General features: G+C 72.1%; 57 protein-coding genes (2 of these 57 running past the window's edge). 29 read left to right on the forward strand and 28 right to left on the reverse strand.

What is annotated here, in order from left to right; translation table 11 throughout:
* From KM933_RS10900 to KM933_RS10920, 5 genes are all read right to left on the reverse strand, one after another.
* Nucleotides 1-353, reverse strand: the 5' portion of a protein-coding gene (locus KM933_RS10900) for an antibiotic biosynthesis monooxygenase (protein WP_221350708.1). Its footprint begins 214 nt before the window's first position; 353 of the gene's 567 nt are visible here — the first part of the coding sequence; the start codon lies at nucleotides 351-353; its stop codon lies off the left edge, out of view.
* A 30-nt stretch (nucleotides 354-383) separates the two neighbouring features.
* Entirely contained in the window at nucleotides 384-608 is a 225-nt protein-coding gene (locus tag KM933_RS10905) for a hypothetical protein (RefSeq protein ID WP_221350711.1), read from the reverse strand.
* Nucleotides 609-781: 173 nt separating this feature from the next.
* On the reverse strand, nucleotides 782-1,444 hold the full coding sequence (locus tag KM933_RS10910; protein ID WP_221350713.1) for a hypothetical protein: 663 nt from the start codon (nucleotides 1,442-1,444) through the stop codon (nucleotides 782-784).
* A 100-nt stretch (nucleotides 1,445-1,544) separates the two neighbouring features.
* Nucleotides 1,545-2,270 carry a PAS domain-containing protein gene (locus KM933_RS40240; RefSeq protein ID WP_308013340.1) on the reverse strand — a complete coding sequence of 242 codons (726 nt, stop codon included), beginning with the start codon at nucleotides 2,268-2,270 and terminating at the stop codon, nucleotides 1,545-1,547.
* Nucleotides 2,271-2,531: 261 nt separating this feature from the next.
* Nucleotides 2,532-2,744, reverse strand: a complete 213-nt coding sequence (locus KM933_RS10920; protein ID WP_221350716.1) for a DUF4287 domain-containing protein — start codon at nucleotides 2,742-2,744, stop codon at nucleotides 2,532-2,534.
* A 253-nt stretch (nucleotides 2,745-2,997) separates the two neighbouring features.
* Here KM933_RS10920 and KM933_RS10925 point away from each other — a divergent pair, with 253 nt between their 5' ends.
* The gene (locus tag KM933_RS10925; RefSeq protein WP_221350718.1) at nucleotides 2,998-3,306 is read left to right on the forward strand and encodes a GNAT family N-acetyltransferase; all 309 of its coding nucleotides are present in this window, start codon (nucleotides 2,998-3,000) and stop codon (nucleotides 3,304-3,306) included.
* On the opposite strand, the gene KM933_RS10930 is transcribed toward KM933_RS10925, so the two are convergent.
* The 3 genes from KM933_RS10930 to KM933_RS10940 form a co-directional block, all read right to left on the reverse strand.
* Nucleotides 3,296-4,348: an LLM class flavin-dependent oxidoreductase gene (locus KM933_RS10930; RefSeq protein ID WP_221350720.1), complete on the reverse strand. Its 1,053-nt coding sequence runs from the start codon at nucleotides 4,346-4,348 to the stop codon at nucleotides 3,296-3,298. The genes KM933_RS10925 and KM933_RS10930 overlap by 11 nt on opposite strands.
* 180 nt (nucleotides 4,349-4,528) lie before the next feature.
* Nucleotides 4,529-5,236, reverse strand: coding sequence for an AAA family ATPase (locus KM933_RS10935; RefSeq protein ID WP_221350722.1), 708 nt, complete (start codon nucleotides 5,234-5,236; stop codon nucleotides 4,529-4,531).
* A gap of 61 nt (nucleotides 5,237-5,297) precedes the next feature.
* The gene (locus tag KM933_RS10940; protein ID WP_221350723.1) at nucleotides 5,298-5,675 is read right to left on the reverse strand and encodes a DUF5997 family protein; all 378 of its coding nucleotides are present in this window, start codon (nucleotides 5,673-5,675) and stop codon (nucleotides 5,298-5,300) included.
* Between the two features lie 58 nt (nucleotides 5,676-5,733).
* Here KM933_RS10940 and KM933_RS10945 point away from each other — a divergent pair, with 58 nt between their 5' ends.
* A complete protein-coding gene (locus KM933_RS10945) occupies nucleotides 5,734-6,525 on the forward strand; it encodes a LysR substrate-binding domain-containing protein (protein ID WP_221350725.1) in 792 nt (263 codons plus the stop codon).
* 153 nt (nucleotides 6,526-6,678) lie between these two features.
* Nucleotides 6,679-7,359, forward strand: a complete 681-nt coding sequence (locus tag KM933_RS10950) for an NUDIX domain-containing protein (RefSeq protein WP_221350727.1) — start codon at nucleotides 6,679-6,681, stop codon at nucleotides 7,357-7,359.
* A 51-nt stretch (nucleotides 7,360-7,410) separates the two neighbouring features.
* On the opposite strand, the gene KM933_RS10955 is transcribed toward KM933_RS10950, so the two are convergent.
* The 5 genes from KM933_RS10955 to KM933_RS10975 all read right to left on the reverse strand — a co-directional run bounded on the left by KM933_RS10955 (nucleotide 7,411) and on the right by KM933_RS10975 (nucleotide 12,668).
* Nucleotides 7,411-8,295, reverse strand: coding sequence for a sulfite exporter TauE/SafE family protein (locus tag KM933_RS10955; protein WP_221350729.1), 885 nt, complete (start codon nucleotides 8,293-8,295; stop codon nucleotides 7,411-7,413).
* A 67-nt stretch (nucleotides 8,296-8,362) separates the two neighbouring features.
* On the reverse strand, nucleotides 8,363-8,983 hold the full coding sequence (locus KM933_RS10960; protein WP_221350731.1) for an L-threonylcarbamoyladenylate synthase: 621 nt from the start codon (nucleotides 8,981-8,983) through the stop codon (nucleotides 8,363-8,365).
* A 116-nt stretch (nucleotides 8,984-9,099) separates the two neighbouring features.
* Nucleotides 9,100-10,503 carry a Si-specific NAD(P)(+) transhydrogenase gene (sthA, locus tag KM933_RS10965; RefSeq protein WP_221350733.1) on the reverse strand — a complete coding sequence of 468 codons (1,404 nt, stop codon included), beginning with the start codon at nucleotides 10,501-10,503 and terminating at the stop codon, nucleotides 9,100-9,102.
* 259 nt (nucleotides 10,504-10,762) lie between these two features.
* On the reverse strand, nucleotides 10,763-11,437 hold the full coding sequence (locus tag KM933_RS10970) for a formylglycine-generating enzyme family protein (protein ID WP_260333359.1): 675 nt from the start codon (nucleotides 11,435-11,437) through the stop codon (nucleotides 10,763-10,765).
* Nucleotides 11,438-11,510: 73 nt separating this feature from the next.
* Nucleotides 11,511-12,668, reverse strand: a complete 1,158-nt coding sequence (locus KM933_RS10975) for a Gfo/Idh/MocA family protein (RefSeq protein ID WP_221350735.1) — start codon at nucleotides 12,666-12,668, stop codon at nucleotides 11,511-11,513.
* Between the two features lie 129 nt (nucleotides 12,669-12,797).
* On the opposite strand from KM933_RS10975, the gene KM933_RS10980 reads away from it, so the two are divergent.
* Both KM933_RS10980 and KM933_RS10985 read left to right on the forward strand, forming a co-directional pair.
* Nucleotides 12,798-13,862, forward strand: coding sequence for a LacI family DNA-binding transcriptional regulator (locus tag KM933_RS10980; RefSeq protein WP_221350737.1), 1,065 nt, complete (start codon nucleotides 12,798-12,800; stop codon nucleotides 13,860-13,862).
* A gap of 5 nt (nucleotides 13,863-13,867) precedes the next feature.
* Nucleotides 13,868-14,251 (forward strand): VOC family protein, encoded by a 384-nt coding sequence (locus KM933_RS10985; RefSeq protein ID WP_221350739.1) that lies wholly within the window; start codon nucleotides 13,868-13,870, stop codon nucleotides 14,249-14,251.
* Nucleotides 14,252-14,280: 29 nt separating this feature from the next.
* On the opposite strand, the gene KM933_RS10990 is transcribed toward KM933_RS10985, so the two are convergent.
* From KM933_RS10990 to KM933_RS11005, 4 genes are all read right to left on the reverse strand, one after another.
* Nucleotides 14,281-15,078 (reverse strand): hypothetical protein, encoded by a 798-nt coding sequence (locus KM933_RS10990; RefSeq protein ID WP_221350741.1) that lies wholly within the window; start codon nucleotides 15,076-15,078, stop codon nucleotides 14,281-14,283.
* A gap of 25 nt (nucleotides 15,079-15,103) precedes the next feature.
* Nucleotides 15,104-15,517, reverse strand: coding sequence for a hypothetical protein (locus KM933_RS10995; RefSeq protein WP_221350743.1), 414 nt, complete (start codon nucleotides 15,515-15,517; stop codon nucleotides 15,104-15,106).
* A 42-nt stretch (nucleotides 15,518-15,559) separates the two neighbouring features.
* Nucleotides 15,560-17,401 carry a hypothetical protein gene (locus KM933_RS11000; RefSeq protein ID WP_221350745.1) on the reverse strand — a complete coding sequence of 614 codons (1,842 nt, stop codon included), beginning with the start codon at nucleotides 17,399-17,401 and terminating at the stop codon, nucleotides 15,560-15,562.
* An 86-nt stretch (nucleotides 17,402-17,487) separates the two neighbouring features.
* A complete protein-coding gene (locus KM933_RS11005) occupies nucleotides 17,488-18,327 on the reverse strand; it encodes an anti-sigma factor antagonist (RefSeq protein WP_260333360.1) in 840 nt (279 codons plus the stop codon).
* Nucleotides 18,328-18,584: 257 nt separating this feature from the next.
* Between KM933_RS11005 and KM933_RS11010 the strand changes: the two genes are divergently transcribed.
* The 4 genes from KM933_RS11010 to KM933_RS11025 all read left to right on the forward strand — a co-directional run bounded on the left by KM933_RS11010 (nucleotide 18,585) and on the right by KM933_RS11025 (nucleotide 22,089).
* Nucleotides 18,585-18,908: a helix-turn-helix transcriptional regulator gene (locus KM933_RS11010; RefSeq protein WP_221350749.1), complete on the forward strand. Its 324-nt coding sequence runs from the start codon at nucleotides 18,585-18,587 to the stop codon at nucleotides 18,906-18,908.
* A 296-nt stretch (nucleotides 18,909-19,204) separates the two neighbouring features.
* On the forward strand, nucleotides 19,205-20,089 hold the full coding sequence (locus KM933_RS11015) for an SDR family oxidoreductase (protein WP_221350775.1): 885 nt from the start codon (nucleotides 19,205-19,207) through the stop codon (nucleotides 20,087-20,089).
* A gap of 108 nt (nucleotides 20,090-20,197) precedes the next feature.
* On the forward strand, nucleotides 20,198-21,763 hold the full coding sequence (locus KM933_RS11020) for an FAD-dependent oxidoreductase (protein WP_221350777.1): 1,566 nt from the start codon (nucleotides 20,198-20,200) through the stop codon (nucleotides 21,761-21,763).
* Between the two features lie 152 nt (nucleotides 21,764-21,915).
* The gene (locus KM933_RS11025; protein ID WP_221350779.1) at nucleotides 21,916-22,089 is read left to right on the forward strand and encodes a hypothetical protein; all 174 of its coding nucleotides are present in this window, start codon (nucleotides 21,916-21,918) and stop codon (nucleotides 22,087-22,089) included.
* Between the two features lie 129 nt (nucleotides 22,090-22,218).
* Here the strand turns inward: KM933_RS11025 and KM933_RS11030 are convergent, their stop codons facing one another.
* Complete coding sequence (locus tag KM933_RS11030) at nucleotides 22,219-24,936, reverse strand: SpoIIE family protein phosphatase (RefSeq protein WP_221350781.1); 2,718 nt, start codon at nucleotides 24,934-24,936, stop codon at nucleotides 22,219-22,221.
* A gap of 304 nt (nucleotides 24,937-25,240) precedes the next feature.
* On the opposite strand from KM933_RS11030, the gene KM933_RS11035 reads away from it, so the two are divergent.
* Both KM933_RS11035 and KM933_RS11040 read left to right on the forward strand, forming a co-directional pair.
* Complete coding sequence (locus KM933_RS11035; protein ID WP_221350783.1) at nucleotides 25,241-25,477, forward strand: DUF6296 family protein; 237 nt, start codon at nucleotides 25,241-25,243, stop codon at nucleotides 25,475-25,477.
* A gap of 300 nt (nucleotides 25,478-25,777) precedes the next feature.
* Complete coding sequence (locus KM933_RS11040; RefSeq protein ID WP_221350983.1) at nucleotides 25,778-27,910, forward strand: DUF1996 domain-containing protein; 2,133 nt, start codon at nucleotides 25,778-25,780, stop codon at nucleotides 27,908-27,910.
* 65 nt (nucleotides 27,911-27,975) lie between these two features.
* Here KM933_RS11040 and KM933_RS11045 read toward each other — a convergent pair whose 3' ends face one another.
* On the reverse strand, nucleotides 27,976-28,476 hold the full coding sequence (locus tag KM933_RS11045; RefSeq protein WP_221350785.1) for a lamin tail domain-containing protein: 501 nt from the start codon (nucleotides 28,474-28,476) through the stop codon (nucleotides 27,976-27,978).
* A 238-nt stretch (nucleotides 28,477-28,714) separates the two neighbouring features.
* Between KM933_RS11045 and KM933_RS11050 the strand changes: the two genes are divergently transcribed.
* Nucleotides 28,715-29,353, forward strand: a complete 639-nt coding sequence (locus KM933_RS11050) for a GNAT family N-acetyltransferase (RefSeq protein ID WP_221350787.1) — start codon at nucleotides 28,715-28,717, stop codon at nucleotides 29,351-29,353.
* Between the two features lie 391 nt (nucleotides 29,354-29,744).
* Nucleotides 29,745-31,436, forward strand: a complete 1,692-nt coding sequence (locus KM933_RS11055; RefSeq protein ID WP_430727299.1) for a cellulase family glycosylhydrolase — start codon at nucleotides 29,745-29,747, stop codon at nucleotides 31,434-31,436.
* Nucleotides 31,437-31,490: 54 nt separating this feature from the next.
* On the opposite strand, the gene KM933_RS11060 is transcribed toward KM933_RS11055, so the two are convergent.
* A complete protein-coding gene (locus KM933_RS11060; protein ID WP_221350789.1) occupies nucleotides 31,491-32,381 on the reverse strand; it encodes a hypothetical protein in 891 nt (296 codons plus the stop codon).
* Between the two features lie 377 nt (nucleotides 32,382-32,758).
* Here KM933_RS11060 and KM933_RS11065 point away from each other — a divergent pair, with 377 nt between their 5' ends.
* Nucleotides 32,759-33,883 carry a GNAT family N-acetyltransferase gene (locus KM933_RS11065; protein ID WP_221350791.1) on the forward strand — a complete coding sequence of 375 codons (1,125 nt, stop codon included), beginning with the start codon at nucleotides 32,759-32,761 and terminating at the stop codon, nucleotides 33,881-33,883.
* Between the two features lie 72 nt (nucleotides 33,884-33,955).
* Here the strand turns inward: KM933_RS11065 and KM933_RS11070 are convergent, their stop codons facing one another.
* A complete protein-coding gene (locus KM933_RS11070) occupies nucleotides 33,956-34,420 on the reverse strand; it encodes a hypothetical protein (RefSeq protein WP_221350793.1) in 465 nt (154 codons plus the stop codon).
* A gap of 280 nt (nucleotides 34,421-34,700) precedes the next feature.
* On the opposite strand from KM933_RS11070, the gene KM933_RS11075 reads away from it, so the two are divergent.
* Nucleotides 34,701-35,924, forward strand: a complete 1,224-nt coding sequence (locus KM933_RS11075) for a phospholipase D-like domain-containing protein (protein WP_221350795.1) — start codon at nucleotides 34,701-34,703, stop codon at nucleotides 35,922-35,924.
* A 51-nt stretch (nucleotides 35,925-35,975) separates the two neighbouring features.
* On the opposite strand, the gene KM933_RS11080 is transcribed toward KM933_RS11075, so the two are convergent.
* The gene (locus tag KM933_RS11080; protein WP_221350797.1) at nucleotides 35,976-36,680 is read right to left on the reverse strand and encodes a GAF and ANTAR domain-containing protein; all 705 of its coding nucleotides are present in this window, start codon (nucleotides 36,678-36,680) and stop codon (nucleotides 35,976-35,978) included.
* A gap of 255 nt (nucleotides 36,681-36,935) precedes the next feature.
* Between KM933_RS11080 and KM933_RS11085 the strand changes: the two genes are divergently transcribed.
* From KM933_RS11085 to KM933_RS11100, 4 genes are all read left to right on the forward strand, one after another.
* Nucleotides 36,936-37,184, forward strand: coding sequence for a WhiB family transcriptional regulator (locus KM933_RS11085; RefSeq protein WP_221350799.1), 249 nt, complete (start codon nucleotides 36,936-36,938; stop codon nucleotides 37,182-37,184).
* A 181-nt stretch (nucleotides 37,185-37,365) separates the two neighbouring features.
* Nucleotides 37,366-37,740 (forward strand): hypothetical protein, encoded by a 375-nt coding sequence (locus tag KM933_RS11090; RefSeq protein ID WP_221350801.1) that lies wholly within the window; start codon nucleotides 37,366-37,368, stop codon nucleotides 37,738-37,740.
* A gap of 193 nt (nucleotides 37,741-37,933) precedes the next feature.
* Complete coding sequence (locus tag KM933_RS11095) at nucleotides 37,934-38,317, forward strand: hypothetical protein (protein WP_221350803.1); 384 nt, start codon at nucleotides 37,934-37,936, stop codon at nucleotides 38,315-38,317.
* A 123-nt stretch (nucleotides 38,318-38,440) separates the two neighbouring features.
* Nucleotides 38,441-38,932, forward strand: coding sequence for a hemerythrin domain-containing protein (locus KM933_RS11100; protein ID WP_221350805.1), 492 nt, complete (start codon nucleotides 38,441-38,443; stop codon nucleotides 38,930-38,932).
* A gap of 278 nt (nucleotides 38,933-39,210) precedes the next feature.
* Here KM933_RS11100 and KM933_RS11105 read toward each other — a convergent pair whose 3' ends face one another.
* A complete protein-coding gene (locus KM933_RS11105; RefSeq protein WP_221350807.1) occupies nucleotides 39,211-39,666 on the reverse strand; it encodes an ATP-binding protein in 456 nt (151 codons plus the stop codon).
* Between the two features lie 75 nt (nucleotides 39,667-39,741).
* Nucleotides 39,742-39,915 carry a CsbD family protein gene (locus KM933_RS11110; RefSeq protein ID WP_221350809.1) on the reverse strand — a complete coding sequence of 58 codons (174 nt, stop codon included), beginning with the start codon at nucleotides 39,913-39,915 and terminating at the stop codon, nucleotides 39,742-39,744.
* 501 nt (nucleotides 39,916-40,416) lie between these two features.
* Here KM933_RS11110 and KM933_RS11115 point away from each other — a divergent pair.
* The 4 genes from KM933_RS11115 to KM933_RS11130 all read left to right on the forward strand — a co-directional run bounded on the left by KM933_RS11115 (nucleotide 40,417) and on the right by KM933_RS11130 (nucleotide 44,547).
* Nucleotides 40,417-41,394, forward strand: a complete 978-nt coding sequence (locus KM933_RS11115; protein WP_221350811.1) for an ABC transporter substrate-binding protein — start codon at nucleotides 40,417-40,419, stop codon at nucleotides 41,392-41,394.
* Nucleotides 41,395-41,430: 36 nt separating this feature from the next.
* Entirely contained in the window at nucleotides 41,431-42,096 is a 666-nt protein-coding gene (locus KM933_RS11120) for a TetR/AcrR family transcriptional regulator (protein ID WP_221350813.1), read from the forward strand.
* 92 nt (nucleotides 42,097-42,188) lie between these two features.
* Nucleotides 42,189-43,244 (forward strand): threonine aldolase family protein, encoded by a 1,056-nt coding sequence (locus KM933_RS11125; protein ID WP_221350815.1) that lies wholly within the window; start codon nucleotides 42,189-42,191, stop codon nucleotides 43,242-43,244.
* A gap of 337 nt (nucleotides 43,245-43,581) precedes the next feature.
* Complete coding sequence (locus KM933_RS11130) at nucleotides 43,582-44,547, forward strand: YihY/virulence factor BrkB family protein (protein WP_221350817.1); 966 nt, start codon at nucleotides 43,582-43,584, stop codon at nucleotides 44,545-44,547.
* A gap of 99 nt (nucleotides 44,548-44,646) precedes the next feature.
* Here the strand turns inward: KM933_RS11130 and KM933_RS11135 are convergent, their stop codons facing one another.
* Nucleotides 44,647-45,006 (reverse strand): hypothetical protein, encoded by a 360-nt coding sequence (locus KM933_RS11135; RefSeq protein WP_221350819.1) that lies wholly within the window; start codon nucleotides 45,004-45,006, stop codon nucleotides 44,647-44,649.
* Between the two features lie 289 nt (nucleotides 45,007-45,295).
* Here KM933_RS11135 and KM933_RS11140 point away from each other — a divergent pair, with 289 nt between their 5' ends.
* Nucleotides 45,296-46,564, forward strand: a complete 1,269-nt coding sequence (locus KM933_RS11140) for a PucR family transcriptional regulator (RefSeq protein ID WP_221350821.1) — start codon at nucleotides 45,296-45,298, stop codon at nucleotides 46,562-46,564.
* A 121-nt stretch (nucleotides 46,565-46,685) separates the two neighbouring features.
* Nucleotides 46,686-48,350 carry a GMC oxidoreductase gene (locus KM933_RS11145; protein ID WP_221350823.1) on the forward strand — a complete coding sequence of 555 codons (1,665 nt, stop codon included), beginning with the start codon at nucleotides 46,686-46,688 and terminating at the stop codon, nucleotides 48,348-48,350.
* A gap of 93 nt (nucleotides 48,351-48,443) precedes the next feature.
* Here the strand turns inward: KM933_RS11145 and KM933_RS11150 are convergent, their stop codons facing one another.
* A complete protein-coding gene (locus tag KM933_RS11150; RefSeq protein ID WP_221350825.1) occupies nucleotides 48,444-48,923 on the reverse strand; it encodes a carboxymuconolactone decarboxylase family protein in 480 nt (159 codons plus the stop codon).
* A 73-nt stretch (nucleotides 48,924-48,996) separates the two neighbouring features.
* Nucleotides 48,997-50,070, reverse strand: a complete 1,074-nt coding sequence (locus tag KM933_RS11155; RefSeq protein WP_221350827.1) for an NAD(P)H-dependent amine dehydrogenase family protein — start codon at nucleotides 50,068-50,070, stop codon at nucleotides 48,997-48,999.
* Nucleotides 50,071-50,331: 261 nt separating this feature from the next.
* Here KM933_RS11155 and KM933_RS11160 point away from each other — a divergent pair, with 261 nt between their 5' ends.
* From KM933_RS11160 to KM933_RS11175, 4 genes are all read left to right on the forward strand, one after another.
* Nucleotides 50,332-50,535: a cold-shock protein gene (locus tag KM933_RS11160; RefSeq protein WP_221350829.1), complete on the forward strand. Its 204-nt coding sequence runs from the start codon at nucleotides 50,332-50,334 to the stop codon at nucleotides 50,533-50,535.
* Between the two features lie 227 nt (nucleotides 50,536-50,762).
* A complete protein-coding gene (locus KM933_RS11165) occupies nucleotides 50,763-52,292 on the forward strand; it encodes a DEAD/DEAH box helicase (protein ID WP_221350831.1) in 1,530 nt (509 codons plus the stop codon).
* 154 nt (nucleotides 52,293-52,446) lie between these two features.
* A complete protein-coding gene (locus KM933_RS11170) occupies nucleotides 52,447-52,887 on the forward strand; it encodes a hypothetical protein (RefSeq protein ID WP_221350833.1) in 441 nt (146 codons plus the stop codon).
* Nucleotides 52,888-52,935: 48 nt separating this feature from the next.
* Complete coding sequence (locus KM933_RS11175; RefSeq protein WP_221350834.1) at nucleotides 52,936-53,706, forward strand: YqjF family protein; 771 nt, start codon at nucleotides 52,936-52,938, stop codon at nucleotides 53,704-53,706.
* Between the two features lie 37 nt (nucleotides 53,707-53,743).
* Here KM933_RS11175 and KM933_RS11180 read toward each other — a convergent pair whose 3' ends face one another.
* A protein-coding gene (locus KM933_RS11180) for a SpoIIE family protein phosphatase (protein ID WP_221350836.1) crosses the window boundary here: on the reverse strand, nucleotides 53,744-54,769 show its end. Its footprint extends 1,575 nt past the window's final position; only the last 1,026 of its 2,601 coding nucleotides appear in the window; its start codon lies off the right edge, out of view; its stop codon occupies nucleotides 53,744-53,746.

Genomic DNA, 54,769 nt, shown 5'->3' on the forward strand with positions numbered 1-54,769 from the left:
GGGGCCTGCACGGTGGTGCCGGGCAGCCGGAACCAGCTCTCCATTCCGGTGGTCGACTGGCGCTCGTCGCGGACCTCCGTGGCGATGCCCTCGATACGCGCGTGCCACCGGGCCCGTTCGGGTGAGGTCAGCCAGTCGGTGAGCCGCTGCGGATCGGAGAAGCGCAGCACCGCATGGAAGCGGTGCCCGGGTTCCGGACGCAGCCAGGACACCCCCTGGCTGCCGCGGAACCCGGAGACGCAGTCGGTGACGCCCCGCGTCCACTCCTCGAAGTCGGCCTCATGGCCGGGGCGTACCTGCCAGGTGAAGACCGTGGTGACGGGTTCGGTGTGGGGGGCCCGTGTGGTGCTCATGACCACAGCGGGTTCCATGCACCGCGCGGGTCATGCGTCGTCCGCTTCATGCGCGCCCGGTGTCACTATCTCGTCCAGTGCCTTGCGCACCGCCTCGTAGGTGTGTCCGCGCGACTCGGCGTCGCGTGCGCCGTCCGGGTCGCCGTTCCTGAGTTCCTCGCTCCGTGCCTTCCACGCGCGCTCCTCCCGGCCGGCCCAGGAACGGGCCCGCTGGATACGGCGCAGGAGTTCGTCGGAGTCCACGACATCAGCCATGAGATACGGGTACCCGCGTGATTCCCTCCGACGAGTCGGAAATCGTGTCGCGTCTGTGAACGAGGTGCGGACGGAGTGCGCGGAGGGCTGCAGCCCACCCGCGGGGAACGGCCGACAGCCCCGGCCCGCCCCCGTTCCCGAGGCCCGGGTCCGCGACGGCGTCGCGCACCGCGTCAGTTCGCCGCCCGGCCCTCGGACAGCAGGCCGAGCAGACCGAGCAGGGACCCCAGCACGTCCGGCACCGCACTGATCACTCCGCCCAGGTCCAGCACGAGCAGCGAGGAGATCAGGCCGTTGAGCGACGACCCCAGACTGGCTCCCGCGTCCTTCACGGGTGCGGCCGCGTCCGATCCCGGCCAGGGTGTGGAGCCGGTGCCCGATCCCACCCACGGCGTGGAGCCGGTGCCCCATTCCGGCCACAGCGCGAAGTCGTCCGCCGTGTCCTCGGGCGGCGAGGGATCGGCTGCCGCCGTTCCCGCCGCCGGCGCGGAGAGATCCAGACCCCGTACCCGCTGCTGGAAGGAGGCGGCGGCCTCCCGCACGGCCCGTACGTGCCCGACGGCCTCGGCCTCGTCGAGAGGGCCGTCCCCCTCCCGCGGCAGGCCGGTCAGCACGGCCAGGAGGGGGGCGAGGGCATCGGCGTGCTCCGCCCCGGCCGCCCTGCGCAGCTGTTCCGGCGTCACGTCCGCCGCGGGGAGCCGCAGGCCCGTGACGCGACTGTCCGGCGAACCGGGACGTGCGTCGGTGGCGGCCGCGGCGGCCCCCACCGGAACGAGGACGAGCGCGGCGCAGACGAGGGGCGGGAGGAGCAGCCCGCGGGATACCAGGGCACGCATACAGGTTCCTTTCCGGAGCGGCCGTCTTCAGCGGCTGTCTTTGCGCCCACGGTGGGAAACCCCCGGGCGCGCCGCAACCGGTCGAGCCCCGGCAGTGGAGTCACGGAACAGGACTGTCAAGCCATCGACCAGGGCTTTCCCGCTCGGACCCGTTCGCTCGGGGTACCCCCGCGGCGTACGGCCGTCGGGGGACGGGAGTGCGCGCAGAGGCCCTGCCGGCCGCGGCCGGGCACCCGTTCAGGACTCCAGCAGGTCCAGCAGGTCCAGCAGGTCCGCGAGCGGCAGGGGCTTGGCGAGATGGGCGTCGAATCCGGCCTCGCGGGACAGCGATGGTGTCGGTGCGGGCCGTGCTGACCACCGCCTCCAGCGACCGGCGCAGGTTCGCGACGCCGTCCGCCGCGGGGTCCTCCGGGTCGTCGGGGAACACGTCGAAGACGAGCCGCCCGATGATGCTCCGGTCCCGGCCCGTGGCCTCGCGGTAGGCGTGGTTGGCCTCGACGATGGTGAAGTCGGGGTCCAGGACGAGCAGCGGGGACAGCGCGCATTCGAACAGCTGCCGGAAGTCCGGGCCGGAGGTGCCGGCGGCGGTGGTCGTGGACCGGTGGCTCTCAGGGGTCGGGTCGGTACCCGTAGCCGCGCACCGTGGGGATCCGCGGTGCGGGCGAGGGGAGTCGGGCGAGTTCTCCGCGCAGCCGGTACACGCACTCCTCACCACCCGGCTGGACTGCCGTCCGCTCGTCGTGTCGCTGGTGAGCGGGCGTCGGTGCCCCGGCCATGTGGCGAAGGCAGAACAGGAGGCACCCGCGGTTCGAGGGGGAGCGGACACGGGGGAGTTCCGGCACGGATCCGTGCGGCGCGGGGAGCGGACACCGCCGTACGGGCCCGGGCCGGAGCGGGGCCCGTCACCCCGGAGGGGGCGGGCCCCGGCCGCACGACGGGGGTGGTCCGGGCGTCGCCGGCCGGGACGGCGGCCCCGTCCCGGCCCGCGGGCCGGCTACGCGTCCGGCCGCATCCGGCGGTCGCCCCGGGCGCGTCCGCGTACGTCTTCGGCTCGGGTGCCGTACTCCCCGAGGACCGGCCGGGCCGATCAGTTGCCGCTGTCCTCGGCGAGGGTGTGGGCGACGAGTGCGTTCGCGTGCCCGTGACCGATGCCGTGCTCGGTCTTGAGCCAGGAGACGAGTTCCATGTGCCGGGTGAGGGGCGAGGACCGGATGAGGTCCTTCCACTCGGCGACGGGGCGGCCGTACTTCTTCTCGATCGAGGGGAAGTAGCTCGCGGGCCCCTTTGCGGTCCGGCTCATGTCCGTGTCACATCCTTGGGTGTACCGGTGCTGTCGTGTCCTGGACCGGCACGGCCGCCGGATGTCATCGCCCGTGCGGAGTGACCTGCGCCACCCGTTCGACGGCCGGGCCCGGCCCACCCATCGCCCACCCGTGTACGGGCAGGTCAACAGGGGTGTACGGGACGGTTCTCGGCCACCCCTGGGTTAAGCTCGTGCTCTTGTGCGACAGCGGCACGACAGCCGTACGGGAGTCACGGACAGGGGAGGACCCATGGCGGTGGAGGTGAGCGACGCGCCCGGAGCGCGTCGCTACGAGGCCCGTCTCGACGGAGCGTCCACGGTGGCCGGTTACGCGGACTACATCCGCACGACGGAGCTCATCGCGTTCGTGCACACCGAGGTGAGTCCGGAGTGCGAGGGCAAGGGGGTCGGCTCCGCGCTGGTCCGGGTCTCCCTCGACGAGGCGCGCGCGGCCGGTCTGCGGGTGCTGGCCACCTGCCCCTTCTACGCCGGCTGGATCGCCCGCCACCCCGAGTACGGCGACCTGCTGTACCAGGCCCGCAGCAGCGTCAGCGACTGAGTCCCCCGGCGGGCTGTCCCCGCCGGGCCGACGGCTGCCAGCCCAGCGCCGGGCCCAGCCCGGTCGCGATGTCGGTGAGGATCTGGACGTAGTCCGCGTGCTCGAAGGTGAAGGGCAGCGCGAACGCGACCTCGTCGATCTCCCGGAACGCGGCGTGGGCGTACAGCCGTTCGGCGATCTCGGCGGAGGTCCCGACGAGGTCGGGCGCGAACATCAGGCGCGCCGGACCCTGGGGCACGGCGGTGCGCGGGGTCCGCTGCTCGGCGTACGCCTCGTACTTCGCCCGCTGTTCCGGGGTGGCGCTGTCGGTGGGGACGACGACGAGCCCCTGGGAGACGCGGGCCCGGTCGCCGTCGGGGTGGTGGGCCCGGAAGGCGCGTACGTGGGACAGCTGGATCTCGGCGAAGTCCTCGGACTCCTCCGCCTTGACGACGCTGCTGGTCAGGAAGTTCATCCCGTGCTCACCCGCCCACCGGGCCGACCGCAGGCTGCCGCCGCCGTACCAGAGGCGCCGGCCGAGACCCGCGGAGTGCGGCTGGACGCGGTCCGAGAAGACCTCGAAGCCCTCGACCCCGCTGAAATCGGTGGCGGGCTCGCCGCGGACGAAGCCCAGCAGCCGCGCCACCCGGTCGTGGCCGAAGTCCTCGGCGTCGGCGGTGTCGGGGTACAGCGCGTCCTTGACCTGGTCGTAGCGCATCGGCGGCCCCGCACTGACGCCCGGGTTGAGGCGGCCCCCGGACAGGATGTCGACCGTGGCCAGGTCCTCGGCCAGCCGCAGCGGGTTCTCCCAGCCGAGGGGGATGACCGCCGTCCCGAGCTCGATCCGGGTGGTGCGCTGCGAGGCCGCCGCCAGGACGGCCACCGGGGAGGAGATGCCGTACTGGAGATGGCGGTGACGCAGCCACGCGCTGTCGAAGCCCAGCCGTTCACCGAGCTCGATGATCTCCAGCGTCGACTCGTGGCCCGTGCGGGGATCGGCCTCGTCGAACAGGCCGATGGTCAAGAAGCCCAGCTTCCGCAACGGTTGTGAGGGCAGTGGCACAGGACTCCTCCGTCGTCGGGGCATCGTCGGGGCGCACTTTCCCGAACGCACGCACGCACTGATCCCATCCTCGCAGGCGATCACCGGGACCGGCGCGGGTGGTGGGCCCCGTGGGAGGTGCCGCGGTGGGCCCCGCGGGGGTGCGGCCGGCCGCGGACGCCCCGGCGGTGGCGGTCGGTGTCAGTCGAGGATGTGCCGGAGGTAGGCCCGCGGGTCGGCGAGGTAGCGGCGCCAGTGGTCGACCAGGTCGAGCTCCGGCCAGGTCACCCGCCGCATGCCGTGGTCGCCCACCTCGATGATGTCCGCGCCCGGCAGCGCGGTCAGCAGGGGGGAGTGCGTGGCGCAGACGACCTGCCCGCCCGCCTTCACCAACCGGTCGAGGTGGCCCAGCAGTTCGAGGCACGAGCCGAACGAGAGCGCGGCCTCCGGCTCGTCCAGCACATACAGCCCGGCCTGGTGGAACTTGCCCCGGAACGCCGCGAGGAACCCCTCGCCGTGACTGACCGAGTCCGGCGCGAACCCCTCCCGGTCCAGTGCGTCCATGGCGGTCTCGGCCCGGAGGAAGAACCCCTTGCGGGCCGACCAGCTGCCGAGCATCCGCCGCCCGCGCGTCCCGGCGTCGAAACGGATCCGCTCGCCCAGCACCGACTTGGACCGCCGGCTCGCGTAGCGCCAGTCGTGCGAGCCGCCGTACGGATCGAGCCCGAAACCCTCCGCCAGCGCCTCGACCAGCGTCGACTTGCCCGAACCGTTCTCACCCACGACGAAGGTGACCGGCGCGGTGAACCGCATCCCGTCCGCCAGCAGCCCGCGTACACAGGGCACCGACCAGGGCCACGCCTCCTCGTCGTGCGAAGCCACATGCGCGTACGCGCGTTCGATGATCACGCGTCGAGTGTTCCACAGAGCCGTTCCGCGGAGCCGTTCCGCACAGCCGTTCCGCAGGGTGCTAGCGCTCGGCCTTCTTGTCCTCGATGCGGGCCGCTTCCCTGCGGACCTCGGCCTGCGTGGCACGCTCCCTCTCCAGCCACTCCGGGGAGTCCCGCTTCAGTGCCTCGATCTGCTCCGTGGTGAGGGCCTGCGTCACTCCGCCGCGGGCGAGACCCGAGATGGAGACGCCGAGCTTCGCCGCGACCACCGGCCGGGGGTGCGGACCGTCGCGCCGCAGTTCCCGCAGCCACTCGGGCGGATCGGTCTGGAGCGCGGTGAGCTCGGAGCGCGAGATGACACCTTCCTGGAACTCGGTGGGTGTGGCCTCGAGGTACACACCCAGTTTCTTCGCCGCGGTCGCGGGCTTCATCGTCTGGGTGTTCTGGTGCGACGTCATGCCGTCAAGGGTATCGAGCAGGTGAACCACCGCCGACCACGCCGGGTAACCTGGCCAGGTGACAGGCTCGGAAGAACCCCGCTCGTTCCGGCTCGCGTACGTCCCGGGGGTGACCCCAGGCAAGTGGGTGCGGATCTGGGACGAACGGCGGCCCGACGTTCCCCTGACCCTCCTCGCGGTGTCCGCCGCCGAAGCCCCCGGCGTGCTGCGCGGCGGTGACGCCGACGCGGGGTTCGTCCGCCTGCCGGTCGACGGCACGGACCTCAGCGCGATCCCCCTCTACGCCGAGACCACCGTGGTCGTCGTCCCCAGGGACCACGTGGTGACCGCGGTGGACGAGGTGACCGCCGGGGACCTGGCGGACGACATCGTGCTGCACCCCCTCGACGACCCCTTCGACTGGGAGCACCCGCCGGGCCGTCCCGCGCTGGAGCGCCCCGCCACGACCGCCGACGCCGTCGAGCTGGTGGCGGCGGGCGTGGGTCTCCTCGTCGTTCCGCAGTCGATCGCCCGCCTCCACCATCGCAAGGACCTCACGTACCGGCCGGTCACGGACGCCCCCGGGTCCCGGGTGGCCCTGTCGTGGCCGGAGGACCGGACCACGGACCTGGTGGAGGACTTCATCGGGGTCGTCCGGGGCCGGACGGTCAACAGCTCCCGGGGCCGCCCGCAGTCGAAGGCCGAACCCTCCGGTAAGCCCTCCGGCAGGAGCGCCCGGACGGGCTCCGGTACCCCCGCGAAGGGAGCCGGGGGAGGCAGGGGAGCCAAAGGTGCTCAGGGAGCCAAGGGAGCCAAAGGGGACAAGGGAGCCCGCGGGGCGAAGGGCGGCAGGCCCCGCCGCCGCTCGTAGCCCCGCCGTCTCGTAACCCCGCCGTTGATCGACGGCACGCCTGACACGGTCGGGTCCGGGATGGTAGAAGCGGGACATGACCATGTGTTCCACCGGCGCGTGCACCAGCGCGGTCGCCGTGTTCCCCGGCCCCTCGTCCTCGGAGGTCGCACGATGACCGCGGGCATCGACACCCCGGACCGCAGGGGCCGTACCGGACTCGACCGGGTCGGCCTGGACCTGAGCGGGAATCCCCGGGTCAAGGTGCGGGACGTGAAACTGCTGTCCTGCCACTGGTACGTGGAGCGCACCACGACCTTCGACCTCCGGCTCGCCGACGGCACCTGGTCCACCCAGGAGCGCGAGACGCACGACCGCGGCAACGGCGCCACGATCCTGCTCTACGACACGGAACGCGGGACGGTGCTGCTCACACGGCAGTTCCGCTATCCCGTGTACGTCAACGGCCACCCCGACGGCATGCTCGTCGAGACACCGGGCGGCCTGCTGGACGAGGACGACGAGCACCCCGAGGTCGCCGTGCGCCGCGAAGTGGTCGAGGAGACCGGGCACACGGTGGGTGAGGTCCAGCGGCTCTTCGAGGTCTACATGAGCCCGGGGTCGGTCACCGAGCGCGTGACCTTCTACGCCGCCCCCTACGGACCGGCCACCCGCACCCACCGGGGCGGCGGGCTGGCGGAGGAGGGGGAGGACATCGAGACCGTCGAACTGCCCTTCCAGCAGGCCCTCGGCATGATCCGCACCGGCGGGATCGCCGACGCGAAGACCATCATGTTGTTGCAGTGGGCGGCACTGGAAGGGCCGTTCAGCAAGGTGCACCCCACCGCCGGCTAGACCGTCCCCGCCCGGTGCCCGGTGCCCGGCGCCGGTGCCGGTGCCCGGCACTCAGCGGAGCAGCAGCTGGACGAGGGCGACCGTGCCGACCACCACGATGAGGGTCCGCAGGACCACGGGGCTGAAGCGGCGGCCGACCGAGGCGCCGATCTGCCCGCCGAGCGCGGAGCCGACGGCGATCAGCGCGACGGCCGTCCAGTCGAAGTCCGCGACGAAGAGGAAGAAGGTGGCGGCGACGGTGTTGACGACGGCTACGAGGACGTTCTTGACGGCGGTGAGGCGCTGCATCGTCTCGTCCAGGAGCACCCCCATCAGCGACATGTAGATGATGCCCTGCGCCGCCGCGAAGTAGCCGCCGTAGACGCTGGCGAGTGCCAGGCCGACGAACAGCAGCGGTCCGCCGTCACGACGGGAGGGGGCCCGGTCCGGAGCACCGACGGGGGCGCCGGAGGTGGCGCCGGTGGACGTGCCGTCGGTGACACCGGTGGATGTGGCGCCGGCCGGTGTGTCGCCGGTGGCGCCGGCGGACACGTCGTCGGCGGCCTTCGCCCGGCGGCGGCGCAGGGACCTGGTGATCAGCGGCTGGAACGCGACCAGGAGGAGGGCCAGGCCCACCACGACGGGCACGATCTTCTCGAACGCCGTCGCGGGCAGGGCCAGCAGGAGCACCGCTCCCGTGAAGCCGCCCAGCAGGGCCCCGACGCTCAGCCTGAGGATGCGCCGGCGCTGGCCGCGCAGTTCCCGCCGGTAGCCGAAGGCTCCGCTGACGGCGCCGGGGACCAGCCCGAGCGCGTTGGAGACCGTCGCGGTGACGGGTGACAGACCGGTGGCCAGCAGGACGGGAAAGGTGATCAGGGTTCCGGAACCGACGACGGTGTTGACGCCGCCCGCCGCCACGCCCGCGACGAACACGGCGACGGCCTCCACCGGCGTCATGAGACACCTCGGCGGGCACTGCCCCGGCGGCCGGCGAGCGGCGGGGCGGTGCGGCGCGGACGGCGGCTCACTCGAACCGTGAGGTGTCGCCGGCTCCCTTGCGCACGATCTCGGCCTCTCCGCTGGAGAAGTCGATGACCGTCGTCGGTTCGGTGCCGCAGCCGCCGGAGTCGAGCACCGCGTCGACGGAGTGCTCCAGCCGTTCCTTGATCTCCCAGCCCTGGGTCATCGGCTCGTCCTCGTCGGGCAGGAGGAGCGTGCTGGACAGGAGCGGCTCCCCCAGCTCGGCGAGCAGCGCCTGGGCGACCGTGTGGTCGGGGATGCGGACGCCGACCGTCTTCTTCTTCGGGTGGAGCAGCTTGCGCGGGACCTCCCTGGTCGCGGGCAGGATGAAGGTGTAACTGCCGGGCGTGGACGCCTTGACGGCACGGAACACGTCGTTGTCGACCTGCACGAACTGACCGAGCTGCGCGAAGTTCTGGCACACCAGCGTGAAGTGGTGGCGGTCGTCGAGCCGGCGGATGGAGCGGATCCGGTCGATGCCGTCACGGCTGCCCAGCTGGCATCCCAGCGCGAAGCAGGAGTCCGTGGGGTACACGACGAGCGCGCCGGCCCGGATGGAGTCGGCGACCTGGGTGATGGTGCGCTGCTGGGGATTGTCGGGATGAACATCGAAGTACTTGGCCACGCGTCGAGCTTATGCGCTCGGCCGCGGCCGCCGACGCAGGCCCGCTGCCGACGGCCGTGCGCCGGCGGGAGCGGGACTCCCGCCGGCGCCGCGGTCCGGGTGTCCGGCGGGTCCGGTCAGTCCCTGAGCCGGTCGATCTGGCGGATCTTGTTGGTGGCGTCCAGCGCGGCGACCTTGTAGGACTCCGCGAGCGTCGGGTAGTTGAAGACGGCGTCGACCAGGTAGTCGACCGTACCGCCGCAGCCCATCACCGACTGCCCGATGTGGATCAGCTCGGTGGCGCCCGTGCCGAAGCAGTGCACGCCGAGCAGTTTGCGGTCGTCGGGGGAGACGAGCAGCTTGAGCATGCCGTGCGAGTCGCCGATGATCTGACCCCGGGCCAGTTCGCGGTAGCGGGACATGCCGACCTCGAACGGCACGCGGTCCTCGGTGAGCTGGTCCTCGGTCCGCCCGATGAAGCTGATCTCCGGAATGGTGTAGATGCCGATGGGCTGGAGGTCGTGCATCCGGTTCACCGGCTCGCCGCACGCGTGGTAAGCGGCCGTACGGCCCTGCTCCATCGAGGTCGCCGCCAGCGCCGGGAAGCCGATGACGTCGCCGACCGCGTAGATGTGCGGCACCTCGGTGCGGTAGTGCTCGTCGACCTTGATCCGGCCGCGCCGGTCGGCGGACAGGCCGGCCTTGTCCAGGCCGAGGTCGTCGGTGAGGCCCTGCCGGCCCGCGGAGTACATCACGGCGTCCGCCGGGATCTTCTTGCCGCTCTCCAGGATGGTGAGCGTGCCCCGCGCGTGGCGCTCGACCGCGGCGACCGTCTCGCCGAAGCGGAAGGTGACGGCGAGGTCCCTGAGGTGGTACTTGAGCGACTCGATCACCTCGACGTCGCAGAAGTCGAGCATCCCGGGCCGCTGTTCGACCACGGTGATCTTGCTGCCGAGGGCGGCGAACATGGAGGCGTACTCCATGCCGATCACACCGGCCCCGACGATGACCATGGAACGGGGCACCTGCTGCAGGTTGAGAACGTTGTCGGAGTCCAGGACCGTCAGCTCGTCGAACTCGACGGTCGCGGGCCTGGCCGGCCTGGTCCCGGTCGCGATGACGACGGTGTCCGCGCTCAGCAGCCGCTCGTTGCCGGTCACCTCGCGCAGCGCGATGGTGTGGTCGTCCACGAAGCGGCCGGTGCCCGCGAACAGGGAGACGTGGTTGCGGGCGAGCTGGCTGCGGATGACGTCGACCTCGCGCCCGACCACGTGCTGGGTGCGCGCGGTCAGGTCGGCGACGGTGATGTCCTCCTTCAGCCGGTAGCTCTGGCCGTAGAGGTCCCGCTGGGTGAGACCGGTGAGGTAGAGGACCGCCTCGCGCAGGGTCTTGGAGGGGATGGTCCCGGTGTGGATGGAGACCCCTCCGACCATGTCGGGGCGGTCGACGACGGCGACCCGGCGGCCGAGCTTGGCCGCGGCGATGGCGGCTTTCTGGCCGCCCGGGCCGGATCCGATGACAAGCAAGTCGAAGTCGCGCACCACGGAAGTCTGTCAGGCGGAAGTGCCGCCCGAAAGGGTGAACCGGTGACGGGTGCCCTGCGGGCGGCCCGGGCCTCGCCGCCGCTGCGGGCCGGTGGGGGCTCGCCGCGCGGTTCCCCGCGCCCCTGAGGCGGGGCTGCGCCCCTGAAGTGGGGCCGCGCCCCTGCTTCCGTCTTTCAGGGGCGCGGGGAACCGCGCGATCGGCCCCCACCGGGCCACGGGGCATACGGCCGTACGACCCCGCGGCCCGCAGGCCGCGTCACCGCGGTACGGAACGCGCGACGCGGAACCCCACGTCGTCGACCTGGTGACTCGGATGGCTGCGGCGCCGCGCGGAGGCCCGGCAGCTCCAGTGCTCGTCGAACCAGCCGCCCCCGCGCAGCACCCGGTAGGTGCCGTACGCCTCGGGGTCGTAGAGGTCCCAGCACCAGTCCCAGACGTTGCCCAGCATGTCGTGCAGGCCCCACGGGTCGGGCCGTTTGCCTCCCATGTCGTGGACGCGCTCCCGCGAGTCGTCGCGGTACCAGGCGATCTCGTCGAGCGGCGCGTAGCGCGGCCCCGGTGTGCCGGCACGGCAGCCGTGTTCCCACTCCGCCTCGGTCGGCAGCCGGTAGCCGTCGGCGCCCGTGTCCCACTCGATGCCCTCCCCGCCGGCCCGCGGGAGGTAGGCGGGGGTGAGGCCCTCGTGCCGCGACAGGGCGTTGCAGAACCGGACCGCGTCCCACCACGAGACACCTTCCACGGGCAGCTCGTCCCCGTCGGCGGTGCTCGGCCGTTCGCCCGTGACCCGTGCGTACAGCGCCTGTGTGACGGGGGAGGACCCGAGCAGGTAGGGCGAGAGTTCGACCGACCAGCTGCGCCGCGTCCGCCGGTCCGACAGCGTCACCCGCCCAGACGGAACAGTAATCATCTCGTACACCACGCGTGTGTCCATGAGCAGGCAATCCTACTGACCATCTCGTAGGCGCGGAGCCCGTCAAGGCACGTACCGCCCGGCTATGCCAGGATCATTCGGCTGGACTCACCCAGGTGCCCTGCTCGGCGGAACGGACCATGGCGTCCAGGGCGGCCGCACTGCGCACGGCGTCCTCCAATGTGGCCCCGTACGGGGTGCCCTCGGCGATGGAGCGCAGGAAGTGGTACGCCTCGACGACCTTGAGGTCGTCGTAGCCCATGCTGTTGGCCGAGCCCGGCTGGAAGGCGGCGTACTCGCCGTGCCCCGGACCGACGTACAGGGTGCTGACCGGCTGGTCCTGGAACGACGTACCGCGGCTGACGCCCAATTCACCCATACGGCGGAAATCCCAGAGGACCGCGCCCTCGGTGCCGTGGATCTCGAAGCCGTAGTTGTTCTGCTCGCCGACCGAGACCCGGCAGGCCTCCAGGACACCCCGGGCGCCGGACGCGAAGCGCAGCAGACAGGACACGTAGTCCTCGTTCTCCACCGGGCCCGACTCGCCGCCGGTGGCGCGGGTGTGGCCCGCGGTGGCGCCGGTGGGCCGGGCCCGCTCGGGGACGAAGACGGCCGTGTCCGCGGTCAGCGACGCGATCTCGCCCAGCAGGAAACGGGCCAGGTCCACACCGTGCGAGGCGAGGTCGCCCAGTACTCCGCTGCCGCCGCGCTCCCGCTCGTACCGCCAGGTCAGGGCACCCTCGGGATGAGCCGCGTAATCGCTGAAGAGGCGGATGCGGACATGGGTGACGGTGCCGATCTCCCCGGCGGCGATCAGCTCCCGTGCGGCCACGACGGCAGGCGCGTTGCGGTAGTTGAAGCCGACCGTGCCCTGGACGCCGGCCCCGGCGACGGCGCCCGCGACCGCCCGTGCGTCCTGGGCGGTGAGGCCGACCGGCTTCTCGATCCAGAGGTGCTTGCCCGCCTCGGCCATGGCGACGCCGATCTCGCGGTGCAGGAAGTTCGGGGCGGCGACGCTCACGGCGTGGACCCGGGGATCGGCGGCGACCTCCCGCCAGTTCCCGGCCGCCGTCGCGAACCCGTACCGTGCGGCGGCCTCCTCGGCCCGGCCGGGCACCTCGTCGGCGACGGCGATCAGTTCGGGCCGTACGGACAGCTGCGGGAAGTGGTGCGCCACGCGTACGTACGCCTGGGTGTGCACCCGCCCCATCCAGCCGAACCCCACGACGGCGACGCCGAGCGTACTCCCCATGACTGTTCCTCTTCGGATCGCTTGGATGTTTTGGATCGGTCCACGATGATTCCGGCTCACACTGGGGTTCGTCACAGCAGGTGTCAACCCCTTTGACTTCGCGCCGAGCACTGTGGAACGGTCCAACCCATGAGACCCCCGACGATCCGCGATGTCGCCGAACGGGCCGGAGTGTCGAAATCCCTGGTCTCGCTCGTACTGCGCGGCTCCGACCGGGTGCGCCCGGAGAAGCGGCAGGCCGTCCTCGCCGCCGCCGAGGAGCTCGGCTACCGGCCCAACGCCGCCGCCCGCAGCCTCGGCGAGCGCCGCACCCCCGAGGCGCTCGACCACGCCCGGTCGGGGGGCAGACCGCTGGTCGGTGTGCTCCTGAACGACATGCGCAACCCGTGGTTCGTGGAACTGCTGGACGGCCTCAACTCCCTCCTGGACGCCCGCGGTCTGCACATGCTGCTGGCCGACGGCCATCTGAACCGGCGCCTCGGCGAGGACCTCACCCGCATGTTCACGGACCTGCGCGTCGACGGCCTCGTCGCGGTCGGCACGCTCCCCGCCCCCGAGATGCTCCGCACGGCGGCCGAACGGCTGCCCACCGTCGTCGCGGGCGCCCGCGAACCGGTGCCGTCCCGGGCGGACGTCGTCGCGGGCGACGACGCGTACGGCGCCCGCCTCGCCACCGAGCACCTCATCGCGCTGGGCCACCGGCACATCGCCCACATCGCGGGCCGGGGCACGGTCGGCGAACTGCGCCGCCGCAGCTTCGAGACCGTCATGCGCGAACACGGTCTGAGCGGCACGGCCGTCGTGGAACAGGGCGACCTCACCGAGGAGGGCGGTTACCGGGCCACGGTCCGGCTGCTCAGCGGCTCCCGGCGGCCCACCGCCGTGTTCGCCTTCAACGACATGGCCTGCGTCGGCGCGCTGTCCGCAGCCGGGGAACTCGGGCTGCGGGTCCCGCTGGACCTCTCCCTGGTCGGCTACGACAACACCTACCTCGCCCGGCTGCGCCACCTGTGGCTCACCACCGTGGACAACGCGGGCCACGACGTCGGCCGCCGCGCCGCGCAGTGCCTGCTCGACCGCATCGCCGACCCCGCGCGCCCCGCCCGGCTCGTCCTCGGCACACCGGCCCTGGAGGTGCGGGGCACGACGGCGCCGCCCGCGGAGGAGGGCGCGGGACACCGTCCCGTAGGGTGAGGGGCATGGCATGCCGCATCAGCGAACTGGTCGTCGACGCCGTGGACCCCGAGCGGCTGGCGGCGTTCTGGGGCGACGTCCTCGGATACGTCGAACTCGGCCGGGAGGAGGACGGGAGCATCGAGATCGGCCCGCCCGGCGCCGGGTTCGGCGGCCCGCAGCCCACCCTCGTCTTCGGTCCGACGAGTGACGCCCGGCCGAAGAAGCTCCGGCTGCACATCGACGTCAACGCCACCGACCGCGACCAGGACGCCGAGCTGGAACGGCTGCTCGCCCTCGGCGCGCGGCCCGCCGACGTCGGCCAGACCGGCACCGAGAGCTGGCACGTCCTGCTCGACCCGGAGGGCAACGAGTTCTGCCTCCTGCGCCGGCGCCTCCAGCCCCTGTGAGCTGACCGGCCGGCACCCGGCGCGGCCTGTCAGCCGGTCGGCGGAGCGCACTCCATGCCGGGCGGGCAGAACCAGAGCAGCGCCGTGTCCAGGAGTTCCCGCTCGTCGTCCGGCCCGTCGCCGTCCGAGCCGTACGCGACCAGCGCGTACCGCCGGCCGTCGGCGGCCTCGAAGCGGCGGTCGATCACGTGCCGGGGGCCGCCGCCCCGCTCGCCCGAGATCTCGTCGGCCCGGTACTCGTGCTCGGCGGCCGCTCCCGTCCTGCCGGTGACCTGGGCGAGGGAGACGGTCTCGTACCCTTCGAGCTTCCTGGCCTCCGCCTGCGCGGCCTTCAGCGACTCGTACGGGGACGTCTCCATCACCTGGAACACCTGGAGCCGCCGGCTGCCGTCCGTGCTGCGGTAGTCGACCACGTCGATGCCGTACTGCGACGACCGGCTGTCGCGCTTCCAGCCCCGCGGCAGCGCCACCCGGTACCCCTCCGGGTCCTGCTGCGACACGTAGCCGCCGGGCAGGGGCCGCGGCGACGTCCCGGGCGAGATCCCGCCGGAGGGGGACGACGGGGCCCGCGGTACGCCGTCGCCGGTCCCGCCCGTCGCCCCCTCCACGGTGTCCTGCTGGGTGACGGCGGGCTCGCGGTAGGGTTCCGGCTCGTCCTTCCAGGCCAGGGCCCAGACGCCGAAGGTGAGGCCGGCGACCGCGAGGACGATCGCGGCGTTCTGCCGAACGGCCTTCTGCCGTGCCACGTCGAGGTACTGGTCGGGGTGGAAGAGGCGTTCGCGCCGGGACCCGGCCCAGTCCTGCCGCTCCGTGTCGAACACCCTCATGGCCGTCCCCTTCCTGTCGTGCGGGTCATCCGAGGAGTTGGGCGATGCCCTGGACGACGGCGGTGGCCGAGGCGACGGCCCCGGCGGCCGGAGCCTGCGATCCCAGCCAGCCGCGTACGCCCACCAGCAGCCGGGTGAGACGCTCCGGCGGCGCGGTTCCGGTGCGGAGGATCTCGTGCTCCGCGTCGGCCAGTTCGCCGTCGAGGCTCATGTCCTCGGCGGTGCGTTCCCGGGCGGGCAGGGCCTCGCGCAGGGCGCGGACGGATGCGAGCAGCTCCGCGTGGAGCCCGGTGGGCCCGGCCGTGGTGTGGTTGACGGAGTTCGCGTGTCCATGGCTGCCGGTGGCGATCGAACCGCCGCTCATGGAGCCGATGTTCACGCCGCCGGAACCGCCGTCCGGTGCGGGCCCGCCGGGGGTGTGGTGCCCTGTGTCGTTCATGTACTGGTTCCTCGGGGTCGCCGGAGTCCGGTGTGCGGGTCCCTACGCGGTGGTGCGCGGCGTACCGTGCGCCGGCGCGGGGGTGGTGTGCGCGGTCGCGCTGCTCTGGCTGCCCGTGGCGACCGCGCCGCCGGACATGTCCTGGATGAAGACGCTTCCGCCGCTGAGCTGGTAGACGTGCTGCTCGAACTGGTCGGTCTGGTAGCCGTGGGACCGCAGGGCCTGGCGCATGCCGTTCACGACGCGCTCCTGGACCGTCTTGATGTACCGGGCGGTGTCCATCTCCTGGTAGGGCGACAGCTGGGCCGTGCTCGCCAGCTGACGCAGCGAGACGCGGGGGACGTCGGGGGCGGGGTCGCGGTCGGACCAGCCGGCGGCGATCTCCCGGGCGAGGGTGCTGAGGGCGCCGAGACCGGTGCTCACGCTGGTCGCGGGTCCGCTGCCGAGGGCGCGCAGGGCGCCGTGCATCCAGGTCTCCGGCAGCCGGTCCACGAGGGTGTCGACCTTCCCGAAGTCCTTGCGGACGGGGCCGAGCACGTACGGGACGACCTCCAGCACGACCATGCCGCCCTGGGTGTGCACACGGATCAGGACGGTCACCACGACCTGCTCGTGCCAGGAGCCGATGCGGACGCGGAGGAAGACGCGCCGCCCCTCGCCCCCTTCGTCGACGGCCTCCGCCAGATGGGCGGCGACCTGGGCGGGGTCGTAGACCGGCAGGCCGTCCAGGTCGGGCCGGTCGTCCGCCCGTACGGCCTGCGCGTCGGCGGTCCCGCCCAGGTGCAGTTCCTCGTCGCGGCCGACACCGCCGGGCAGATGGACGAAGCGGTCGACCTCCATCTCGCGCAGCCGGTCCTTGCCGGTGAGCGCGGCGGACTCGCGCAGCTGGAGCAACTGCGGCTCGATCATGGCGAGGGCGCGCTCGGCGGTGAGCGGGGCCTGGCCCCGGCCGGGCACCGGGGAGCCGTCGGGGGCGGACTCGGCGTCCGGGGCACCGGGGCCGCCGGGCGGACCGGGGCGCTTGCGCAGTTCCATCGCGAAGGACCAGGCCGAGCGGCGCGCGCCCATCCCCACGAAGGGACTGTCCGGCTCGTAGAGGGTCAGCGCGGCCCTCTGCTCGCGGTCGACGGACGCGACCAGGTCCTCGTACAACGGGCCCGCGGGCAGGTCCGGCTGCGTCGTTCCCGGGAACGTCCAGCGGGACAGCCAGCGGCACAGGGCCCTGCGCCGCGCGGTCTGGTGCCACCAGGCGATCAGGGCGATGAGCAGCGGGAACAGCAGCGGATAGGGCGTCTGTACGTCGCCGTCCAGCACCCCGGCCACGTACCAGCACCAGTAGAAGAAGGCGAACAGCGCGGCGGCCGGCGTCAGCGCGCGGCCGAGAACGCCCGCCGCCCCGGCCGCCGGTCCTGGCAGGCCCGTTCGGCCGTCCCTGGCGCTTCGCGCGCGCATGGCGTGGGCGGACCAGAGCCCCAGTGCGACGAGCGCGTAGAACTGCGACCAGGGCAGGGGCATCCCGGCGGTCAGCCTGTCGTCGCCCGCGTAGAACGCGGTGAACACGTCACCGAAGCCGACCTCGGCCCCGTCGCCCCACCGGTCGGCGACGCTGTCCCAGAACATCACCACGTCGGACAGCAGGAACCCGAGCCAGGCCGCCAGCATCAGCGCCGCGGTACGCAGCTCCTGCCGGCCGGCCCGCAGGGCGTGGGTCAGCACGGGCAGCACGTCGACCCCCAGCGGAGGGGCCACGGGACGCTCCTGGTGGAACACCAGTTCGTCGACGACCCGCCGGCGGAAGACGCCGTCCTGGTACGTGCCGGCGCACAGCAGCCGGGTCGCCTCCGTGCGGCTGTACGGATGTTCCGGGAGGCTCACTCCGGCCACGTCGCTCCTCTGTTCCTGGTGTGCAGGAGAAGGAAGCTAGTGGACGCGGGGTCCTATTTGTCCGGTCGACCCGCGGGTGACCTTCGTTAGAGTGAAAGGCCGCCTTTCCGCTGGACAGAACGTTTTTTGCCGCGTCCGTGCCCCGCGGGCGCGGCCGACCGCCGTACGGGCCCCGGGTTCACGGCCCCCGGGCCCACCGGTCCCACGGTCGCCCCTCCCGGTGCCGGCGGGGATGCGGACAACTCGGCGGCAGCCGCGGACAGCCGCTGCCGCAGGGGCTCGGGGAGCGGCTCGCCCCGCACGGCGGCCACCGTGGACCCGGCGAGGTGATGCAACTCGACGTTGGAGTTCTGGGAGACCGTGACGAGGACGCTCCAGGCGTCCTCGGGGCTCAGTCCGAAGGTCGCCATCAGGACCCCGCGGGCCAGGTCGATGACCGGCCGCGTCCGCATGGCGCGCTTCGACTGGGCGACTTCGGCGCGCAGATCCCGCTCGTCGTCGGCGACGTCATCGGACAGGGGGCTCTCCTCCGTGGTGCTGTGCGCCGCGCCGGGGCGCGGGTCGTGCAGGTCGTGCGGACGGTGCGGGTCGTGCGGGTGACGAGCGGCGCCGGGGCCGGTGTCCTGCGCGGGCGAGAAGAGCGACGAGGTCCCGGTGAGGGTGAGCAGCCGCTCGACGGCGGGGCTCGCCGACCGCAGGACGACCGTCCTGCCGTCCGCGGCCGCGTGCCGCTGGACGAGCATCAGGACGTTGAGCCCGGAGCAGTCGCAGAAGCCGACCCCGCTCAGGTCGAGGTCGATGCCGCGGGCCGACACGGAAAGGGCCTCGTGCAGCGACCGCCGCAGCCCGGGGGAGGTCGCCAGGTCGATCTCGCCGACCGCCACGACGGTCGTCCGCCCGCCGGCCGGACGCGCCTCGATCCTCAAGGGCGCAGGCGGGCGTCCCCCTGCCGCGCCGGACGAAGTCGCGCTGGACGAAGTCGTGCCGGACGAAGCCGCGCGGGGGGTGACGTGCCGGCCGGCGGGTCGGGCGGAAAGCACGGGTTCCGACATGGCAACCGCTCCCTGTGCGTGCGCCGTCACTGTTCCTTCCAGGTTCGGATCCGGATCTTCACACGTCAAGAGATACACGAAAATTATTTCACCCTTTGGTTTACGTGAATCTGGAGACGTATGCTGTGGCCATGGGTGGAGTACCTGAGACGCATTCCGGCTGGACGTTCCTCACCAACCACGCCCGGGTGCTGGCCTCGATCGCCGACAACCAGAACATCCGCATCCGGGACATCGCGGCGCGCTGCCGGCTGACCGAGCGCGCCGTGCAGAAGATCATTTCCGACCTGGAACAGGACGGCTACCTCACCCACACCCGGCAGGGGCGCACCAATGAGTACCGCATCCAGCCGGGCACGATCCTGCGGCATCCGGCCGACGCGGGCCTGACGGTCTCGGACCTGCTGTCGGTGCTGGCCCAGCACGACGCCGAGCGCGACACGACCCCCCGCTGACCACGGAACGCCTCCGTCCGCGAGCGGACCGCCCCGGCCCGCCGGTGACGCCGGTGGGACCCCATGTCCATGTGTGGTTCCACCCGTACGGGGGACTGGCAGGGATGGCGGAGACACCACCGGAGCGCGACGGGACACCATTCCCCCGTGCCCGGCCCGCCGGGACCGCAGGACGCGCGTACGCACCCCGCGGTGCCCCGGCCGCCCGCCAGGCAGCCAGTGCCGCGCCGGCGACGGCCTCCGTCCGGCGGGCGGCACCCTTCCGAAGAGTCAGAAGAGTCAGAAAGGCGTCACCCATGAAGGACTCCGAACAGCGGAATCCCGTCGACCAGCACCCTCAGCCGGACTTTCCGCAGCAGGAACAGCAGCACCCCGGGTGGACCGGCCCGATGGACCCGCCGCCGGACCACGGCGAGGAGTCCTACGAGGGGAGCGGCCAGCTCACCGACCGCAAGACGGTCCTGACCGGCGGGGACTCCGGAATCGGCCGGGCCGTGGCGATCGCCTTCGCACGGGAGGGCGCGGACGTCCTGTTCACGTACCTCCCGGAGGAGGCCGACGAGGCCCGCGAGACCGCCCGGCTCGTCGAGGAGGCGGGCCGCAAGGCCGTCGCGGTGCCCTGCGACATCCGCGACGAGGAGCAGTGCCGCCGGCTCGTCGACCGCGCGGTCGACGAGTTCGGGCGCGTCGACGTCCTCGTCAACAACGCCGCGTACCAGATGTCGCAGCCCGACGGCATCGGCTCCATCACCACGGAGCAGTTCGACCGGGTGATGCGCACGAACCTCTACGGGATGTTCTGGCTTAGCAAGATGGCCCTGGAGCACATGCCCGCGGGCGGCTCGATCATCAACACCACCTCCGTGCAGGCGTACCAGCCGAGCCCGCACCTGCTCGACTACGCCATGACCAAGGGCGCCATCGTGACGTTCACGCACGGCCTGGCGCAGATGGTCGCCGGGGACGGCATCCGGGTCAACGCGGTCGCCCCCGGGCCCGTCTGGACGCCGCTGATCCCCGCGACGATGCCCGACACCTCCGAGTTCGGCAAGCAGTCGCCGATGGGCCGGCCCGCCCAGCCCGCCGAGATGGCGCCCGCCTACGTGTTCCTCGCCTCCCAGCGGGCGAGCTTCATCACCGGGGAGATCGTGAACGCCACGGGCGGCACGCCCCTGCCGTAGGCGCCCCCGCGGGCGGTCCGCAGGCGCCCCCACGGGCGGCCCCCACGGGCGGTGGCCGGCCCCGGGTCCGCGGGCTTCACCCGGCGCGCAGGGGGAACCCGGCGGTCCATGACTGGTAACGCAGGCGATCAGACGTCGTACTGGATCGAGACAGCCCCTCCGGGAGACCTCCACGCCCCCCTGGCCACCGACATCACGGTGGACGTCGCCGTGATCGGCGCGGGTATCGCCGGGCTCAGCACCGCCCGGGAACTGGCCCGCGCCGGTCGCAGCGTGGCCGTTCTGGAGGCCGACCGGATCGCCACCGGGGTCACCGGGCACACCACCGCCAAACTGAGCGCCCAGCACAGCCTCGTCTACGAACAGCTGCGCCGCACCCGGGACATCGAGGCCGCGAAGCTGTACGCGCGCTCCCAGTCCGAGGCGATCCGGCACGCCGCCGCGCTCGTGGACGAACTGGGCATCGACTGCGACTGGGAGGACACCGAGGCGTTCACCTACGCCCAGGACCCCGGGCGGACCGGGGAGCTGAAGGCCGAGGCGGAGGCCGCCCGCGCGGCCGGACTGCCCGCCGAGTACGTGACGGAGACGGACCTGCCGTTCCCGGTCGCGGGCGCCGTCCGGGTGGCGGGGCAGGCCCAGTTCCACCCGCGGAAGTACCTGGCGGCCGTCACCGGCGACCTGCTCCGGCACGGCGCCCGGATGTACGAGCACACCAGGGTCGTCGGCCTGGCGGAGGGCGAGCCGTGCCGCCTCACCACCGAGGCCGGACCCACGGTGACCGCCACGGACGTCGTGATCGCCACGCACTACCCGGTCTTCGACCGGGCGCTCCTGTTCACCCGGCTCTCCCCGCACCGCGAACTCGTGCTGACCGCACCCGTGCCGGCCGGCTCCGCCCCGCGGGGCATGTACATCACCCCGGAGCAGAACACCCGGTCGGTGCGCACCGCCCCGTACACGGACGGACAGCGGCTGCTCATCGTCACCGGGGAGAGCTTCACCCCGGGGACGGCCGACACTGAGGAGCGCTTCGGGCGGCTCACCGCCTGGGTCACCGAACACTTCGGACCGGTCGACTTCGCCCACCGCTGGGCGACGCAGGACAACAGTTCCACCGACTCCGTGCCCCTGGTGGGCCCGTTCCACGCGGGCAGCCGGCACACCTACGTCGCGACCGGGTTCGGCGGATGGGGGATGAGCGGCGGCATCATGGCCGGCCGCCTCCTGTCGGACCTGATCACCGGTCAGGGCTCCCCGTGGAGCGAGCTGTACGACCCCCGGCGGGTGCGCACCGCCGTGCGGGAGGCGCCCGCCTTCCTCAAGAACCAGGCCAAGGTCGCCCGGCACTTCGTCGGCGACCGGCTGCCGCCCACCTCGGGCTCGGTGGACGACCTCGCTCCCGGCGAGGGCGCGCTCGTGCGCATCGACGGCCACCGCTGCGCCGCCTACCGCGACGACACCGGGGAGGTCCACGCCGTCTCGGCCCGCTGTACGCACCTGGGCTGCCTGGTCGCCTTCAACCGCGCGGAGCGGGCCTGGGAGTGCCCCTGCCACGGCTCCCGGTTCGGCACCGACGGCCGGATCCTGCAGGGCCCGGCGACCCGGCCGCTCGAAAAGCTTCCCGTGCCCGGTCCGGACACACCGGAGGACACGTCCACGCAGGGCTCCTGAAGGCCGGGGCCGGGGCCGGGGGAGCGGAACGTGCGTGCGGCGGGGTTTCCCGCCGTCGCCGCCGGGGACCCGGCAGCGGTGACCGAAGACGGCCGCGACACGACGCAGGCCCGGTCCCGCGCGGGACCGGGCGCGGAAGGATGTGAGGAGCCGTGACCCCTTACGGCAGTACCCAGGACACCGCCCACCGGCCCGAGACGGGCTGGGCGCAGGCCCGCCGCGGACGCAGGGGCGGCGTGCGCATCTGCCTCCCGGCGACGGTCGACAGGGAGGCGCGCCGCACCTCCGCGGACCCGGAGGGCAACATCGTCAGGGGCGAGGACTGAGAGCGGGCGCGAGGACCGGGACCCGGGCACCGGGAACAGTCCTCACCACCTCACCACCTCGCGGCCGGATCCGGACGGATTCGGCCGGAACCGTACGGATCCGGCCGGAACCGGGCCGGGCCGTACGGGTCAGGGAAGCGGCTGTTCGGCCCAGATGACCTTGCCCGCGGGCGTGTAGCGGGTACCCCAGCGCTCGGTGAGCTGCGCGACCAGGAACAGACCGCGCCCGCCCTCGTCCGTCGTCGCCGCGTACCGCAGGTGCGGTGAGGTGCTGCTGCCGTCGAAGACCTCGCACACCAGAGCGCGGTCGAGCAGCATACGGACCTTGACGGGGCCCTGGCCGTACCGGATCGCGTTGGTCACCAGCTCACTGAGGATCAGCTCCGTGGTGAACGCCAGCTCGTCCAGGTCCCACCGCGTCAGCTGCCGGGTGACCAGGGCGCGTACCTCCCCGACCGACGCCGGGTCGGACGGCACCTGCCACTCGGCGACGCGGTCGCCGCCGAGCGCCCGGGTGCCCGCCACGATCAGGGCGATGTCGTCGCCGGGCTTGACCGGGAGCAGGGCGTCGAGCACGGCCCGGCAGGTGTCCTCCGGCGACCGCCCGGCTCCGGTGAGGGCGGTCCGCAGCAGTTCGAGGCCCACGTCGATGTCCCGTTCCCGGTCCTCGACGAGCCCGTCCGTGTAGAGGACCAGCCTGCTGCCCTCCTCCAGCGTGAGCTCGGCCGTCTCGAACGGGAGACCGCCGAGACCGAGCGGCGGCCCGGCGGGCACCTCGGGGAACACGACACCGCCGTCCGGGTGGACCACCGCGGGCGGCGGATGACCGGCCCGGGCGACGGTGCACTGCCGGGAGGTCGGGTCGTAGACGGCGTACAGGCAGGTGGCGCCGGTGACGGCGGCGCTGCCGTCCTCCGTCGTCTCGTCCTGGTCGATACGGCCGACCAGTTCGTCGAGGAGCCCCAGCAGTTCGTCGGGCGGCAGGTCCAGCGCGGAGAAGTTGTGGACCGCGGTCCGCAGCCGCCCCATGGTGGCCGCCGCATGCAGCCCGTGCCCCACGACGTCGCCCACGACCAGGGCGACCCGGGCGCCGGACAGCGGCAGCACGTCGAACCAGTCGCCGCCCACCCCCGCCTGGGCGGGCAGATAGCGGTAGGCGATGTCCAGGGCGCCCTGCTCGGGCAGGTTGCGGGGCAGCAGACTGCGCTGAAGGGTCACCGCCATGGTGTGCTCGCGCGTGTAGCGCCGGGCGTTGTCGATGGAGACCGCGGCACGGGCGACCAGCTCCTCGGCGAGGGCCAGCTCCTCCGTGTCGAACGGCTCGGGCTTCCGTGAGCGCCAGAAGTTCGCCACGCCCATGACGAGGTGCCCGGCCCGCAGGGGGACCGTGATCAGCGAGTGGATCCCGTACTCCACGATCTGCGCGGTGCGTTCCAGGTCCTGGGCCCGCCAGCCGTGCGCCTCCCTGAGGTCGGGTGCCACCACGGCCTCACCGGTGCCGATGCTGTGTGCCTGCGGGGTGGAGGCTATGAACCCGATCCGCTCGCCCACCGGATACAGCGGGGAGTCCTTCCGGATGCCGCTGGACGCCGTACGGCGCAGCGAGGTGCCCGCGTCCGGCTCCTCCCCGTTCAGCACGGCCTCGGCCAGATCCACGGTGGCGTAGTCGGCGAACCGGGGGACGGCCACCTCCGCCAGTTCCTGGGCGGTACGGGTCACGTCCAGCGTCGTACCGATGCCCACCCCGGCGTCGTACAGGAGCTTGAGGTGCTCACGGGCCACCTCGGCCCTGCCGGACAGCGCCCGCAGCTCGGTCGAGTCGCGGAGCGTCGCGACACTGCCGGCCGGGCCGCCCTTGAGGTCCGTGGGCCGTTGGTTGATCGCCAGCAGCCGGTCGCCCACCAGGCGCACCTCGTCCGTGGCAACCCGCCCGGAGGCCAGCAGGGCGCCGGTGTCCGTGTCCAGGCCGAGGGCGAGGACGTGGCGTCCCTCGGCGTTCTCCGGAAGGTCCAGCAGACGGTACGCCTCGTCGTTGGCGAGCAGCAGTCGGCCCTCGCCGCCGACGATGAGCACCCCCTCCCGCACGGCGTGCAGCACCGCGTCGTGGTGCTCGTACATCCGGGTCATCTCGAACGGGCCGAGGCCGTGGGTCTGGCGCAGCAGCCGTCTGCTCACCAGTGCCGTTCCCCCCAGGGCCAGGACCAGGGCGGCGGCCGCGGCCGTCAGGAGGAGGGGGAGCTGGCGGTCCCCGACACCTCCCACGTTCTCGGTCGTGATGCCCGCCGACACCAGGCCGACGACCGAGCCGTCGTCCGTCTCGACGGGCACCACGGCCTGGACCAGCGGTCCGATGGTCCCGGTGATCTCCTCGGTGAAGGACCTGCCGGCCAGCGCGGGCCCGAGGGTCCCGACGAACGTCCTGCCGATCCGGTCCGGCTTGGGGTGGGTGTAGCGAACGCCGCGGGTGTTCATCACCACCACGAAGTCCACCTCGGACCGCACCCGGGCCGCTTCTGCGCGGGGCTGCAGCACGGCCGTGGGATCGGGCGCCGTGAGCGCCTCGCGGACGCCCGGGGCGTTGGCGAACGTCTCGGCCACCGCCAGCGAGCGGTTCCGCGCCTCCCGCGTGCTGTCGTAACGCACCTGCAGGACCAGTGCGACGGCCGCGGCCACGACCAGCAGCAGCACGATCGCCACCTGCAGGACGAAGACCTGGCCCGCGACACTGCGCCCGCCCAGCGCCGACCGCACCGCGGCTCCGCGCCGGGGCCCGCGTCCGCGCCGTGCACGCGGACCGCTGGGGCGGAAGGTCGACCGCGCCCAGGATCGACCCGAGAGTCGGACCATGCACCCATGTCTACACTGCCGGGGGCCGGGAGGCGAGGGGCACCGGTGGTGCGGCGGGCGAAGGTCCCCGGACGCGCCGCGTACGCACTGCGGACGCGCAGGTGACGCATCGGTGACGGGAGCGGACCGTCGCATGCGGTGTTCCGAGGTGGTCTGCGGCCGGGTACGGCCGGCCGGTGCGTGGTGGCGTCGGCCGGGCCGGGCGTGCTCCGGCCGGCAGATCCTGCGGGCCGGGGAACGCGGCCGCATCATGGAAGAGGACGCGTCCGCCCGGTCTGCGACCGGCATGTGCACGGAGGCCGTCATGCGAATCCCGGACCGCTACCGGCTGACCTTCACCCACGGTCCCTCGGGCACCGGCGCCGACACGGACGAGGTGGTCGTCGAACGGACCAGCTCGCTCGGGCCGGGCGGCCATCCGGTCTACTGCGACCCCACCGGCATCCTGCGCGCCGAGATCAGCGGGGCGGGCGAGGTCCGGATGCTGGCCAGCGGCGGCTACCAGTCACCCCGGCCGCCCTCCGCCGAGCCGCTTCCCTGAGCGCCGGGGGCACAGGTCGGGGATGTGCCGGTTCCGTCGCCCGCGGAGTGCACCGGACCGCCCTTCCCCGGTCAGACCGCAGGAAAACGTGATTGCCCGGACACGGGTCCCGTAAACGTCTGGTTCATGAGAGGTTTCCATGAATCCGGGATGCGCCTGAACACTCGGAGCTTCATCTCCGTATGAAGCGGGGGATTGCCATGCCGGTCGGCAACGAAGCGTAGGAGTAGATCCTTGGGACGCAACACGCGCAGACGCCCAACAGGCGCACGACGCGCGACCATCGGAGCGGTCGCACTGATGCTGGGAGGAGGCGGGCTGGTAGCGGCGAACGTCTACGCCACGGCCTCCGAGAGCACTTCGGAGCAGGCCGGCCAGGTCCTCGCGTCGGGTGCCGCCACGATCGACTGCCCTGATGTGGGCAGTGAGCTGGCGGCGGTGCCGGACGAGGCCAGGACGAAGGTCGACAGGGAACTCGCCCTCCTGGACAAGCAGATCGCCGAGGCGTACCAGCGGCTGCAGAGCTCCGCCGACGCGATCAGGCAGGACGGCGGCTTCGCCGAGAACTCGATCATGAACCCGCTCAAGGACAAGCGGGCGGCGACGATCGAGCGCATCGTGGCGGCCGTCGACGCCGCCGGTGACCGCCCGGAAGGGCTGGACGCCTTCGCGCCCTGCATTCTCCGCGCCTCCGGCAACCAGGCCGAACAGGGCGAGGGGCAGGGCGGCGAACAGAACGGCGACGGCCAGGGCGACGAGGGCCAGGGCGACGAGGGGCAGGGCGGCAACGGGAACGAAGGCGGGAACCAGGAGAGCCAGGAGCCGGGCGCGGGCGAGGGCCAGGACCAGGGCGGCGACGGGGGCGGTGACGAGGGGCAGGGCGGCAACGGCGGCCAGGCCGGGAACGGCCCCGTGGCAGCCGACTTCGTGGACATATCCACGGTCCAGCCCAACGTGCAGAAGCCGAGCGCCCAGGGCAACGCCTCCAAGGGCTCCTTCACCACCAGCTGCGGGGTGAACGCCAACGGGCTGTTCAACTCCGACAACGTGATCGTGGCTCCCGGTGTCACCAACGGCGCCCACCACTTCCACGACTACGTCGGCAACCAGTCCAACGACGCCTTCGCGAGCGACGAGGACCTGGCGAACGCCGAGACGACCTGCGAGAACAAGGGCGACAAGTCCTCGTACTTCTGGCCCGTGGTGCGGCTGCAGAACGGCACCGAGGAGAAGGACGCCGCCTCTCCCGGCGGTGGCATCGAGGGCAACGCGGGTGAGATCGTCACGCCCAAGCAGGTCACGATGTCGTTCGAGGGCAGCCCGCGCGGCGAGGTCACGGCCATGCCGAAGCTGCTGCGCATCATCACCGGCGACGCCAAGGCGTTCGTCAACGGCCCCGCCAACGCCAACGCGTCGTGGAGCTGCACCGGCTTCGAGGACCGGCAGCTGAAGGACAAGTACCCCCTCTGCCCCCAGGGCAGTGACGTGGTCCGCACCTTCAAGTTCCAGAGCTGCTGGGACGGCCGGAACATCGACAGCGCCAACCACCGCACCCACGTGGCGTTCGCCGGTGCCGACGGTGCCTGTGCGAACGACTTCAAGGCCATCCCGCAGCTGGTGCAGCGCATCGTCTACGACATCGACGCACCCAGTGTGGCCGACGGCGGCAGGACGAAGCCGCTGTTCGCGGTCGACTCCTTCCCCGAGCAGCTGCACAAGCCGGTCACCGACCACGGCGACTTCATCAACGTCTTCGACGAGGCGCTGATGGCGGAGATGGTGGAGTGCATCAACGAGGGCCGTGAGTGCGACGCCGCGGACATCGGCGGCGGTGACGGCGGTGGCGGCGACGGCGGCAACGGCGGTGACGAGGGCGGCAACGGCGGCGGCAACGGCAACGGTGGCGGTGCGGAGCCGACCGACCCGCCGGCGCCCACTCCGGACCCGACGGACGGCAACGAGCAGCCCGGCAACGAGCAGCCCGGCGGCGACGAGCCCGGCAACGAGCAGCCCGGCGACGACGGTCAGACCGAGGAGCCCGCGGGCGACGGCGACGAGAGCACGGCGGAGCCGTCCGCGGACAGCCCCGAGGAGACCGAGCCGGCGGGCGAAGCGGGCAAGGGTGATGCGGGCAAGGGTGACGCGGGCAAGGACGAGGGCGGCGAGGACAACACGCAGCCCAAGGCCGCCACGTCCCCGTCGGCGGTCCAGAGCGACGCGGCCGGCTCGACAGGTGGCTCGCCGGACGGCTCGGACTCCGGCAACGCCGTGCCCGGTCCCGAACCCGCGGAGGCGGGCGGGGTGACCGAGCCCCAGGCCGTCTCCGGCGGACTCGCGGACACCGGCACGCAACTGTGGCCCGCCGCGGCCGGAGCACTGCTGGTACTGGCCGGCTTCGTCCTCCTGCGCCGGATGGCCAACAGGTCGCGGTAGTACTGTCCGACGTATCGCACGAGGGGCGGCCGGACCTGCGCAGGCAGGTCCGGCCGCCCCTTCGCTCAGTTGTGGAAGCGGATGTAGCCGTTGCCGTCGGAGTCGGAGCCGTTCTTCGTGTAGGCGTGCACGTCGGAACGGCTGCGGGAGGGCTTGTAGAGGTAGATCGTGTCGCCGGGGTTGTTCCACAGGAAGTTGCAGTTGTCGCGGTGGACGACGTTCCGGCTGTCGGAGTCGTTGCCGTGGCCGCCGCGCAGTTTCACGTAGTCGCCCGGCTGGAGATAGTGGTTCGCCGTGAAGCGGAAGCTGTTGCCGGTGGCGTCCTTCACCAGGTAGTTCTTGAGGTTGACGGTCGCCGAGGACGAGTAGTTCTTGATCGTCAGGTACTCCTCGTCGGTGTTGCCGGTGGCGCAGCTGTTGGAATCGCGGCCGGGTGCGTCGTACTGCACGCCGCGGATCTTCAGCGCCGACTGGTACTCGGCGGCCTGAGCCGGTGCGGCGACGGCCGCCAGCGCGCCGACGGTGACGCATGTGACGGCCATGGCTATGACTGGGCGCTTGCGCATGGAAAGAATCCCCCTCCGGAATACGTACAAGGCACCGGAGTTTAACCATGCGGTGAAACGCGCATGGCGATCACGTGGAAAACACGTCCTTCCTGGTGAAAGCATGATAAAGAGCAGCGCGAGTCAACGGGCGGTCCACCGCTCCGTGTTCGCGCCTCGGCGGACGGCACACGAGAAGAACGGAAAAGTGCCGCCCCCGGCTTGTGGGAGCGCTCCCATACGCGTCAGGATGCTTGTCATGCGTCCGCAGCCGAGAATCCGCCCCTACCGACCGGCCGACCGTGCCGCGGTCGCCGCCGTCTGCGTGCTGACCGCGGACCTCGGCGGCGACTCGCGTCAGCTCTACCCCGACGAGGAGCTGATGCCCACCCTCTTCGCCGCACCCTACTGCCACCTGGAACCGGACCTGGCCTTCGTGCTGGACGACGGATCCGGTGAAGCGGTCGGCTATGTGGTCGGCACGGCGGACACGGAACAGTTCGTGAAGAACTTCCGCGAGACCTGGATACCGCGGGTCGCCGGGCGCTACCCCGAACCCACCGGGGCACCCCGCACCCCCAGCGAGGAGATGATTCACCTCCTGCACGCCCCCGAGCGGATGATCCTGCCCGAACTGGCGGCGTACCCCGCCCACTTGCATATCGACCTCCTGCCGGACTACCAGCGGCGGGGCTTCGGACGGCAGTTGATGGCAACGCTCCTGACCGCCCTGGACGACCGCGGTGTCCCGGCGGTCCATCTGGGCATGGTCAGTGCCAACACCGCGGCGCGGGCGTTCTACGACCGCCTCGGTTTCCATGTGGTCCCCGTGCCGGACCCCGGTCCGCTCACCTACCTCGGCAGGTCGACGGCCGGGCTCCGCGGGGACGCCTCGTAGGGCCCCGGCCCCCCGGCCCCCGGCCCTCGACCCCCGGAACGGCCGTCAGCCGTCGGCCGTCAGCCGGTACCGGGGAGCCGAGTGCCGCGCGGTCGGGGCGACCGTCTCGTCCGCGGACCGCGGTGCCGGGGACGAGGACGGGTCGGGCGGGAGCCCTCGAAGGTGCAAGGGGCGGCACGGGAGGAGGGCGCAGGAGGGGGCGCGGAGCGCGGACCGGTTCCCCCGCGGGGTGGCCTGTGGAGGTCAATCGTCGAACAACCCCGTCGAACTGGCGGAACACGGGGCGAGGCGTGTGTGATGCCTTGACGTGCCCCTGGCAAGAGTGACTGTATGGGAGCGCTCCCACTTTCCCGAAACTCACGTTTCTTGGCACTCACTCCCTGGAGTCGCAGTGAGCAGAACAAGAAGCACGACACGAAAGACCCCCGCCGGCGGCCCCCTTGGTCCTGTCGGCGCCCTGCTGGCTGGGTTGGCCGCCTTCCTGGGGCTCGTCGTCCTCGGCGCCCTCGTCCCGGCTGCCGCCCACGCCCAGTCGCCCGGGGCGCTGGCGACCGGCCTCCACATCGACGACGGCCGTCTCGTGGAAGGCAACGGCAACGACTTCGTCATGCGGGGCGTCAACCACGCCCACACCTGGTACCCGGGTGAGACGCAGTCGCTGGCCGACATCAAGGCGCTCGGCGCCAACACCGTCCGGGTCGTCCTGTCCGACGGTCACCGCTGGACCGAGAACAGCCCCGCGGACGTGGCCGCCGTCGTGGCCCAGTGCAAGGCCAACCGCCTCATCTGCGTACTGGAGGTGCACGACACCACCGGCTACGGAGAGGAGGCCGCGGCCGGCACGCTCGACCACGCGGCCGACTACTGGATCGGCCTCAGGAGCGTCCTCACCGGCGAAGAGGACTACGTCATCATCAACATCGGCAACGAGCCCTGGGGCAACACCGACCCCGCGGGCTGGACCGATCCCACGGTCGCCGCCGTCAAGAAGCTGCGCGGCGCCGGGTTCGAGCACACCATCATGGTGGACGCGCCGAACTGGGGCCAGGACTGGCAGGGTGTCATGCGCGCCAACGCCCGGACCGTGTACGACGCCGACACCACCGGCAACCTGATCTTCTCGATCCACATGTACAGCGTCTACGACACCGCGCAGGAGATCACGGACTACCTGAACGCCTTCGTGAACGCCGGACTCCCCATCGTCATCGGTGAGTTCGGGGGTCCGGCCGACCAGTGGGGCGACCCGGACGAGGACACCATGATGGCCGCGGCGCAGCAACTGCGGCTCGGCTACCTGGCCTGGTCCTGGAGCGGCAACACCGACCCGGTCCTCGACCTGGCGATCGGCTTCGACCCCAGCCGGCTCAGTTCCTGGGGCCAGCGCATCTTCAACGGCGCCAACGGCATCGCCCAGACCTCACGGGAGGCCACCGTCTACGGCGGGGGGAACCCGGGCGACACCCAGGCCCCGACCGCGCCGGGCACCCCCAGGGCCTCCGCCGTGGCCGCCACGTCCGTGACCCTCACCTGGGCCGCCGCGACCGACAACGTCGGTGTCACCGGCTACGACGTGGTCCGGGTCGGCGGCGGCTCCGAGACCGTGGTGGCCGCGTCCACCGCCACCACGGCCACCGTGACCGGCCTCACCGCGGACACCGCGTACACCTTCGCCGTCTACGCACGTGACGCGGCCGGCAACCGCTCGACCCGCTCGGCCGCGGTGAACGTCACCACGGACGACGACGGCGGCACCCCCGGCGCGGGCTGCTCCGTCGGCTACCGCGTCGTCAACGAGTGGTCCGGGGGCTTCCAGGGCGAGATCACCATCCGTAACACGGGCACCGCCGCCATCAGCGGCTGGCGGCTGGTCTTCGCCTTCGCCAACGGTCAGACCGTGTCCAACATGTGGGGCGGGACACCGACCCAGAGCGGTGCCACGGTGAGCGTCGCCGCGGCCTCGTACACCGCCGCCATCCCCGTGAGCGGTTCGGTCACCGTCGGCTTCACCGCCACCAAGGGCGCGGCCAACACCGCCCCGGGCACGTTCACGCTCAACGACACCACCTGCGCCACCGCCTGACCCGGCAGCACCGGCCGACGGGGACACCGGGCCCCGTCGGCCGTCCGGTGGCGGTCAGACGGTTTCCGGTGCCTGCTCGGTGGCCGCGTCCGCCGCGGCGCCGGTGGGAGCGGTGGTGCTCCCGGACGTGGTGTAGAAGACGGACGACCCCTGCTTGGTGCGCTGGACCTGTCCCTTGGCGACGAGTCCCTCCACCGTGGTGCGTACGACCTTGGGCTTGATCTCGCGCTCGGGGTGGGCCTCGGCCAGCGCGGTGGCGATCTCCGCGGACGAGCGCGGCTCGGACTGCCGGCCGAGGTGCTCGCGGATGAGCTCGACCAGGGTGGGCTTGACGGCGGCGGACTTCGCGGCGGCGGACCCGGCCGCGGCGGGCTTCGGGGCGGCTGCCCCGGCATCGGCGGAATCGGTGGGAATGGCGGAAGCGGTGGGAACGGCAGAACCGGCAGAACCGGCGGACTTCGAAGCAGTGGACTCGGCGGCCGGCTTCGTGGTGGCCGGCTTGGCCGCGGTCGACTTCGTGGCGGTCCTGGCGGCCGCGGACTTCGCCGCCGGCTTCGTGGCGGCCGTCTTCGTAGGGGCCGTCTTCGTGGCGGCAGCCCTCGTGGTGGCCGGCTTCTTCCGCTTCTTCGCCGTCGTCGCGGCCGAAGCCTGGCGCGGTACCGAGGGCTTGGGCGCGGCGCTCTTCGCCGTGTCCTCCTTGCCCTTCTCGTCCTTCTCGTCCTTCTCCGTGTCCGCGCCGGCCTGCGCGGAACCGTCGCCACCCAGTGCCCGCCGCAGTTCCGCCAGCAGGGTCTGGTCGTGCCGCAGGGCACGCAACTGCTCCTCCAGCGCCGCCACTTCGGCGCCGATACGTTCCTGCTCCCTGATGTTCCGTTCGAGGTCCCCGGCCACCTGGGCGGCGTACTGGGTCTTGAGCTCCGTGGCGGCCGATTCGACTTCGGACATGGTGGTCACCTTTCCTCGTCTTTCCTCGTCATCGTGTGGTGCTGGGGCCGGATGCTACTCGCATCATCCAGCCATGATCCCGGACAGGTCGGAACCGTTCCGGTGCATCCGCGGTCCGCATCATGGCGTCGGGGGCCGCGCAGGCGCAGGCGGGACCGCTTGCCGGGGACGCCGTACCTCCCGTGCCGAGTCATGTCTCCTGTGCAAAGCGATGTCTCGTTTTCAACCTTCAAGGTGACAGTGCGGGTGCCCCGACCTGTTTTGCCGGTGCTTCGGTCTTCTTTTGCCGGGACCGACGCTCTTGACAGTCTGCGTGCTGTTTCGCCAGGTTTGAGCATCGTCGCACGCGGAGCCCGAGGAAGGACGGTCGATCCGAGGTGGAGATCAGCATCCACAGACCTCAGTCGCTGAGTGACACGCTGCGCGGGGCCTGGCACCGCGCGGCGGACGAGTCACCCGACTACGCCAACCCCTTCCTCTCACCGGAGTTCGCGGCGGGTGTCGGCCGGTACCGCGGCGGGGCGCGGGTGGCGGTGCTGCACGAGGGCGCGGAGGCCGTCGGCTTCTTCCCGTACGAGCGCAACTCGTTCGGTGTGGGGCGGGCCATCGGCCTCGGTCTGTCCGACTGCCAGGCCCTCGTGCACCGGCCCGGAGTCACCTGGGACACCGGACAACTGCTGCGGGCGTGCGGGCTGTCGGTCTTCGAGTTCGACCACCTGGTCCAGGAGCAGCGGCAGTTCAGCCGCTTCGTCACGGGAACGTTCGCGTCACCGGTGGTCGACCTGGAGCCGGGCGGGGGAAGTTACGCGGAATGGCTGCGGGGCGCGTACCCGGGACTGGCCAAGACGACGCTGAAGAAGGAACGCCGACTGGGACGCAACCTGGGCGAGATGCGCTTCGTCTTCGACGAGCGCGACCCCGCGATGCTGCACAGGCTCATGGAGTGGAAGTCCGCCCAGTACCGCAGGACGTCACGGATGGACCGGTTCGCGCGGCCCTGGATCGTGAACGTCGTGGACCACCTGTTCCAGGTGCGCGAGGAGCACTTCACCGGCGTGCTCTCGGTGGTCTACGCCGGGGACCGGCCGGTGGCCGCCCACTTCGGACCGAGGTCGCGTACGGTCCTCGCGGCCTGGTTCACCGCGTACGACCCCGAACTGCGCTACTACTCACCCGGGTTGATCATGCACCTCCGGATGGCGCACGCCGCGGGCCGTGAGGGGGTGCGGCTCATGGACCTGGGACGTGGTGACAAGGAGTACAAGGACTGGCTCAAGACCCGGGAACTGCGTGTGGGGGAGGGCTTCGCGAGCCGCCCCCATCCGGTGGCCACGGCGCACCGGATGTGGCGCAGACCGGTACGGGGGCTGCGGAACACGGTCCTGGCCCATCCCCGGCTGAGGGAGCCCGCCGACCGCCTGCTGAAGACGGTCGGCGCACTGCGCACCTCCGCCGGTACGGGCTCCGGGCGCACGGCCTCCGGCCGGGTGGCGAGGTCCTGACTGCGGCTCCCGGCAGCGGGACCCCGTGGCGGGTCCCGCTGCCGGGAGCCGGCGGCGAGTCCCCGCGGCGGGTCAGCGGTGGTCGTCCCCGCTCGCCCCCAGGGAGCTGTCGGGTTTGCCCAAGGACCATCCGGAGATGTCCGCGAGCCGCCCCCGCCACAGGGGCATGACGACGGGCCCGCCCGGCCCGGCCACACTGGTGGCGTCGCGCAGATGGATCCACTGGGGCAGGCGCTGCGGGGCCGGACGGCCCTGCTTCTCGGCGACCGCCTGGTCCACCTGCTCGGGGAAGCGTTCCAGCAGCTGGGCGCCGGCTCCGTCGACGCCGCGCAGACTGTGCGCCCAGTCGGTCTTCCACGCCTTGTGCGAGATCAGGTCGCCGTAGAGGAGACCGCCCCCGATGACCAGGGTGATGGGAAGGGCGGCCTGCGGGTCCTGGCCGACCAGCCGTACCAGCATCTGCAACTGCAGATCCGGCACGGATTCGCTCAGGATCGGCGCTGCGGCCTCACGGAGCGGGTCCTGCTCTTCACTCACGGCCTTGCTCGTCCTTTCGGTCCGCGCCGGAAGCCGTCGCTTCGCCGGCGTTCACGGAGGAGATCACGGGTACCGCCTTACCATGGAGAACGAAGTACGTCTCTCCTGCCCGGCCCGCCCGCATGCATGTGCGCGCGGTCCGATCGATCACAGCTGTCACGTTCGTCTCCCTCCGCTTCGGATGCCCGGGAAGCCGGAGTACAGTCTGCTGGCCGCGCCCGTGCCGGACCGGGCAGCGTGCGCCTTCCTGTCCCCTTTTCTGTGCCGGCCGGGTGATGCCATGACCAGTACGCAGGAACAGCCGGAGACGACGTCCCGCACGTCCGGGACCCATGCCTCGCCGGTGTACGCGGAACGCGCGGAGCGGATACGCCGACGGCTGGAGAGACTCATAGGCATCGCGGCGACCGAGGGAAACTCCCTCACGCCGCTGCGCAACGGCGACCAGATCTTCGCCGCGATGCTCGCGGCCATCCGGTCCGCGGAGCACACGGTGGACATGATGACCTTCGTCTACTGGAAGGGCGACATCGCCGTGGAGTTCGCGGAGGCGCTCGCCGAGCGCGCCCGCGCCGGCGTGCGGGTGCGACTGCTGCTGGACGGCTTCGGCAGCAGGCTGATCGAGAAGAACCTGCTGCGGGCCATGGAGCAGGCCGGGGTGCAGGTGGCGTGGTTCCGCAGGCCGCTCGCGCTCTCGCCGCTCAAGCAGAACCACCGCTGCCACCGCAAGGTTCTCGTCGTCGACGAGCGGCGGGCCTTCACCGGCGGGGTGGGGATCGCGGAGGAGTGGTGCGGCGACGCGCGCAACGAACACGAGTGGCGGGACACCCACGTCGAGGTCCGCGGGCCCGCCGTGGACGGCGTCGCCGCCGCGTTCGCGCAGAACTGGGCCGAGTGCCACGACGACCTCTTCGACACCCGCGACCGGTTCGTCGCACACGAACCGCAGGGCGGGGCCGTGGTGCAGGTGGTGCGCGGCTCGGCCAGCTTCGGCTGGCAGGACATGCAGACCCTGCTGCGGGTGATGCTGGAGTCGGCCGAGGAGCGCTTCCGGCTGGCCACCGCCTACTTCTCGCCGGACGCGTTCTTCGTCGAGCTGCTGTGCGCGGCGGCCCGCCGGGGGGTGGAGGTGGAGATCCTGCTGCCGGGTCCGCACACGGACAAACGGGTCTGCCAGCTCGCCGGCCAGAACTACTACGAGGACCTCACCGCCTGCGGCGTGAAGATCTACCAGTACCAGCCCACGATGATGCACGCCAAGGTCATCACCGTGGACCGGGTCGCCGCGCTGGTCGGTTCGACCAACTTCAACCGCCGCTCGCTGGACCACGACGAGGAGATCATGCTCGCCGTGCTCGACGAGGAGTTCACGGCCACGCTCGACGGCCACTTCGACGAGGACGTCGCGGACAGCATCCTGATAGAGGAAGGCCGCTGGAAGCGGCGCTCGGTCGTCCAGCGGGCCCGGGAGGTGGCGGTCATCCCCATCCGCCGCTTCCTGTAGAGCCGCCCCTGCGGGGCCGTCCCCGGCCCCGCCGCCCCGCCGCCCGGCCGGTCAGCCGGGCTTCTCGCCCGTGCGGCAGATCTGGCGGGCGATCTCGCGCAGCTTGACGTTGCGGTCCTGCGAGGTCTTCTTGAGCACCTTGAACGCCGTGTCCTCGCTCAGGCCGTAGCGCCCCATGAGGATGCCCATGGCCTCGCCGATCTCGTGCCGGGTCTCCAGGGCGTGGCCGAGCTGCTGATGCGTACGGGCCGCCGAGAAGGCCACGGCCGCGTGCGAGGCGAGGATCCAGCCGGCCTGCTGGGCGGCCCTGTCGAAGGTGCCCGGGATGCGCGAGTACAGGTTCAGGGCGCCGAGGTTGTCGTCCTCGGTGAAGAGGAGCAGGCCCATCATGCTTCCCATGCCGAGCTTCCTCAGCGCGGGGGTGAAACGGGGCCACCGCTCGTTCGGCTGCCGCATGTCCTGGATGCCGTAGATCTGCTGACGATCGGTCACCGCGTCGAAACACGGGCCCTCCCGCAGTTCCTGCTGCACCCTGTCCGCGCGGCGCACCAGGTCGCTCGTCGCGGACAGGGCGTGCACCTCACCGTGACGCACGGTGAGAATGCCCGCTTCGTCGCACCCGTTGATCAAAACTTTCGCGTGTTCCACGACACGGTCCAGGGTGTCCTGGGCGGAGTCCTGCGCCAGTAGGTCCCGCGCCATCCCCGCCACGGCGATCGCGAACTGCTCCCAGACCTCGCCCGGCTGCTGCGACATGTATCACCTGCTCTTTTGGTGAAGCGTTCCGGATGTCACCCCGTGACGGCCCATCTTGCCACCCGGGTTCCCGCGCCGTGCCGGAGCGCGGTTCTTCGCGGCCGGCCGGCCCCGGCCCGTCCGTGCTCGGCGGCGGCGCGGACCGTTCGAGTGGCGTTGTCCCACGAGACTTCTTGTTTCACCTGTGCGGTCATGGGTGACCCGGGGGGAGACCCAATCCCGTGAACGACACCCCTGAGACCGAAGGAGGCCCCCATGGAGGGCTGGCGCGAGAACGCGGAATGCCGCACGGTCGACCCCGACCTCTTCTTCCCGATCGGCAACACGGGCCCGGCGCTCGCGCAGATCGAGGACGCGAAGAGCGTCTGCCGACGCTGTCCCGTGCAGCAGGAGTGCCTGGACTGGGCGCTCGACACGGGCCAGAGCATCGGCGTGTGGGGCGGCAGGAGCGAGAACGAACGGCGTGCCCTGCGCCGCCGTACCCGCCGCAGCTCCAGCGCGTGACCGCGGGAGCGCACCGGGCGATGTTCGTCGAGTGGAGCGTTCGCGGACCTCACCGTCCGCGGCTCCTCCCGGCGGAATGACATAACGGTTCGTCAGTGCCGACAGGTGTCGGCCCTCGCGACGTGGGCAGGCGGAATTGCTGAAGGAAGCATTCGGCGCCGTACCCGAGCGAGGTGGAGCAGTGAGCCTGGAGGAGGACCGAGCGTCCGGTCTCGACGAGACGTACGACGACACGTACGACGAGACGTATGACGGGGCGGCGGAGCCGTCCGGGGACGAACGTGACGCCTGGGCGCGGGTACGGCGCTCGGCCACGGGAATGTGCCACCACGAGGCGAAGGAAGCGCTGGAGGACGCCCGCAGGGCGGCGGCCGGCGACGAGGCGCTCACCGGCCGGGACACACTGATCGCGCAGGCGGAGATCGAGGAGTGGGAGCGCATCACCGAGGCGCTCTCCGGCCACGCCGGGGCGTACGACAGCGCCGACGACCCCTTCGTCCGGGGCGAGCTGGAGGGCCGCGCCCATCACGCCCCGACACCGTCCCACCGCCGGTGAAGGCGATTCCGGGGAAGGGCCCGCAGCGGCTCCGGCCGCGTTGTCAGTGCCCTCCGGAAGAATGCCGTGCAGTGAGAACGCCCTCGCTCCCGGTGACACGCGATCGAACCCGTCCGTCGAAAGGCCGCCCGCACATGACGCCCACTCCCCGCCGCCGTGCCGTGCCGCGAGCTTCGAACGGAGAGCGCTGATCATGCTGCGAGCTCTTCCGCGCAAGTCCGTGCCGCTCGGCCCCACCGGTGCCGAGGTCCTGCGTCTCATCACGGTGCAGCGCGTCCCCGTCTGCCTGACCGTCCACGCCAACGGCCGCCGCAGATACGGCTACTGGCAGACCGCCGGGACCGGTTCCGGATTCGGCGGCTGCTACGTGGCGCTGCCCACGGACGAGTGCGACGCGCTGCACGCGGCGGGCCGGATCGTACTGGGGGACCCGGTGACAGATCCGGCGAAGACCACGTACCCGGTGCGTCCTGTCGCGCGGGTCCCGGCTTCCTCGGCGGGTGCATCCCGGCCCTCCCCGGCGGGTGCATCCCGGCCTTCCTCCGCGGGTCTGCCGCGGCGGGCCCTCACGGCGTGACGTCTCGTCACGCCGTGCGCGGCCGCGCCTTCTCCGGCGTTCCGCACGGGCTCTTTTCCTCCGCGATTACGGGGGTAGTCGGGTGCGAGTACCGAACCCCCACCGAGGAAGGCACGCCGCACCATGCCCGAGACACGAGATGTCGTCGAACTCATCCTTGATGACCACCGGAGGATGGAGGAACTCTTCCGGCAGATGCGCAGTGTCGAGGCCGACCGGCAGGCCGCGCTGAAAGAGTTCGCCGACCTCCTGACAGCCCACGCACTCGCGGAGGAGTCCAAGGTCTACCCCGCGCTCAAGCGGTACAGGGACATCGACAACGAGGAGGTCGAGCACGGCGAGGAGGAGCACGAGGAGGGCAACAAGGCGCTGCTCGCCCTCCTGGAGGTCGACGAGGTCGGCTCCGACGAATGGGACGAGAAGCTGGAGGAGCTCGTGGAGGCGATCACGCACCACGCCGACGAGGAGGAGCGCACCATCCTCAACGGAGCGCGGGAGAACGTCGCCATGGAGCGCCGCGAGGAACTCGGCGCGGCCTTCCTGGAGGAGCGGGCGCACCAGCTGAAGTCCGGCTGCGGCTCGATCGACAACATCCGCAGCATCGTCAAGAGCTGATCCCCGGGGCCGGCCGCCCGGGTCCGACGGGGCCGGCCCGCAGCAGTGCGGTCGTACGCCTTGGGCGATGCGGTCGTAGGTCCGGTGACCGGGCGCACCCGCGGGTGCGCCCGGTTCGGCGTGTGCGCCGGTGGCACGACCGGGCGGGGGTGCGGGCGCGGGCGGGCGCGCGGACGAGACGGAGACGGTGGAGAAGGCGGAGAACCGGCCGGGCGCAGGACCGACCGGAGTGTGCCGGGAGCCGAAGCCGGAAGACCAGGACCGATCCGCGGCGGCCCTCAGCGACGGGTGAACGGCACCACGGCCGTGATGCGCTTTCCTCCGGTCCGCAGTTCCGAGATCGTGATGTCGCGGGCGAGGCGGCAGACGATGGGCCAGCCATGGCCGCCGGGGCGCATGAAGCCCCGTTCGCCGGTGTGTTGTTTCGGTGCGGGGAATTCCTGGCTGCGGTCGTACACCGACAGGCGTACGTCCTCGTCGTCGAAGGTCACCTCGAACCCGGTGACCCCGCCGCCGTGCAGCATCGCGTTGGTGGTGAGTTCCGAGGCGACGAGCAGGGCGTCGCCGATGATCTCGTCGCCGCCCAGGGCGTTGTGCCGTCGGGATCGGCGCGCCTCCGCGAGGGCGTTCCGCACCTCCTCGCGCACCTCGGCCGGAGTGCACGGCCGGGACCGGGTGAGCCGAGACGGCGTGGGGGCCGTCCCGACGGGAGGCGTCCGGTGCTCCACGAGCATGTTCTCGCTCCTTCGCCTTAAAAGAAGCGGGCCCGCCGCAAGAGCGTGCGACGGGCCCTGCGCATTAGGTGATCCTCAATGCCGGAATGTGTCCTTGGCCTTTTCCTTGGCCTGGCGCGCATCGCCCTTGGACTGGTCAGCCTTGCCTTCGGCGGTCAGACGCTCGTTTCCGACAGTCTTGCCGACGGTCTCCTTGACCTTGCCCTTGGTCTGCTCGGTCTTGGCCTTGGCCTTCTCGTTCTCAGCCACTGCGGATCACATCCTCACTTGAAGCTCGTCCGTGCGATCTACTGTTACGGCTGACCTGAGAGAGCCGGTCCAAACACGGCTTTTCGAGAATGCGGCGGACTTCCCCCGAACGGCCGGATCAATCCGCGGAGGACAGGAAAAAGGGTGTCGGATTGTGACGGGTAATGCAGGGGGGCAAAACAATGATCTTCGGCGCAGCTGTCCTGCCGCACCGGCCGTTCTGCCGCACGGGCTGTCCGGTCGTACGGTCCGTCCGGTCGTACGGTCCGTCCCGCCGTGATCGCGGATGCCCCGCGCCGGCCGCGCGCGAGCGGCCGGCAGTCGGCCTCCCGCGTCCGGAGTGCTGACAGCGTGAAGCCGGGTCGGTAGATTCCTGCCGTCACGAGAATGCACACCATCGGTCGAACCCCGGAACCGCCCCGTGGAACCGACCTGCCGTGTCGTATCGCGTCACGCCGAGCCGGCGCCCCGGGCACCCGTGCTTTCCGTCAGGAGGAGCCCATGCAGAGGCGCGTTCCGGGATGTGCGGCCGTACTGGCCGTGATCGTCGCGACGGCCGGATGCGGTTCGTCGGACCCGGGGGACGGCGGTTCGCCGCCCTCGGGCGGGGACGGGACGACACGGGTCAAGGTCGGCGTCATTCCGATCGTCGACGTGGCCCCGCTCTACCTGGGACAGAAGAAGGGTTTCTTCGGCAGCCGGGGCATCGAGCTGGAGACGGTGAGTGCCCAGGGCGGTGCGGCGATCATCCCCGGTGTGGTCAGCGGTCAGTTCCAGTTCGGTTTCAGCAACACCACGTCGCTGATGATCGCGCAGGTCAAAGGAGTCCCGGTCAAGTCCGTGGTGAACGGCGCGGCCTCGAACGGCAGGGTCGGGGGCGACGTCACCGGTGTGGGCGTCAGGAAGGACAGCCCGGTCAAGTCGGCCGGGGACCTCGCCGGGCGCACGGTGGCGGTGAACGCCCTGCGGAACATCGGGGACACGACGGTGCGCGAGTCGGTGCGTGCGGCCGGCGGGGACCCGTCGGAGGTCGAGTTCGTGGAGATACCGTTCGACCGGATGCCCGCCGCCCTGGACGACGGGCGGGTGGACGCCGCGTGGATGGGCGAGCCCTCGATGACGATCGCCAAGGCGCGGGGTGCCCGTGTCGTGGCCTCACCGTTCGCCGAGACGGACCCGGAGCTCACGGTGGCGACGTACTTCACCTCGACCCGGCTGGCGGAGCGGGAGCCCGGCCTGGTGGAGAAGTTCGCCGAGGCCATGGCCGAGTCGCTGCGTTACGCCTCGGACCATCCCGACGAGGCACGCCGCACCCTCGCCACGTACACGGAGATCAGTGGTGACGTGCTGGAGGAGCTCGCGCTGCCCGCCTGGCCGGCGGAGGTCGACAGGGCCTCCCTGGAGAAGCTGGCCTCGCTCGGCGAGCGCGACGGACTCTTCGGTGACGGGGAGCCCGACCTGGACGCCCTGTTCCCCTGACGACCCGGCGATACAACGTATCGTACGATGACACGCATGCCCCGGCACTCCCCGTCCCTGGACCGCGCGACCCCCGACCGCATCGCCAGGACCGCCCTCCGCCTCGTCGACGAGGCGGGCCCCGAAGCGCTGACCTTCCGCGCGCTGGCCGCCCGGCTCGGTATCTCCCTCGCCTCCCTCCAGCGCCGCTGCACCGACCTCGCCGGACTGCTGGACCTGTGCACCGACCACCTGGCCGCCCGGCTGCCCGACATCGGGCCCGGCACCGACTGGTCCACGGCCACCGAGGCGCGGTTCACGGCTCTGTACCGCCTGCTGTCCGCCCACCCGGGGCTGCTCACGCTCCGGGGCGCCCGTCCCTGGCTCGGCCCGAATCTGCTGGCCCGCCTCGTCGAGCCGCAGCTCGCCGACAGCCTGGCGGCCGGGATGACCCCCGAGGAGGCGATCACCGCCTACCGGCGGATCTACCTGCTCACCCTCGGCAGCGCGAGCTTCGTGGACCACCGCGATCCCAGGGGCACCCGGGCGCTCGCCCGTACCGCCCTGGCCTCGCTCGACCCGGAGGACCACCCGGTGCTGACCGGCAACATGGCGGCGATCCTGCCCGCCCTGACCGACCACGAGGTCTATTACGGCGCGCTGCGGCAGCTGATCCTGGCCGCCGACCCGGCGCGGACGGCGACCGACGCCGGCCCGCCGTGACCGCCGTCCCCGCCCCGGACGGCTCGACCGTCCGACCCTTCGCCCGACCGCCCGACCGCCCGACCGTCAACGTGAAGTCAGGACCCCCCGGCATGAGCAACAGCACCACCCCCACCGCCCGTACGTTCAGCAGTGACAACGCGGCCGGTGCCTCCCCGGAGATCGTCGAGGCGGTCGTCCGGGCCGCCGCGGGACAGGCCCCGCCGTACGGGTCGGACGACGTGACGGCCGGTGTCCGCCGCCGGCTGTCCGAGATCTTCGAACGTGACGTCGACCTCCTGGTCGTCTCCACGGGGTCCGCCGCCAACGCCCTGAGCCTGGCCGCCCTGACCCCGCCCTGGGGCAGTGTGCTGTGCCACCGGGACAGCCACATCAACAACGACGAGTGCGGGGCCCCCGAGTTCTACACCGCGGGGGCGAAGCTGGTGGGGCTCGGCGGTGACGACGCCAAGATCGACGCGGACGAGCTCCGTGCGGCCGTACGGCACAAGGCCGGTGACGTGCACAGTGTGGAGCCCTCTGTGGTGAGTCTCACCCAGGCCACCGAGACCGGCGCCGTCTACTCCGTCGAGGAGGTCCGCGCCCTCGGCGCCGTGACCGAGGAGGCGGGCCTGCGGCTCCACATGGACGGAGCCCGGTTCGCGGGAGCCGTCGCCGCCCTCGGGACGGCCCCCGCCGAGCTGACCTGGCGGGCCGGTGTCGACCTGCTGTCGTTCGGCGCCACCAAGAACGGCACGATGACCGCCGAGGCGATCGTCGTCTTCGACCGTTCCCTCACCGCCGAACTCTCCTTCCGCGCCAAGAGGGCCGGCCAGCTCGCCTCCAAGACGCGCTTCCACGCCGCCCAGCTCGACGCCTACCTGACCGACGGCCTCTGGCTGCGCAACGCGACCCACGCCAACGCCATGGCCGCCCGCCTCCAGGACGGTCTCAAGGCCATACCCGGGGTCGGCCTCCTCGGTACCGCGGAGGCCAACATCCTCTTCTGCAGGCTGCCGCACCACGTCACCGAAGCCCTGCTGGCGGAGGGGTACGTCTTCTACCACGACCGCTGGGAGCCCGGTGTCGTCCGCTTCGTCGCCTCCTTCGCGACGACGCCGCAGGACATCGACGGCCTGCTCGACGCCGTCCGCCGCCACGCCGCCTGAGCCCTGTCGCGCCCGTGCCGGTCGCGCTGCACCGGCCGTCCGGCGTACCGGTCGCGCCGAGCCGGGGAGTCGTCCGGCCTGCCGGTCCGCGAGCGCCGGGTCGTACCCGTGATCCGGCCGGGCCCGGCCCCATGATGCCCCATGATGACGGGACGCACCGGAAGCCGGCCGGGCCCGTCCGGCCCGGCCCGCACGCGACCGGACGCATGTGCGATCATCTCCCGCCCGCGACGGCTGATTTCCCCACCACCGGCAAGACGGGAACAAGACGGCAAGGGGAGTCGGCCGGCGGTGCGCGGCCGGGAGGCCGGACGAACGACACGAGGAGACATACGCGATGGGTACCGCCGTGCACGTCCCGCAGACACGGGACATGATCGGGGAGGAACTCTCCGGTGACGAGGCGCTCACCGCGCTGCGGCACTACGGTGGCCGTCGTCTGCTGGTGGACGCGTTCACCCGCTTCCGCTACGCCGACGGTTTCACCAACGCCCGCTCCCTGGCCTTCCAGGTGGTCGTGGGCATGGTCCCCTTCACCATCGCGCTGGTGGGGGTGGCCACGACCGTCCACACGGAGAGCCTCGGACGGATCATCGAGCTCACCCTCGCCCGGATCGTGCCCGGCGCCAGCGCCGATCTGGTCGAGGACGCCCTGGGCAAGACGGCGCGCAGTGCCGGCTCCGGCGTCTGGGGCGCCCTGGCGATGTGGTTCGGCCTGGGCTTCGCCGTACTCAACCTGGCCTCGGCGATGAGCCAGATCGAGAGGGGCGCCAACCGTATCTACGGCATCGAGCGCGACCGCCCGTTCCTGAGCAAGTACGCCCGCTCCCTGTTCCTCGCCCTCGCCGCGGGCATGCCCATGGTGCTGGGGTTCCTCGTCCTCGTCGCCGGTGACGCGGTGGGGGACTCGGTGGTCCAGGCCCTCGGCTGGTCCGGGGACGGCCTGGACCGGTGGCGGCCGCTGCAGGTGCCGCTGGGCGTGGCACTGGCGTGGGTCGCCTCCGCGGTGATCTTCCGCTGGGCCCCGCGCAGGGTCCAGCCGGGCTACACCTGGCTCGCCTTCGGTTCGGCCGTCCACCTGGTGCTCTGGGTCGCGGCCACCTGGCTGCTGGCGCTCTACGTCGCCGAGAGCGGGTCGTTCGGCGCCGTCTACGGCCCGCTGACCGCGTTCGTCGCCCTGCTCCTGTGGGCCAACCTCACCGGTGTCGCGCTCTTCCTCGGCGTGGCGTTCGCCGCCCAGTTGGAGGCAGCCCGGGCCGGCATCACCGAGGCGGTCGAACCGGACCCCGGCTCCGGCCCCTGAACCCGCGGGGACCTCCCGGCTCCGGCCCTCCGGCCCTCCGGCCCCCGGGGCCCACGGGGGTCAGCCCCGGGGGCGTACGCGCCCCGGACCGTCAAGTCGTCACCGCCGGCCCGCCGGTGTCTCGGTGCGGTGGTCGTAGTACGCCCACAGCGTGACCGCCACGGCAGCGGTGCCCGCGACCGCCGCCGCCCGCAGCGCGCCCGACGTGGCCAGGGCGACCAGGACGGTCGCGCCGCCACCGACCAGCATGATCACGCGGCTCACGAGGCGCTGTCCGGGCGCCTGCGGCTCCTCGCGGTCCTTGAGGTCGTGCAGGGCGTCGTGGGCCGGGTGCCTCGACCCGCGCCGGGTACGGGCCCGGTACGCCAGCCCGTAACTGATCAGCGCGTACAGGGCGAGGGCTCCCAGGGCCCAGAACCAGCCGTCGGCGTCCCCGCCGCTCCCACGTGCCAGATACATGACATCTCCTCCCGCCGTGGTTCCCGGTTGCCCCTCGACCAGCGAAGCACGCGGGCCTGCCGCGGCACGGCGGGATGCCCCACCCGCCCCTGACGGAGCGTCATGCGGGGGAAGGGTCGGGCCGGTGGAAAAGAACGCCGCAGAACCCTAGGGACCGACTGGACGGTATGTCATTCTACGGGGCAGGACGGGACAGGTGCGGATCAGCGCGGGATCCACGGCCGGCGGACGGCCGCGCGGGGACCGCGGTGCGCGCACCGCCACGGAGCCGACGCCCCGGGAGAACGCGATGCATCAGGCAGTACGGTCCCGATCCGGGCTCGGCCGCGGGCCGTCGTCCCGAGCGCTGTCGCGTGCCCCGAAGGCCCGTTCGCTGATCGACGCCGACGCCCTGCGCGTCCTGCACCGGTCGGCCCGGGTGCTGCTGAACAGCCTTCCCGAGCTGACCGACCGGCTCGTGGCGGCGCTGCGGGAACGCGAACCCGCCTACCGGAGCACCCTGGAGAGCGACCCCGTGGGGACGTGGCAGGAGGCGCACCGGTCGCTGCGGCACAGCGTCGGCTCCCTGCTCGACCCGCGCGGCGCCCGGGAGGCGGCACTGCGCTGCTCGTGGCGGATCGGCGCCGCGCGCGCCGAGGAGGGGCTGCCGCTGGACGCGCTCCTGCACGCCTTCCGGCTCGGCGGCTCCCTGATCTGGCAGGCGCTGGTCGAGGAGACCTCCCGGACCGCCCCCGAGGACGTCCGTCTGCTCGTCCATGTGGCGGCCGACGTGTGGAACTTCGTCGACGAGCACTGCACCCTGGTGGCGGACGTCTACCGCAAGGTCGAACGGCAGCACGCGTGGCGCCAGGAGCACCGGGTGCGTCTGCTGACCGCGGCCCTGCTCGACGGGACGAGCCGGATCGCCGACGTCGCCGAGACGGCCGAGGTCCTGGGCCTGCCGGAACAGGGCCGGTACGCGGTGGTCGCCGTCGCGGGCGGGCGCCAGGCCGGCCGCGCCGGGCCGCCCGCGGCGGTCCTGCCGGCCGGCACGCGCGTGCACTGGCACAAGGGGGTGGACGTCGACCACGGAATCGTCCTGGTCGACGACGGGGACCCGTCCGGCCCCGCGGTGACGCCGGCCGCCCCCGCGGGTGCGCGGATCGGTGTCGGACCCGTCGTGGCGGGGCTCGCCGCGGTGGGTGACGCCCGCAGGCTGGCGGACATGGCTCTGGGCATGTGCGCGGACGACGGAGGCACCGTACGGCTGACCGAGCGGTTGCCCGCGGCCCTCGTCCTGTCCTGTCCCGAACTGGGCGGCGCGCTGGCCCGGGAGGTCCTCGGGCCGCTGCTGCGCCTCGAACCGTCCGACCGCGACATCCTGCTGGACACACTGGCGGCGTGGCTGGAGTGCGACGGCTCGGCGCAGCGGGCGAGCGTCCGCCTGTACTGCCACCGCAACACCGTCCTGAACCGGCTCAAGAGGTGCGAACAGCTGACCGGGCGCTCGCTCGCCCGCCCGGCGGACATGGTGGAGTTCAGTCTCGCGCTGACCGCCCACCGGCTGCTGGGCGACTGAGCACCGCGGGTACGTGATGTCCACTATGTGATCGTTTGAAAGTTACCTCAAGGTATGGCGTGACTTCTCACGGGTCTCCTACTAGAACCCGTTTCACTCTACGGAGAGTGAGGAGCCACGCATGTATGACGATTCCCCACGTGGGGCCCGCCCTGGAGGTGTGTCCCGTAGAAGATTCATCGCTGGAACCGGTTCTGTTCTCGGCTCGGCCGCGCTGGCCGGTCAGGCGCCCCCGGCCCTCGCCGCCACCGCCCCCGAGGCCACCGCCCCCGAGGCCGCGGCCGCCGTGATCGAGCCGGGGGCACATGTCCCCGCCCTCGTGATCGGCACCGGGTACGGCGGTTCCGTGGCCGCCCTGCGCCTGGCCCAGGCGGGCGTCGACGTGCACATGGCCGAGATGGGCATGGCGTGGGACACCCCCGGGCCGGACGGCAGGATCTTCGCCAACACGACGAGCCCCGACTACCGTTCCTACTGGCTGCGGACCCGGACGAAGCAGCCGCTCAGCAACTTCCTCGGCTTCCCCATCGACCGGGACGTCCCGCGCCACACCGGCATCCTGGACGCCGAGGAGATGGGCGGCATCATCGTCTACCAGGGCCGCGGCGTCGGCGGCGGCTCGCTGGTCAACGGCGGCATGGCGGTCACCCCCAGGCGGGAGAACTTCGGCGCCGTCCTGCCGTCGGTCGCGCCCGACGAGATGTACTCCGTCTACTACCCCCGCGCCAACCAGGGCCTCGGCGTCGGCACGGTCGACCCGGACTGGTTCGAGACCGCCGACTGCTACCAGTACGCGCGGGTCGGCCGTAAGCACGCCCAGCGGTCGGGATTCCCGTTCGTCTTCGTACCCGATGTGTACGACTGGGACTACATGGAGCAGGAGGCCGCCGGGACCGTGCCGAGGTCCGCGCTGGCGGGCGAGATCCTCTACGGCAACAACCACGGCAAGAAATCCCTGCAGAAGACCTACCTCGCCCGGGCGAAGGCCACCGGACGGGTCGTCGTCTCGGCCCTGCACAAGGTCACTTCGGTCACCCCGGCGGCCGGCTCCCGCTACACGGTCGTCATCGACCAGCTCGACACCACCGGCGCCACCACGGCCACCAAGACCGTCACCGCCGACCGGGTGTTCTTCGCGGCCGGCAGCGTCGGTACGAGCAAGCTCCTGGTCCGGCTGAAGGCCACCGGTGCGCTGCCGGGTCTCAACGCCGAGGTGGGCAGGGGCTGGGGTGACAACGGCAATGTGATGTGCGGCCGCGCCAACCACCTGTGGGACCCCACCGGCGCCCTGCAGTCGGCCATCCCGTGCTGCGGCATCGACAACTGGGCCGCGGGCGGCGCGTTCGCCGAGGTGGCCCCCCTGCCCACCGGTATCGAGACCTACGCCTCGTTCTACCTGTCGATCACCAGGAATCCCCACCGCGCCCGGTTCTCGTGGAACGCCGCCGCGGGGAAGGTCGACCTCGACTGGCAGACCGCCTGGAAGCAGCCGTCCGTCGACATGGCCAGGACGATCTTCGACGAGATCAACGCCAAGGAGGGGACGATCTACCGGACCGACCTCTTCGGCACCTACAAGATCTGGGGCGACCATCTCACGTACCACCCCCTGGGCGGCGCGGTGCTGAACAGGGCGACGGACAACCACGGCCGCCTGCACGGGTATCCGGGGCTGTACGTCATCGACGGCGCACTCATCCCGGGCAACACCACCGTCAACCCGTTCGTCACCATCACGGCGCTCGCCGAACGCAACATCGAGGCGATCATCGCCGCGGACCTGTAGCCCCGCGGCGGAAGGGAAGGAAGGGAAGGAAGGGAAGGGTACGCAGCCGGGGCCGCCCGGACCGGACGGTCCCGGTCCCGGAACCGGACCCGCTCAGTGCCCCGGAAGGACGCACCGGGCGTCCAGTCCCAGCACACGGTTCAGCCGCCCGAACGCCAGCCACGAGCCCAGGCACATGGTCAGCTCCACGACCTCGCGCTGGCTGTAGTGCGCGGTCATCCGCTCCCAGAACTCCTCGTCGAGGCCGTGGTGGTCGAGGGCGTACCGCTCCGCGTACTCGGCGGCCAGCCGGGTGCGCTCGTCGAAGGCGCCGGTCCTGCGCCACTGGGCGACCGCCTCCGCGAACCCCTCCTCGACCTCGGCCCCGTCCCGCTCGGTCCGCCAGTCGAGGCAGAAGAGGCAGCCGTTGATCTGCGCGATCCGAAGGCGCGCGGCCTCGAACTCGCGCAGTCCCAGGGTCGTGTGCGCGTAGACGGCGAGCGACAGGGCCGCGGCGGCGGGTCCGATGCCGGGGACCATCTCGCCCCACACGTACTCGATGGGGTTCTTGCCGTCGGGGACGTCGACGTCCATCCGGAACTCCTTCCGTGCCCGGTGCTTCCGTGCCCGGTGACGTCCCGGAGGCGATGTCACCCCCGGGACGGTGTCACTTCCTGCCGAGCCGTCCGGCCGCCGGCCGCAGCGGGACGTCGAGCGCGTCGTACAGGCCGGGCTCCGCGTCCACCAGCCAGTCGACGGCGCCGACCAGCCGGCCGACCGCCGTGGCGTTCCCGCCCGCGGACCGGTTCCCGTCCTCGTCGGTCGCCGCCACGGTGATCTCGATGCGCGGGCGGCCCTCGACGATCACGCGGTGCGCCCCGTCGCCGTCCGGCGGCATCGGCCAGTCCGGTGCGCAGGACGGGTGGATCCGGGTGATGTGCTCGATGACGATGCGGGGCTCGCCGTCGACGAAGCCCTGCACCTCGAAGCGCACCGCCCCCTGGGTGCCCGCCTCGAACACCCCCATCGTCCGGGTGCTCACGGTGGTGTCCAGCGCGCGGCGCCGCAGGGTCTCGCGGATCTCGTCCAGCCCGACGCCGAGCGCCCGGGCCATCAGCCGTAGCTGCCCGCCCCACACCATCGTCGGTACCGACGGGGCGAGCATCGGCGGCTCGTAATCCATCGGCTGCCCCATCCCCACCAGGGAGCGCACCGACTCCTCCTGCCCGTACGTGGAGTAGTCGAAGATCTCCTGGCAGCGGATGCCGTCGACGACCGTGCCGAGACCGCTCATCAGCAGCGGCAGCACGTCGTTGGCCCAGCCCGGATCGACCCCGGAGACGAACAGCGAGCCGCCGCCGTGCGCGACGGCGGCGAGCACGGGCTCACGGAACCCGGGCGGGGCGTCGTGCCGGTCGTAGAGCGGGTACAGCGACGGGGTGACGACCACGGCACCGTTCCGGATCGCCCTGACGACGTCGGCCAGTGCCTCGTCGGGCCGGAGGTCGCCCGACGCCGCGTACACGACGGCACGGGGGCCGGCGGTCAGCACGGCGTCGACGTCGTCGGTCGCCGCGACACCCAGCCCCCGGCCCAGACCGCAGAGGTCGCCCGCGTCGCGGCCCGCCTTCCCGGGGCTGTGGACCAGCACGGACGCGAGGTCGAGCATCGGATGCGCCTCGACCGCGCGGATCGCCGCGCGGCCCACGTTCCCGGTTCCCCAGACCACCGTGGAAATCATGCGCGGAGGGTAACCTGACGCATCGTCATTTTCCATAGTCCCGCACCCGCGGTGCGGCCGTGCCGTTGCCGGACGGGCCCTGCGTGCTAGTCTTGATCCAGTTGCAGTTGTAGTTCCCGAACACTTCAAGTGCCGCAGGCGAATTCGTATTCGTCGGGCACTTTTGTATTTCCGGCATTTCATTCCGGACGGGGTCAATTGCGGCGACACAGGGGTCCACACAGTGCGGGCCCCCGGGTACTGCCCCGAAAGGGATATGACATGGCTACTGGAACCGTGAAGTGGTTCAACTCGGAAAAGGGCTTCGGCTTCATCGAGCAGGACGGCGGCGGACCGGACGTCTTCGCCCACTACTCGAACATCGCCGCCCAGGGCTTCCGTGAGCTCCAGGAGGGCCAGAAGGTGACCTTCGACGTCACGCAGGGCCAGAAGGGCCCGCAGGCGGAGAACATCACTCCTGCCTGACGCTGTAGCGCACAAGGCGGCTGGGGTCCCACTCGGTGGGGCCCCAGCCTGCTGCTTTCCCCAGGGCTCCGGGGAACCGACCCCGGCCCGCCGGTGCCGCCCCCTCCAGGGCGCCGCGTCGGCCCGGTCGAATGTATTTCGACTCACATCCGGCTCGTTCTTGCAATTCATTCGGCTGCTGTCCGCCGGGAATTCCTCGATACGTGCCACATCGAGGAAGGTTCTCCATGAACCGATCGGCTCGCACGAACGATCGCTATAAGGACAATCGCCAGGGCGGTTCCACCGGTTCCGGCCGCGGCGGCCGGCCCCGCCCGCAGGGCCAGGGCAGGCCCGTCACCCGTTCGGGCGCAAACGGACGGCGCCCCTCGGCGGTGCAGGGGGAATTCGCCCCGCCGGCCACGCACACCCCCGCCCTCCCCGCGGTGACGGCCTTCGAGGAACTGGATCTGCCCGCGCCCCTGCTGGAGACCCTCACCGGCCTCGACGTGCGGGAGCCGTTCCCGATCCAGGCCGCCACGCTGCCGAACTCGCTCGCGGGCCGCGACGTGCTGGGGCGCGGCCGCACCGGTTCGGGCAAGACCCTCGCCTTCGGTCTCGCCCTCCTCGCCCGCACCGCCGGACGGCGTGCCGAACCGAAGAAGCCGCTGGCCCTGGTCCTCGTCCCCACGCGCGAACTGGCCCAGCAGGTCACCGACGCGCTCACGCCGTACGCGCGGTCGCTGAAGCTGCGGCCGGCCACCGTGGTCGGCGGGATGTCGATCGGCCGGCAGGCCGGTGCGCTGCGGACCGGCGCCGAGGTCGTCGTCGCGACCCCCGGGCGCCTCATGGACCTCGTCGAGCGCGGGGACTGCCGTCTGGACCGGGTCGGCATCACGGTCCTGGACGAGGCGGACCAGATGGCCGACATGGGCTTCATGCCCCAGGTCACCGCGCTGCTCGACCTGGTCGAACCCGGCGGCCAGCGCATGCTGTTCTCGGCGACGCTGGACCGCAACATCGACCTCCTGGTCCGCCGCTACCTCCACGACCCGGTGGTCCACTCGGTGGACCCGTCGGCCGGCGCCGTCACCACGATGGAGCACCACGTGCTGTACGTGCACGGCGCCGACAAGTACGCCACCGCCACGGAGATCGCCGCCCGCGACGGACGCGTGCTGATGTTCCTCGACACCAAGCACTCCGTCGACCAGTTCACCAGGCACCTCCTCGGCAGCGGTGTGCGCGCCGCCGCCCTGCACGGCGGCAAGTCGCAGCCGCAGCGCAACCGCACCCTGGCGCAGTTCAGGAGCGGCGCGGTCACGGTGCTGGTGGCCACCAACGTCGCGGCCCGTGGCATCCACGTCGACGACCTCGACCTCGTCGTCAACGTCGACCCGCCCGGCGACCACAAGGACTACCTGCACCGCGGGGGGCGTACGGCCCGGGCGGGCGAGTCGGGCAGCGTCGTCACGCTGGTCATGCCGAACCAGCGCCGCGACATGACCCGGCTGATGTCCGACGCCCGCATCCGGCCGCAGGTCACCCAGGTCCGCTCCGGCGAGGCCGAGCTGAGCCGTATCACCGGCGCGCAGGCGCCCTCCGGCGTCCCCGTCGCCGGAAGCGCCCCGGCCGCGGAACGCCCGCAGCGCGGCGGCGCCCCGTTCCGGGGCCTGGGCACCCGCCCGGGCCGGACCGGCGGCGAGTCCCGGCGGACGGCCGAGGCCCGCCGGACGGCGGAGGCCCGCAAGGCCGCCCGGATCCGTCGCGGCGCGTAGGCGCGGCACCGGCGGGACCGGGGACCGGGGACCGGCGCGGCCGACGGCGATCGGGCGGTGCCGATCGGGTGGTGCCGGGTGACGGCGGGTGCCCGGATCCACCCTTGTGGACGCAGATGCGATCACATCGCCCGCATCGGGGAAGTCGAGTCCCATGACCGAATCCGAGTTCCCGCCCGAAGGCCGGCCCGTCGACCTCTACCTCGACCTGCTGCGCGTCCGTATGACCCCGTCGGACTACGCGCTGCTGCTCCGCATGGTCGAGCCCGTGCTCGAAGCCATGCAGGAGCAACGGGCGGGACCGATCGAGCTGCATCTGGAGGGCGCGGAGGGGGCGGAGGGCGCGGGTGTCCCGCAGGAGATCCGCGACGAGGCGTCCCTCGTCGTGGCGGCCGCCGTCACGGGGCGCATGGACAACCAGATCGTCGAGATCGAGACGGCGGAGGGCGGATCCGTCCGGGTCGTGACGGACTCGGGTACCGCGGCCGATCCCGTCCGGTGCCGGGAGATCGCCGACTTCATCGGCGAACGCCACCGGCAGGACGAGGAACTGCGCGGCATCGCCGAGGTGAGCGGTCTGCCCACCGACGTCTGACGCGTCACACGGCACGGGATCCCGCCCCGCCCGGGGCCCGCTCCTGCGATGCTGGCGCCCGTGTCGATCACCTCGTCCGCGCCGGAGCCGATCACGCCCGACGCCCCGGCGGTACTCCACCGTCCGCTGCTCACCCAGGAGTGGCTGGACCTCACCTTCGTGCACTGGGCCGTGGACCCGGCGGACGTGGCGGGACTGCTGCCGGCGGGCACCGTGCCCGACACGCTGGACGGCGCCACCTTCGTCGGCCTGGTCGCCTTCCGGATGCACCGGGTGGGCTGGTGGCGGATGCCGGGCGTGCCCTACTTCGGTTCGTTCCCCGAGACCAACGTGCGGCTGTACTCCGTGGACGGGTACGGGCGGCGCGGGGTCGTCTTCCGCTCCATGGACGCCTCCCGGCTCGTACCGGTGCTGATGGGACGCCTGGGTTTCCGCCTGCCGTACGTCTGGTCCCGCATGTCCGTACGGACCGGCGGCGACACGGTGGGTTACCGCAGCGTACGGCGCCTGCCGGGCCCCCGCGGCGCGTACAGCCGTCTCGTCGTCCGGCCGGGGGAGCGCATGGCGGAGCCGACCGGCCTCGAACACTTCCTGACCGCCCGGTGGGGGATGCACAACCCGGTCTCCGGCGGTGCCGGTTTCCTGCCGAACGACCATCCGCGCTGGCCGCTGCACCGCGCGACGCTGGTCGAGTGCGAGGAGAACCTCGTCCGGTCGGCCGGTCTGCCGGCCCCGGCGGAAGAGCCGGTGAGCGTGCTGTACTCGCCGGGCGTCGCGGTACGTCTCGGCCGTGCGGCGAAGGGCCCGCCGCGCGGATGACGGCGGGAGACCCTCGCCGCAGCCGTACGCTCCCGTCTCAGCCGTTCGGCCGGGGCTCCGCGCGGCGCGTGGCGAGCAGCAGCGCTATGTCGTCGGGGCGGTCGGCGACGTGGCGGGCCCTGGCGGTGAGCCGGTCGGCGATCCCCGCGAGCGACCTGCCCCCGGGGCGGCCGACGGGGGTGCCGGCCCGGGCGAGGGCGACGCGCAGCGCGGTGATGCCCTCGTCGATGTCGACGCCGGGCCGCTCGACCAGCCCGTCCGTGTAGAGCGCGAGGACGGCTCCGGGGTCCAGCCGCACCTCCGTCACGGGGTAGTCCGCCCGCGGATCCACCCCGAGGACGACGCCACCGGGGATGTCCAGCACACGGGTACGGCCGTCGGGACGGCGCAGGACCGGCGGCGGGTGCCCCGCCCGGGCCACCCGGGCCGCACCGGTGAGCGGGTCCAGGCGGATGTAGCAGCAGCTGGCGAACAGCCCCGGGTCGAGGTCGATCAGCAGGTGGTTGGTGCCGCTCATGACCTCGTCGGGCGGCCGGTCGCCGAGCGCGAAGGCCCGTACGGCGCTGCGCAGCTGGCCCATCGTGGCGGCCGCCTGGACGCCGTGCCCCTGGACGTCGCCGATGACCAGCGCGAGACCGTCGCCCGACTCCACCACGTCGTACCAGTCGCCCCCCACGTCCATCCCCTGCGTGCCCGGCAGATAGCGGCCGACGGTCTCCACCCGGGGATGCGCGGACAGGCGCCGGGGGAGGAGCGCCTGCTGCAGGCCGCGGGCGAGGGCGGCCTCGGTGTCGTAGCGCTGCGCCTTCTCCAGCGCGTGCGCGATCAGACCGGCGAGAGCCGTCAGCACCGTACGTTCCTCGGTGCTGAAGCTGCGGGGGCCGTCGAAGCCGAGGATGCAGGAGCCGACCGGGCGCCCGGAGGCGATCAGGGGCAGGAAGGCCCGGGAGCCCTCCGTCGCGTCGAGGGGCATGCCCGGGTAGGCGGCCGCGAGCTGCTGCATCGACTCGAAGAACATGGGGCGGCCACTGGTGAGGGTCTCGACGCCGGGCAGCCGGGCGTC

Source organism: Streptomyces beigongshangae (assembly GCF_019710745.1).
Lineage (GTDB): Bacteria > Actinomycetota > Actinomycetes > Streptomycetales > Streptomycetaceae > Streptomyces > Streptomyces beigongshangae.

Excerpts from the sequence above, each read along its gene's own strand:
- KM933_RS10905 (WP_221350711.1), bottom strand. The coding sequence starts at position 608 with ATGGCTGATGTCGTGGACTCCGACGAACTCCTGCGCCGTATCCAGCGG.
- KM933_RS10910 (WP_221350713.1), bottom strand. The coding sequence starts at position 1,444 with ATGCGTGCCCTGGTATCCCGCGGGCTGCTCCTCCCGCCCCTCGTCTGC.
- KM933_RS10920 (WP_221350716.1), bottom strand. The coding sequence starts at position 2,744 with ATGAGCCGGACCGCAAAGGGGCCCGCGAGCTACTTCCCCTCGATCGAG.
- KM933_RS10925 (WP_221350718.1), top strand. The coding sequence starts at position 2,998 with ATGGCGGTGGAGGTGAGCGACGCGCCCGGAGCGCGTCGCTACGAGGCC.
- KM933_RS10940 (WP_221350723.1), bottom strand. The coding sequence starts at position 5,675 with ATGACGTCGCACCAGAACACCCAGACGATGAAGCCCGCGACCGCGGCG.
- KM933_RS10950 (WP_221350727.1), top strand. The coding sequence starts at position 6,679 with ATGACCGCGGGCATCGACACCCCGGACCGCAGGGGCCGTACCGGACTC.
- KM933_RS10955 (WP_221350729.1), bottom strand. The coding sequence starts at position 8,295 with ATGACGCCGGTGGAGGCCGTCGCCGTGTTCGTCGCGGGCGTGGCGGCG.
- KM933_RS10970 (WP_260333359.1), bottom strand. The coding sequence starts at position 11,437 with ATGGACACACGCGTGGTGTACGAGATGATTACTGTTCCGTCTGGGCGG.
- KM933_RS10975 (WP_221350735.1), bottom strand. The coding sequence starts at position 12,668 with ATGGGGAGTACGCTCGGCGTCGCCGTCGTGGGGTTCGGCTGGATGGGG.
- KM933_RS10980 (WP_221350737.1), top strand. The coding sequence starts at position 12,798 with ATGAGACCCCCGACGATCCGCGATGTCGCCGAACGGGCCGGAGTGTCG.
- KM933_RS10985 (WP_221350739.1), top strand. The coding sequence starts at position 13,868 with ATGGCATGCCGCATCAGCGAACTGGTCGTCGACGCCGTGGACCCCGAG.
- KM933_RS10990 (WP_221350741.1), bottom strand. The coding sequence starts at position 15,078 with ATGAGGGTGTTCGACACGGAGCGGCAGGACTGGGCCGGGTCCCGGCGC.
- KM933_RS10995 (WP_221350743.1), bottom strand. The coding sequence starts at position 15,517 with ATGAACGACACAGGGCACCACACCCCCGGCGGGCCCGCACCGGACGGC.
- KM933_RS11010 (WP_221350749.1), top strand. The coding sequence starts at position 18,585 with ATGGGTGGAGTACCTGAGACGCATTCCGGCTGGACGTTCCTCACCAAC.
- KM933_RS11015 (WP_221350775.1), top strand. The coding sequence starts at position 19,205 with ATGAAGGACTCCGAACAGCGGAATCCCGTCGACCAGCACCCTCAGCCG.
- KM933_RS11020 (WP_221350777.1), top strand. The coding sequence starts at position 20,198 with ATGACTGGTAACGCAGGCGATCAGACGTCGTACTGGATCGAGACAGCC.
- KM933_RS11030 (WP_221350781.1), bottom strand. The coding sequence starts at position 24,936 with ATGGTCCGACTCTCGGGTCGATCCTGGGCGCGGTCGACCTTCCGCCCC.
- KM933_RS11035 (WP_221350783.1), top strand. The coding sequence starts at position 25,241 with ATGCGAATCCCGGACCGCTACCGGCTGACCTTCACCCACGGTCCCTCG.
- KM933_RS11040 (WP_221350983.1), top strand. The coding sequence starts at position 25,778 with ATGCTGGGAGGAGGCGGGCTGGTAGCGGCGAACGTCTACGCCACGGCC.
- KM933_RS11045 (WP_221350785.1), bottom strand. The coding sequence starts at position 28,476 with ATGCGCAAGCGCCCAGTCATAGCCATGGCCGTCACATGCGTCACCGTC.
- KM933_RS11050 (WP_221350787.1), top strand. The coding sequence starts at position 28,715 with ATGCGTCCGCAGCCGAGAATCCGCCCCTACCGACCGGCCGACCGTGCC.
- KM933_RS11060 (WP_221350789.1), bottom strand. The coding sequence starts at position 32,381 with ATGTCCGAAGTCGAATCGGCCGCCACGGAGCTCAAGACCCAGTACGCC.
- KM933_RS11075 (WP_221350795.1), top strand. The coding sequence starts at position 34,701 with ATGACCAGTACGCAGGAACAGCCGGAGACGACGTCCCGCACGTCCGGG.
- KM933_RS11080 (WP_221350797.1), bottom strand. The coding sequence starts at position 36,680 with ATGTCGCAGCAGCCGGGCGAGGTCTGGGAGCAGTTCGCGATCGCCGTG.
- KM933_RS11085 (WP_221350799.1), top strand. The coding sequence starts at position 36,936 with ATGGAGGGCTGGCGCGAGAACGCGGAATGCCGCACGGTCGACCCCGAC.
- KM933_RS11095 (WP_221350803.1), top strand. The coding sequence starts at position 37,934 with ATGCTGCGAGCTCTTCCGCGCAAGTCCGTGCCGCTCGGCCCCACCGGT.
- KM933_RS11100 (WP_221350805.1), top strand. The coding sequence starts at position 38,441 with ATGCCCGAGACACGAGATGTCGTCGAACTCATCCTTGATGACCACCGG.
- KM933_RS11105 (WP_221350807.1), bottom strand. The coding sequence starts at position 39,666 with ATGCTCGTGGAGCACCGGACGCCTCCCGTCGGGACGGCCCCCACGCCG.
- KM933_RS11115 (WP_221350811.1), top strand. The coding sequence starts at position 40,417 with ATGCAGAGGCGCGTTCCGGGATGTGCGGCCGTACTGGCCGTGATCGTC.
- KM933_RS11120 (WP_221350813.1), top strand. The coding sequence starts at position 41,431 with ATGCCCCGGCACTCCCCGTCCCTGGACCGCGCGACCCCCGACCGCATC.
- KM933_RS11125 (WP_221350815.1), top strand. The coding sequence starts at position 42,189 with ATGAGCAACAGCACCACCCCCACCGCCCGTACGTTCAGCAGTGACAAC.
- KM933_RS11130 (WP_221350817.1), top strand. The coding sequence starts at position 43,582 with ATGGGTACCGCCGTGCACGTCCCGCAGACACGGGACATGATCGGGGAG.
- KM933_RS11135 (WP_221350819.1), bottom strand. The coding sequence starts at position 45,006 with ATGTATCTGGCACGTGGGAGCGGCGGGGACGCCGACGGCTGGTTCTGG.
- KM933_RS11140 (WP_221350821.1), top strand. The coding sequence starts at position 45,296 with ATGCATCAGGCAGTACGGTCCCGATCCGGGCTCGGCCGCGGGCCGTCG.
- KM933_RS11145 (WP_221350823.1), top strand. The coding sequence starts at position 46,686 with ATGTATGACGATTCCCCACGTGGGGCCCGCCCTGGAGGTGTGTCCCGT.
- KM933_RS11150 (WP_221350825.1), bottom strand. The coding sequence starts at position 48,923 with ATGGACGTCGACGTCCCCGACGGCAAGAACCCCATCGAGTACGTGTGG.
- KM933_RS11155 (WP_221350827.1), bottom strand. The coding sequence starts at position 50,070 with ATGATTTCCACGGTGGTCTGGGGAACCGGGAACGTGGGCCGCGCGGCG.
- KM933_RS11160 (WP_221350829.1), top strand. The coding sequence starts at position 50,332 with ATGGCTACTGGAACCGTGAAGTGGTTCAACTCGGAAAAGGGCTTCGGC.
- KM933_RS11165 (WP_221350831.1), top strand. The coding sequence starts at position 50,763 with ATGAACCGATCGGCTCGCACGAACGATCGCTATAAGGACAATCGCCAG.
- KM933_RS11170 (WP_221350833.1), top strand. The coding sequence starts at position 52,447 with ATGACCGAATCCGAGTTCCCGCCCGAAGGCCGGCCCGTCGACCTCTAC.
- KM933_RS11175 (WP_221350834.1), top strand. The coding sequence starts at position 52,936 with ATGCTGGCGCCCGTGTCGATCACCTCGTCCGCGCCGGAGCCGATCACG.